The 57,671-nt window shown below is 73.2% G+C and carries 37 protein-coding genes and 1 pseudogene (1 of these 38 running past the window's edge); 13 read left to right on the top strand and 25 right to left on the bottom strand.

What is annotated here, in order from left to right; translation table 11 throughout:
- Positions 1-255, bottom strand: the 5' portion of a protein-coding gene (locus ACQP6G_RS05740; RefSeq protein ID WP_429763283.1) for a Type 1 glutamine amidotransferase-like domain-containing protein. 480 nt of this gene lie to the left of the window's left edge; the window shows 255 of its 735 coding nt (coding positions 1-255); its start codon is at positions 253-255; its stop codon lies beyond the left edge, outside the window.
- Between the two features lie 95 nt (positions 256-350).
- Between ACQP6G_RS05740 and ypfJ the strand changes: the two genes are divergently transcribed.
- The 4 genes from ypfJ to ACQP6G_RS05720 all read left to right on the top strand — a co-directional run bounded on the left by ypfJ (position 351) and on the right by ACQP6G_RS05720 (position 4,692).
- Positions 351-1,256, top strand: coding sequence for a KPN_02809 family neutral zinc metallopeptidase (gene ypfJ, locus ACQP6G_RS05735; RefSeq protein WP_429763282.1), 906 nt, complete (start codon positions 351-353; stop codon positions 1,254-1,256).
- Between the two features lie 66 nt (positions 1,257-1,322).
- Positions 1,323-2,249, top strand: a complete 927-nt coding sequence (locus ACQP6G_RS05730; protein WP_429763281.1) for an ATP-grasp domain-containing protein — start codon at positions 1,323-1,325, stop codon at positions 2,247-2,249.
- Positions 2,246-3,520 (top strand): glycosyltransferase family 2 protein, encoded by a 1,275-nt coding sequence (locus ACQP6G_RS05725; protein ID WP_429763280.1) that lies wholly within the window; start codon positions 2,246-2,248, stop codon positions 3,518-3,520. The genes ACQP6G_RS05730 and ACQP6G_RS05725 overlap by 4 nt, the downstream gene beginning before the upstream one ends.
- Positions 3,448-4,692, top strand: a complete 1,245-nt coding sequence (locus ACQP6G_RS05720) for a hypothetical protein (RefSeq protein ID WP_429763279.1) — start codon at positions 3,448-3,450, stop codon at positions 4,690-4,692. Before ACQP6G_RS05725 ends, ACQP6G_RS05720 begins: the two co-directional genes overlap by 73 nt.
- Here ACQP6G_RS05720 and ACQP6G_RS05715 read toward each other — a convergent pair.
- The 8 genes from ACQP6G_RS05715 to ACQP6G_RS05680 all read right to left on the bottom strand — a co-directional run bounded on the left by ACQP6G_RS05715 (position 4,664) and on the right by ACQP6G_RS05680 (position 17,354).
- Complete coding sequence (locus tag ACQP6G_RS05715; RefSeq protein ID WP_429763278.1) at positions 4,664-6,406, bottom strand: sensor histidine kinase; 1,743 nt, start codon at positions 6,404-6,406, stop codon at positions 4,664-4,666. The genes ACQP6G_RS05720 and ACQP6G_RS05715 overlap by 29 nt on opposite strands.
- Entirely contained in the window at positions 6,406-7,548 is a 1,143-nt protein-coding gene (locus ACQP6G_RS05710) for a PIG-L deacetylase family protein (protein WP_429763277.1), read from the bottom strand. The genes ACQP6G_RS05715 and ACQP6G_RS05710 overlap by 1 nt, the downstream gene beginning before the upstream one ends.
- A gap of 83 nt (positions 7,549-7,631) precedes the next feature.
- The gene (locus ACQP6G_RS05705; RefSeq protein WP_429763276.1) at positions 7,632-10,919 is read right to left on the bottom strand and encodes an RICIN domain-containing protein; all 3,288 of its coding nucleotides are present in this window, start codon (positions 10,917-10,919) and stop codon (positions 7,632-7,634) included.
- Positions 10,920-11,008: 89 nt separating this feature from the next.
- On the bottom strand, positions 11,009-12,283 hold the full coding sequence (gene galK / locus ACQP6G_RS05700) for a galactokinase (protein ID WP_429763275.1): 1,275 nt from the start codon (positions 12,281-12,283) through the stop codon (positions 11,009-11,011).
- The gene (locus ACQP6G_RS05695; protein ID WP_429763274.1) at positions 12,283-14,091 is read right to left on the bottom strand and encodes a glycoside hydrolase family 35 protein; all 1,809 of its coding nucleotides are present in this window, start codon (positions 14,089-14,091) and stop codon (positions 12,283-12,285) included. Before ACQP6G_RS05695 ends, galK begins: the two co-directional genes overlap by 1 nt.
- A 115-nt stretch (positions 14,092-14,206) precedes the next feature.
- Positions 14,207-15,550: an ABC transporter substrate-binding protein gene (locus ACQP6G_RS05690; protein WP_429763273.1), complete on the bottom strand. Its 1,344-nt coding sequence runs from the start codon at positions 15,548-15,550 to the stop codon at positions 14,207-14,209.
- 49 nt (positions 15,551-15,599) lie between these two features.
- Positions 15,600-16,511, bottom strand: coding sequence for a carbohydrate ABC transporter permease (locus ACQP6G_RS05685; protein ID WP_429763272.1), 912 nt, complete (start codon positions 16,509-16,511; stop codon positions 15,600-15,602).
- Between the two features lie 3 nt (positions 16,512-16,514).
- Positions 16,515-17,354 (bottom strand): carbohydrate ABC transporter permease, encoded by an 840-nt coding sequence (locus ACQP6G_RS05680; RefSeq protein WP_429763782.1) that lies wholly within the window; start codon positions 17,352-17,354, stop codon positions 16,515-16,517.
- Positions 17,355-17,584: 230 nt separating this feature from the next.
- Between ACQP6G_RS05680 and ACQP6G_RS05675 the strand changes: the two genes are divergently transcribed.
- Positions 17,585-18,646 (top strand): LacI family DNA-binding transcriptional regulator, encoded by a 1,062-nt coding sequence (locus ACQP6G_RS05675; RefSeq protein WP_429763270.1) that lies wholly within the window; start codon positions 17,585-17,587, stop codon positions 18,644-18,646.
- A gap of 12 nt (positions 18,647-18,658) precedes the next feature.
- On the opposite strand, the gene ACQP6G_RS05670 is transcribed toward ACQP6G_RS05675, so the two are convergent.
- The 7 genes from ACQP6G_RS05670 to ACQP6G_RS05640 form a co-directional block, all read right to left on the bottom strand.
- Entirely contained in the window at positions 18,659-19,891 is a 1,233-nt protein-coding gene (locus tag ACQP6G_RS05670; RefSeq protein WP_429763268.1) for an ROK family protein, read from the bottom strand.
- A 2-nt stretch (positions 19,892-19,893) separates the two neighbouring features.
- Positions 19,894-22,545, bottom strand: coding sequence for a beta-galactosidase (locus tag ACQP6G_RS05665; RefSeq protein ID WP_429763267.1), 2,652 nt, complete (start codon positions 22,543-22,545; stop codon positions 19,894-19,896).
- 5 nt (positions 22,546-22,550) lie between these two features.
- Complete coding sequence (locus tag ACQP6G_RS05660; RefSeq protein WP_429763266.1) at positions 22,551-23,480, bottom strand: carbohydrate ABC transporter permease; 930 nt, start codon at positions 23,478-23,480, stop codon at positions 22,551-22,553.
- Positions 23,480-24,463, bottom strand: coding sequence for a carbohydrate ABC transporter permease (locus tag ACQP6G_RS05655; protein WP_429763265.1), 984 nt, complete (start codon positions 24,461-24,463; stop codon positions 23,480-23,482). The genes ACQP6G_RS05660 and ACQP6G_RS05655 overlap by 1 nt, the downstream gene beginning before the upstream one ends.
- Before the next feature lie 2 nt (positions 24,464-24,465).
- Complete coding sequence (locus ACQP6G_RS05650; protein ID WP_429763263.1) at positions 24,466-25,752, bottom strand: ABC transporter substrate-binding protein; 1,287 nt, start codon at positions 25,750-25,752, stop codon at positions 24,466-24,468.
- A 148-nt stretch (positions 25,753-25,900) separates the two neighbouring features.
- Positions 25,901-28,327, bottom strand: a complete 2,427-nt coding sequence (locus ACQP6G_RS05645; RefSeq protein WP_429763261.1) for a family 43 glycosylhydrolase — start codon at positions 28,325-28,327, stop codon at positions 25,901-25,903.
- Between the two features lie 277 nt (positions 28,328-28,604).
- Entirely contained in the window at positions 28,605-30,560 is a 1,956-nt protein-coding gene (locus ACQP6G_RS05640) for a DUF2264 domain-containing protein (protein ID WP_429763259.1), read from the bottom strand.
- A gap of 167 nt (positions 30,561-30,727) precedes the next feature.
- Here ACQP6G_RS05640 and ACQP6G_RS05635 point away from each other — a divergent pair, with 167 nt between their 5' ends.
- The 7 genes from ACQP6G_RS05635 (at position 30,728) to ACQP6G_RS05605 (ending at position 39,702) form a co-directional block, all read left to right on the top strand.
- Positions 30,728-32,320, top strand: a complete 1,593-nt coding sequence (locus tag ACQP6G_RS05635) for a heparinase II/III domain-containing protein (RefSeq protein ID WP_429763257.1) — start codon at positions 30,728-30,730, stop codon at positions 32,318-32,320.
- Positions 32,317-32,784, top strand: a complete 468-nt coding sequence (locus tag ACQP6G_RS05630; RefSeq protein WP_429763255.1) for a hypothetical protein — start codon at positions 32,317-32,319, stop codon at positions 32,782-32,784. The genes ACQP6G_RS05635 and ACQP6G_RS05630 overlap by 4 nt, the downstream gene beginning before the upstream one ends.
- Positions 32,774-33,877: a LacI family DNA-binding transcriptional regulator gene (locus ACQP6G_RS05625; protein WP_429763254.1), complete on the top strand. Its 1,104-nt coding sequence runs from the start codon at positions 32,774-32,776 to the stop codon at positions 33,875-33,877. The genes ACQP6G_RS05630 and ACQP6G_RS05625 overlap by 11 nt, the downstream gene beginning before the upstream one ends.
- Positions 33,878-34,021: 144 nt before the next feature.
- Complete coding sequence (locus ACQP6G_RS05620; RefSeq protein ID WP_429763253.1) at positions 34,022-34,879, top strand: pyruvate, water dikinase regulatory protein; 858 nt, start codon at positions 34,022-34,024, stop codon at positions 34,877-34,879.
- 47 nt (positions 34,880-34,926) lie between these two features.
- Positions 34,927-37,317: a phosphoenolpyruvate synthase gene (gene ppsA, locus ACQP6G_RS05615; protein WP_429763251.1), complete on the top strand. Its 2,391-nt coding sequence runs from the start codon at positions 34,927-34,929 to the stop codon at positions 37,315-37,317.
- Positions 37,318-37,542: 225 nt separating this feature from the next.
- The gene (locus ACQP6G_RS05610) at positions 37,543-38,607 is read left to right on the top strand and encodes a proline racemase family protein (protein WP_429763249.1); all 1,065 of its coding nucleotides are present in this window, start codon (positions 37,543-37,545) and stop codon (positions 38,605-38,607) included.
- A 447-nt stretch (positions 38,608-39,054) separates the two neighbouring features.
- Positions 39,055-39,702 carry a hypothetical protein gene (locus ACQP6G_RS05605; RefSeq protein ID WP_429763247.1) on the top strand — a complete coding sequence of 216 codons (648 nt, stop codon included), beginning with the start codon at positions 39,055-39,057 and terminating at the stop codon, positions 39,700-39,702.
- A gap of 419 nt (positions 39,703-40,121) precedes the next feature.
- On the opposite strand, the gene ACQP6G_RS05600 is transcribed toward ACQP6G_RS05605, so the two are convergent.
- The 6 genes from ACQP6G_RS05600 to ACQP6G_RS05575 are packed head-to-tail and all read right to left on the bottom strand — an operon-like array spanning position 40,122 to position 50,484.
- A complete protein-coding gene (locus ACQP6G_RS05600; RefSeq protein WP_429763245.1) occupies positions 40,122-41,522 on the bottom strand; it encodes a cellulase-like family protein in 1,401 nt (466 codons plus the stop codon).
- 5 nt (positions 41,523-41,527) lie between these two features.
- Entirely contained in the window at positions 41,528-42,424 is an 897-nt protein-coding gene (locus ACQP6G_RS05595) for a carbohydrate ABC transporter permease (protein ID WP_429763243.1), read from the bottom strand.
- A complete protein-coding gene (locus ACQP6G_RS05590; protein ID WP_429763781.1) occupies positions 42,421-43,347 on the bottom strand; it encodes a carbohydrate ABC transporter permease in 927 nt (308 codons plus the stop codon). The genes ACQP6G_RS05595 and ACQP6G_RS05590 overlap by 4 nt, the downstream gene beginning before the upstream one ends.
- A 5-nt stretch (positions 43,348-43,352) precedes the next feature.
- Positions 43,353-44,681, bottom strand: a complete 1,329-nt coding sequence (locus ACQP6G_RS05585) for an ABC transporter substrate-binding protein (protein ID WP_429763241.1) — start codon at positions 44,679-44,681, stop codon at positions 43,353-43,355.
- Positions 44,672-47,128: a beta-galactosidase gene (locus tag ACQP6G_RS05580; protein WP_429763239.1), complete on the bottom strand. Its 2,457-nt coding sequence runs from the start codon at positions 47,126-47,128 to the stop codon at positions 44,672-44,674. The genes ACQP6G_RS05585 and ACQP6G_RS05580 overlap by 10 nt, the downstream gene beginning before the upstream one ends.
- A gap of 44 nt (positions 47,129-47,172) precedes the next feature.
- Entirely contained in the window at positions 47,173-50,484 is a 3,312-nt protein-coding gene (locus ACQP6G_RS05575) for a DUF5107 domain-containing protein (RefSeq protein WP_429763237.1), read from the bottom strand.
- Positions 50,485-50,539: 55 nt separating this feature from the next.
- On the opposite strand from ACQP6G_RS05575, the gene ACQP6G_RS05570 reads away from it, so the two are divergent.
- Positions 50,540-51,430: a helix-turn-helix domain-containing protein gene (locus tag ACQP6G_RS05570; protein ID WP_429763235.1), complete on the top strand. Its 891-nt coding sequence runs from the start codon at positions 50,540-50,542 to the stop codon at positions 51,428-51,430.
- Between the two features lie 9 nt (positions 51,431-51,439).
- Here the strand turns inward: ACQP6G_RS05570 and ACQP6G_RS05565 are convergent, their stop codons facing one another.
- The 3 genes and pseudogenes from ACQP6G_RS05565 to ACQP6G_RS05555 all read right to left on the bottom strand — a co-directional run.
- Complete coding sequence (locus tag ACQP6G_RS05565) at positions 51,440-55,030, bottom strand: glycosyl hydrolase 115 family protein (protein ID WP_429763233.1); 3,591 nt, start codon at positions 55,028-55,030, stop codon at positions 51,440-51,442.
- 247 nt (positions 55,031-55,277) lie between these two features.
- Entirely contained in the window at positions 55,278-57,338 is a 2,061-nt protein-coding gene (locus ACQP6G_RS05560) for a family 43 glycosylhydrolase (RefSeq protein ID WP_429763231.1), read from the bottom strand.
- A gap of 190 nt (positions 57,339-57,528) precedes the next feature.
- A pseudogene (locus tag ACQP6G_RS05555) lies at positions 57,529-57,671 on the bottom strand (carbohydrate ABC transporter permease); the annotation flags it as partial.

Raw genomic sequence — 57,671 nt, 5'->3', positions numbered from 1 at the left:
CCCCCACGGCTCGTGGCAGAAGAGCGACAGCACCGACGTCCGGGCCCGACCGGCGAACGCCTCCTCGAAGCGGCGCGCGTACCCGTTGTCGTCGCCGCTCGCGGTCGGCACGAAGCAGACCCTCGGGGTGTCCTTGCCGGTGAGGTCGAGCAGGTGGTCGTCGATCGCGGAGGAGCCGTCGTCCGACATCGAGAATCCGCCGCCGCCGAGGGCGAGCACCGTACCGGTCATTCCCGTGGGCATCGTCGCGAGCATGCCCGCACCCTACGGAGCGGGCGGCGCCCCGGCCCGCTGTTTTCCGCGCGGCCGCTTCCCGCGCGATCGCCCAGACCCCGGCCTAGCGTGGTCCCGTGACCTTCAACGAGGGCGGCGAGTTCGAGGGTGGCCGGGTCCGCAAGGGCGGGGGCGGACGCCGCGGCGCGGTCGTCGGCGGCGGCATCGGCGCCATCGTCGTCGCGCTGCTGGCCGTGTTCCTCGGCGGCGGCGACCTGGGCCAGCTCACCGGCGCCCTCGGCGGCGCCGTCCAGGACGCCGGGGCGCCCGCGGGCGACGGGCAGGAGCAGTACGTCGAGGCGTGCACGGCCGAGCAGGCGAACACCGATCGCGAGTGCCGGCTCTCGGCCACCGTGCAGTCGCTCGACGCCTACTGGGAGCGCGTGCTGCCGCAGCAGGCCGGCGTGGAGTACGCGCTGCCGTCGGTGGAGAGCTTCTCCGGGTCGACGACGACGGGGTGCGGGGCCGCGACCAGCGCGACGGGCCCCTTCTACTGCCCGCCGGACCAGACGGTGTACGTCGACGTCGCGTTCTTCGACCAGCTGAGCTCCCAGTTCGGCGCCGAGGGCGGGCCGCTCGCCGAGGAGTACGTCGTGGCGCACGAGGTGGGCCACCACGTCGAGCAGCTCACCGGCGCCATGGACGCCGCCGACCGGCGCGGCAGCGGGCCCGAGTCCGACTCCGTGCGCATCGAGCTCATGGCCGACTGCCTCGCCGGCATGTGGGCGGGCTCCGCCGCGACCGAGGTCGACCCCGACACGGGCGTGACGTTCCTCGACCCGGTCTCCTCCACCGAGCTGCGCCAGGCGCTCGACGCTGCCGCAGCGGTCGGGGACGACCGCATCCAGCAGCGGGCCACCGGCCAGGTCAGCCCGGAGGGCTTCACCCACGGCACCTCCGAGCAGCGGGTGCGGTGGTTCACCGTCGGCTACGAGGGCGGCACCCTGGACGACTGCGACGCCCTGGCCGCGCGCGCTCTCTGACGCTCGACCCGGCCGCGCAGGGCGCTCCCGGCTGCATCGACGCAGACGGGCCCCTACGATCCGAGCATGGGTGACGCGCCACGGCTGCACACGATCCTGGTGACCGGAGCGGCCGGGCCCGCGGGCAGGGCGCTCGGCCCTCAGCTCGCACGCCGCGCCGACGCGGACCTCCGGCGGGTGGTGGGGGTCGACCTGGCACCGGCCGCGGGCACCGGCTACGACGTGGTCGAAGCCGTGCCCGCGGCAGCCGACCCCGCCTACGACGCGGCGACTATCGACCTGCTGCGCCGTCACCGTCCCCGTCTGGTCGTGCCCACCGTCTCCGACGAGCTACCGCGGCTCGCGGTGCTCGCGGGGGCGGCCGGGCTCGGGACGTCGGTCGTGCTGTCGGCGCCGGGCCCCACCGCCGTCGCCGCGGACAAGCTCCTCACGATGTGGTCGCTCGAACGGCACGGGGTCTCCGTCCCCCGGCACCTGCCCGCCGATGCGCTGGGCTCGGCGGCCGAGGCCCTGGCGTGGGCCGACGGACCGGTCGTCGTCAAGCCGCGCGTCGCCCGCGGCGGGCGGGGCGTGCACGTGGTGGAGGACCCTGACGACCCGGTCTGGGCGAGCACGGACGCGTCGTGGGTGGTGCAGGCCTTCGCCCCAGGCACCGAGTACAGCCCCCAGGTGTACCGCTCCCCCGTCGACGGTCGCTGCGTCGTCGTCGTGCTCGAGAAGACGGGCCGCAAGGAGGGACGCGTGGGCAACGCCACCGCGGTGGAACGGCTGGCCACCGGGACGGCGGACGACGTCGCGAAGCTCGCCTCCCGCACCGCGGAGGCGCTCGACCTCGTCGGCCCGCTCGACATGGACGTCCGGCTCCTCGCGGACGGCACGCCCGTGGTCCTCGAGGTCAACGCCCGGTTCGGCGCCGTCTCGGCGGCCGCACCGGAGGTGCTCGACGCGGTCCTCGACGAGTGGCCCTCGACGAGCGATCGGGTCGCGCCGTGACGTCCGTCCTCGTCGCGCTCGTCCTGGTGCTCGGGCTCTCGCTGCTGGTGGTCGGGCTGGTCCGCCTCGCGTTCGTGCCCGCTGCTCTCGTGTTCGAGGCCCGGCGCCGCCGCGACGACCCCGGCCCGGCCGGTTGCGGCCCGATGTTCCCCGAGGCGCCCATGGTGAGCGTCGTCGTGCCGGCGTACGAGGAGTCCGTGGTGATCGAGAACTGCGTGCGCTCCGTGCTGCGCAGCGAGCACCCTTCGCTGGAGATCGTGTGCGTCGACGACGGCTCGTCCGACGACACGTTCGCGCGCATGGAACGGCTCGCAGCGGAGCACCCCCAGGTGCGAGCCCTGCGCCAGGACAACGCCGGCAAGGGGGCGGCGCTCAACACGGGGATCGCGGCGGCGCGGGGCGACGTCCTGGTCCTCGTCGACGCGGACGGCCTGTTCCGGCCGGACACGGTGACGCGGCTGCTGCGCGGGTTCCGCGACGACCGGGTCGGCGCCGTGTGCGGGAACGACCGGCCCGTCAACCTCGACCGCGTCCTCACCCGGCTGCTGTCCCTCATCAGCCACGTCGGGACGGGGCTCATGCGCCGTGCGCTCGACGTCCTGGGGTGCCTGCCGATCGTGTCGGGGAACATCGGCGCGTTCCGGCGGGACGTGCTCGACCGCGTCGGTGCGCTGCACACCGACACCCTCGGCGAGGACCTCGAGCTGACATGGCGCGTCGCGCGGGCGGGCTACCGGGTGACGTTCGCGCCCGACGCCCTCGTCTACGCCGAGTCCCCGTCGACCCTGCGCGGCCTGTGGCGCCAGCGCGTCCGGTGGGCCCGCGGTCTCCTCCAGGTGACCTCCATGCACCGCTCGATGGTCGGCAACCCGCGCTACGGTGCTTTCGGCGTGTACCTGCTGTACAACACCGCGGCCCAGGTCGTCGCGCCGTTCGTGCAGGTGCTGGCCATGATCGCGCTCGCGGTCCTCGTGCTCGTCGACGGGCCCTCGTGGGTGCCGTCGTCCTGGTGGGGATGGGTGCTCCTGCTCGGCCTGCCGCTGTCGCTCGCGCTGCTGCTGCTCGCGGTCCTCCTGGACCGGGCACCCGGGGACCTCCGGCAGCTGTGGACCCTCCCGTTGTGGCCCGTCTACTCGCTGATGATGACCTTCGTCGTGCTCGACGCCGCGCGACTGGAGCTGGGGAACGCGGAGAACCGATGGAACAAGCTGGACCGGAGCGGGACGGTGTCGGTGCGCGGGCTCGTCGACGACGATGGCCCTGGCTCCTGACCGTCGTCGCCACGCTCGGCGTCGCCGTCGGAGCCGCCGTGCTCCTCGCGCGACCGTGGGAGGACGTGCCGCCGACCATGCGGCCCACCGTCGCCCCCGAGCAGGAGCGCTCCGTCAGCGTCGACTTCGGCATCGTGACCGACCCCGACACGGACTGGGCCGCGATCGACCGGCACCTCGACGCCGTGGGTGCCAACGGCGTCGACCTCAACGCGGGACGGGTCGAGTTCACGGCGTTCGACTGGCCCGCTCACCCGGAGGTCGCGGCCGAGCCCGGCAGCGACCACCTGTCGCGCGCTGCCCGCGCGCTGCAGAGGACCGCCGACGGCACGCCGCGCGAGATCGGGCTCATCGTCGACGCCTACGTCCCCGAGTGGATCAAGTCCGACCCGTCGATCGCCGGGGTCTCGGCCAAGGGCACCCCCTCCCCCTACCGCGCGTCGGCCTCGGAGCTCGCCACGGGCGAGGTGGGAGACCGGCTCGTCGAGTACGTCACCGATCTCGGTGAGCGCTACAACCCCAGTCGGATCGCCGTCACCGAGCTCTTCCTCAACTTCTACAGCTTCGGCGACGACGACCTCGCCCTCTACCGCGAGATGACGGGCGCCGACGACTGGCCGCGGGACGCCGACGGCCAGATCGACGAGGACGACCCCGAGCTCGGCACCTGGCGGTCGGAGGTGCTGGCCGGGCTGCTGGCCCGGATGCGCGCCGGTCTCGACGGCGTGCGCGACGGCCAGGGCGAGCAGATCGAGCTCGCGATGGACGTCCGCGTCGGCTGGGACGACCCTGCCGCCGGTGCGCCCGCGAGCGGACACGACTACGAGATCCTCCTGCAGTCCGCCGACCGCCTGGTCGTCTGGGCGTACGTCGGGGCCAGGGCACGCACTCCCGCGGACGTCGAGCGGGTCACGGCGGCGCTGCAGTCGGCAGGCTTCGACATGTCCCGCTTCACGGTCTCCGTCGGTCTGTGGGCGGCCTCGGCGGACGCCGACCCGCCCCAGGCGATCTCGCCGGAGCGCATGGCCGCGACGCTCCGGGCCGCGACCACCCACGGCGTCGGGGACGTGAACGTCACGCCGCTCTCGCACCTGTCCCCGGCGCACCGGGCGACGCTGGCCCGGGTCTGGGGCGGCGCAGCGCCTAGCGCGTCGGCAGGTCCGGGAGGGTGACGTCCACCTCGGTCCCCTGACCCGGCACGCTGCGGATCGACATCACGCCGCCGTGGTCGTGCACGACCCGGTCGACGAGCGCGAGCCCGAGGCCCGCGCCGCGCACGCGTCGCCGTCGGGTGTTGCGGGTGCGGTAGAACCTCTGGGTGACGCGGTCGAGCTCGTCGGCCGGGATGCCGATCCCCGCGTCCGCCACGAGCAGGCGCGCCAGGTGCGACCCGGTGGGCGTTGCCCCGCTCGTCACGGAGACCTTGACCTGGGAGCCCCGGTCGCTGTACTTCACCGCGTTGCTGAGCAGGTTCTCGACCATGTGGCCCAGACGGTGGGGGTCGGAGACGAGCGGGACGACGGCGTCTCCCTCGACCACCACCTCGATCCCGGCGGCCTCGGCCGCCGGGCGCTCGCTCTCGACGGCGTCACGGACGACCTGGACGACGTCCAGCTCGTGCCCCTCGAGCACCTGACGACCCGCGACGATCTGGGCGCTGGTCAGCAGGTCGTCGATGAGCGCGCTCAGCCGTCGCGCGTTGCGCTCGACGACCCCCAGGTAGTGCCGCTGCTCGTCGTCCAGCCGGTCCTCCTCGAGCCGCAGCAGGTCCACGTACCCCAGGATCGACCCGAGCGGAGTCCGCAGCTCGTGGCTCACGAGCCCGACGAACTCGTCCTGGATGCGCTCCTCCTCGTGGCGGGCGGTGACGTCGGTGGCGACGACGAGGAAGCCCGCGGGGAGGTCCGACGCGGCCCCGGCGAGCGCGGATCGCTCGGTCACGGTGAGCTCGAGGTACCGGCGCTCCCCGTCGGGCAGCATCACGGGCCACTCGGCGACGTGGGTGGCTCCCGTGACCGCGGTACCCAGCACGACCCGGTTCGCCGCGACCCTGTCCGGGGCTCGTCCCGTGCCGGGGCCGTCCGCCTCGGCCAGCCGCGCGGCGATGGCCGCCGGTTCCACGAGCTGCGAGACGTCGAGGCCGATCAGGTCCTCCTCGGCGCGCGCGAGCACCCGCACGGTGCCCGGGCTGGCCCAGACGATCCTGCCCGAGACGTCGGTCGCCACGAAGCCCTGCTCCGTCGCGGCGGCCATGATGCCCCGCAGGTCGTCCCGGGACTCGCGCAGGTGCCGCGCCGCGGTAGCGAGCTCGTCGCGCGCACGACCCAGCTCCTGGGCCTGGCCGCGCGCCACCCCCACGAAGCCGTGCGTCCCGACCGCCACCAGGCCGAGCACCAGCAGCACCACCAGCGCGTGCATGGCGGGATGGACCCGCTCGACGGCCGTGACCGGCATCATCATCGGGCCGAACAGGACCAGCACCGAGCCGCCCATCGCCAGCACCAGCCCCCAGGCCTCCCGCTGCAGCGCCAGGCTCACGACCGGGAGGAACAGCAGCGCGTCGAAGCTCGCCAGGATCAGGCCGGAGCCGACCTCCAGCGCACCGATCGCCACCATCTGCGTCAGGGGGAGCACGCATCGCCAGCCCGGCGACCACCGGTCCCAGCGCCCGAGGCTGCCCGCCAGCTGCACCGCGACGACCAGGACCACGGCGAGCGTGAGCCACACCGGGTCCCCGTCGATCCCGCTGATGCGCATGATCACCAGCACCACGAGGAACGAGACGGTGAGCGGAAGCTGCCGCAGCCCCACGGCCTCGTCGGCGAACCACGCGCCCCAGACCCGGTCAGACGTCCGACCGAGACGGTGGACCAGGTCTCGGGTCATCAGGGGCCCGCCCCCGCCCCGCCCCGCCGGACGTTCTGGTGCGCGGCGGGGGCCCGCGGGGTCAGCAGCGAGGACAGGTCGACCGGGGCGCCCGAGTCCTGCCCGTCCACGGCGGGCGTCGCACGCACGGCCGACGACCGGGCGAGCGTCTCGCTGGCCCGGACCGTCTCCAGGGGCTCGACCTCGCGCGCCGGGCTGAACCGCGCCCAGTACCGCGCGGTCGCTCGCACCACGTCCGGCTGCATGTACTCGCGGTGGGCCTGCGACACGTAGGCCGCGAGCATCCGCAGCTTCGCCTCGACGAAGCCGTCGACGTCCACGAACCGGTTCGGGGCGAAGGCCACGGTCGAGGACGGGCTCTGGAAGCACCACAGGCTGGGCACCTGGCGCGCCGCGATCTGCACCGCACCGTTCACCGCCCGGTGGTCCTGGTGCCGGTCGTTCGCGCTGTGCGTGTACACGCGGTGCGGGTCGACCTCGGCGACGACCTCCTCGATCGCCCCGATCACGCCAGCGGCCGGGTCGATGTGGGTGTCCGGGAAGTCGAGGTGCACCAGCCGCGCGCCGACGACGTCCGCCGCCGCGAGCGCCTCCTCGTGCCGTTCCGCGGCCAGACCGCCCACCGAGCCGCCCGAGAGCGTGAGGATCACCAGCTCGTCCCCCACCGCGCCGTGGGCCGCCAGGGTGGCGCCCACCCCGATCTCGACGTCGTCGGGGTGGGCGCCGACCGCCAGGACCCGTTGCCGCGACGACTCCCGCTCCCGGCGGGCGCGCTGCGCGAGCTCGGTGGCCCGCTCCACCACCGTGGACGCCGCGACCGGCTTGACCAGGAAGTCGTCGGCGGCCTCCCGCAGGGCGGTGACGGCGTGCGTCACGGTCGGGAACGCGGTGACGATCATGATCGGCAGGGTGGGGTCGATCGCCCGGACCTCGGGCAGGATGTCCAGCCCGGAGCGCCCCGGGAGCTGGATGTCGCTCACGAGGACGTCGTAGGTCGAGCGTCTCAGCGCGGCCAGCGCCTCCTCGGCGTCCGTGGCGATGTCGACGTGCATCCCCCCGTACCGCGCGAGCGCGATGCGGACGAACTCCGCCGAATCAGGGTCGTCCTCGAGCACCAGCGCACGGAAAGTGTCGTCGGACACCGGCTCTCCCCCTCACAAGTCCCGCCTGGTCAGACCGTACGCGCCGCGCGTCGTGGACGCGCGACGACGGGCACGGGCGGTGCTCACCGGCCGGCCGCGACGACCTTCCACGGCCCGTGCTTCGACGTGCCCGGCTCCTGGTCGCGGGTCCACCACCGCGCCTCGTACCGCGCGCCGTCGTGCACCACGACGTCGCCGTCGTCGAAGATCCGCGACCCCGTCCAGACCGCCGTGCCGTCGCCGGCGCGGACGAGCTCCTGCCACGGCCCGCTCGCGGAGGTGCCCGGCTCCTGGCCGCGCGTCCACCAGGTGGCGGCGAACTGCCCGCCCTGGTGGAAGACGACGTCGCCGTCGTCGTAGGTCGCCTTCGCGTCCCACGCGGGCTCGGCGTCGCCGGGCACCTTCGCCAGCACCTCGACCTCGCTGACGATCAGGTGCGTGTCCGGGTGCGCCGTCATCACCACGCGCACCGCGTCCGCGCGCACGTCCGCGGGGACCTCGGCCACGAGCGTCCCGTCGTCCGTCGACGCCTCGCCGACGGCCTGCCAGGCGCCGTCGACGCGCGCCTCGACGGCGACGTCGGTGGCCCAGCTCCGGTGCGAGCCGTCCCGGAAGAACCGCGTCACGACGCCGGTGACGTCGCGCGCGCCCGGCAGCGTCACGGTGAGCGTGTCCTCGGGGTTCTTGGCGTCGGGGCGCCAGTTGGACCAGCCCTTGTCGGAGGTGTCGCCGTTGATGACGCGCGACGCCGGGTAGCCGGGCTCGGTGGACGTGGCGGCCGCCGTGGTGCCCTCGGCGAGCGCGGCGTTCGCCTCGCCCGGCGGGGTGACCAGCACCCGCACCGTGGCGGGCAGCGTGCCGCCCGCACCGTCGTCGGCGGCCCCGGTCAGCTCGACCACGCCGAGCTCGTCGAACGCGCCCGCGGGGACGTCGTCCCAGGTCACCGGGCGCTGCACCGCGCCGCCGCCGGCGGCGACGGCGGTCACCGTGGCGGGCAGCCCGACCTCGGCCGCCGCCTCGCCCGCGTAGGCCTCGGCGCGGGCTGTCTCGGTCCGCTCGAGCGTGTCGACCAGCACGGTGGCTGTCGCCTGGACCGTGCCGCCGGCCGGCACCTGCACGGTGCCGCCGACCTCGACCGTGCCGGCACGCGCCCACGCGTCGTCGCCGGGCACGTCCCACGTCACCGGCAGCTCGCCGCGCGCGCCGCCCGGGTGGACGGGGGTGACGACGTCCGGCAGCACCGGCGCGACGCCCGGCGTCGTGAACACGTCCACCGGCTCGGTGCCGAGCACGGTCTCGTCGACCACGGCCCAGCGCTGGTTGGCGCCGGACGTCGCCCGGTAGGTCCCGACGGGCGAGCCGCCGGCCGTGGCCTCGCCACCCACCTCGAGCAGGGTGCGCGACGACGCGTTGACCAGCGTGTACGTGCCGTCGCCGGTGGTGGACAGGATCCAGCGCGCGGCCTCCGGGGTGTCGGCGGGGTCGGCCGGGGCGTCCGCGAGCACCGCGGAGGTGTCCTCGCTCACCGCGAGCTGCTGCCCCGTGGCCACGTTCGTCACGGCGTACCGCGTGCGGTGCGAGCCCGAGCCCTCGGGGGCACCGAGATCCTCGAGGGTCCAGAGCTGCTCGGCCGCGGCCGGGTCGTCGGTCGCGATCTGGAGGGCGTCGCCGTCAGGCGCCAGCGAGCGGCCCGACTGCGCGCCGTCGAGCCGGACGACGTGGCCGTCCTGCGCCAGCGGCGCGTCGTCCGCGACGCCCGAGACGCCGTCGACGACGAACGTCGTCACCGACTCCGCCGGCACGGTGACCGTGGCCGCCGCGTCCTGCACGGCCACCGGCTCGCCCTCGACGAGGTACCCGTCGGTGCTGGTGGTCACCGGCGTGACCGTCGCGCCCGCCGTGGTCGCGAAGCCCGACAGGTCGAGCGTGACGTCGCGCGACGCCGTCGTGTCGTTGACGTGCACGACGGTCGCGGCGTCGCCCGCGGCCGAGACCGCGGCGGTGCTGTCCGCGTCGTCCACCCCGACCAGCCGGTCCCCGGGCGCGATGTAGTGCGTGAAGTTCTGGGTGACCCAGTACTTGGTGTTGGTGTAGATCGGGCAGGTCTCGAGCGTGTCGTCCGCGGTGCAGGAGAACGAGAGCTGGATCTCGCCCCAGTTGCCGCCCTCGGGGCTCTCGCCGCCGGGCGCCATGTTGTCGTAGTCCTCCACGGGCTGCCAGAACACCCACGCGGACGGCTCCAGCTCGCGCAGGTCGTCGACGATCTGGTGCGCGCTGCCCAGGCCGGACTCCATGGACTCGAAGTCCTGCCCGGTGCTCGACCAGGAGCCGCCGACCTCGCTCATCCACAACGGCTTGTCCTCGCCCTTGGCGATGTCGCGGACCGTGGTGCGCTGGCCCGTGCCGTACGTGTGCACGTTGAGCTGCGACACCTGGTCGCGCACGGCGTCCGGGTAGGAGTTCCAGTTGGTGGCGAAGCGGCCGGGGTTGGTCTCGTCCATCGCCGAGATCACGGCGCCGGTGCCGGAGCCGTCGAGGGCGCCCGCGAGCGCCGGGATGACCTGCTGCTGCAGCTCGGGGCCGATGTGCGCGCCCTCCTGGCGGCCGCCGGTCGGGTTGCCGTCCGCGCCGAGCTGGGTGCCCCAGTAGTTCGTGTTCGGCTCGTTGAACGGGTCGATCGTGTCGACGTCGATGCCGTGCGCGTCCTCGAGGCGCTCGACGGCGCCCACGAGGTACTGCGCGAAGTCGTCGACGCTCGCGGTCTTGAGCTGGTCGGCGTTCGCGTCGAAGTTCCCCGACACGTAGCCGGACTCGGTCATGAACCAGGGCGGGGAGTTGCTGAACGCCTCCCAGTGCGTGACGTCGTCCTTGATGCGGTCCACCCACCAGCGCTGGGTGGCGTCGGCGTCCGCGTCCCAGTGGTCCGGGTCCGCCGGGTCCCACCAGTCCACGTCCTCGCGGGTGGTGCCCTCGGGCGCCTTCCACCAGCCGTCGACGGCGCCGCCCGCGCGCAGGTAGTCGGGCACGTCGGGGGCGTTGCCGCCGCCCACGTTGTAGCGCGCGATGTTGAGGTTCAGCCCCTCGTCGCCGAACACCATGTCGGCGAGCCGGTCGCGGATCTCGTCCGGGTAGCCGCCCGTGGCGTTGGCGAACCACACGAGGCTGGTGCCCCAGCCCTCGAACGGCTCCCCCGCGTACGACGGGTCGGGGCGGACCGTCACGCCGGCGGCGTCGGACCCGGCCGCTGCGGCGGGGACCGGGGAGGTCGCGGGCTGTGCGGACGCCGGGGCCAGGCCGGAGGCGAGCAGCGCGCCCGCCGCCCCGGCGACGACGGCGATGCGTCGTCGGTGGTGCCTTCTCGTCGGGCTCATCGGTGAACCTCTCTCTCGCGTCGGTGCGATGGGTGGGGTCGTGCGACGGGTCGTGCGGGTCGGTTCGTGCGGATGTGAGGTCGGTGCGGTCAGTCGGTGCGGCCGGCCGGGGCGGACGGCGGGGCGAGGAGGAACGCGGGCGCGGCGAGGCCGGCGTCGGCGAACGCTGCGCGGACGTGCGCGACGACGGCGTCGACGTCGACGTCCCGCACCAGCGCGAGCGTGGAGCCCCCGAAGCCGCCGCCCGTCATGCGGGCGCCGAGCGCGCCGGCGGCGACGCTCGCGTCGACGGCCAGGTCCAGCTCGGGCACGGTGACCTCGAAGTCGTCGCGCAGCGACACGTGGGAGGCGGTCATCAGCGGCCCGACCTGCTCGTACGCGCCGGCGCGCACGAGCTCGGCCACGTCCGCCGTGCGCGCCGTCTCCGTGACGACGTGCCGCACCCGGCGGCGCAGCACGCCGTCGGGGTCGTGCGGGGCCAGCGCGGCGAGGGCGTCGTCCAGGGCCACGGGGCCGACGTCGCGCAGGCTGTCGCGGCCGAGCAGCGCGGCCGCCCGCTCGCACGACGCGCGCCGGGCGGCGTACTGCCCGTCGACGAGCCGGTGCGGCGCCCGGGTGTCGACGGCGAGCAGCGCCAGCCCGACCGACGCCAGGTCCCACGGCAGCGGGACGGCGTGCTCCTCCGGCGGCAGGCCCGCGCGGAAGTCGAGCAGCAGCGCCTCGCCCGCGCGGCACAGCAGGGAGGCGGACTGGTCGAGCCCGCCCGTCGCCGCGCCGGCCACGTCGTTCTCGGCGCGGACCGACGCCTCGACCAGGCGGGACCGGCCGGCGACGGAGCCGCCCAGGCCGAGCCCGTGCACGTCGTCCAGCGCCACGGCGACAGCGCTCTGCAGCGCCGCGGAGCTGGACAACGAGGCGCCGAACGGCACGCAGGAGTCGACGGCGGCGTCGAAGCCGCCGACCGCGTGCCCGGCCTCGCGCAGCGCCCACGCCACCCCGGCCAGGTAGGCGCCCCAGCCGGAGACGCCGCCGGCCGCGCCCCCGTCTGCGCCGACGTCGGCGAGGTCCGCCTCCCACAGGCCGTCGGCCTGCGCCGACGCGAGGCGGACGACGTCGTCGGTGCGCGGCCGCAGCGCGACGTACGTGCGGTGCGGCAGCGCGGTGGGCAGGCACAGCCCGGCGTTGTAGTCGGTGTGCTCGCCGATGAGGTTCACGCGGCCCGGCGCGGACCACACGCCGACGACCGGGTCGCCGGCAGGGTCGCCGCCGAACGCCCGGGCGAAGACGTCCCGGGCGCGCCGGGCGCCCTCGGCCGGCGGCCACGCGACGTGCCAGCCGGCGTCGTCCACGGGCTGCGCCCCCATCAGGCCTCCGTGGGGCCGAGGTCGGGGGCCGCGACGAACCGCGCGCGGGGTGCGGCGGCGCCGTGCAGCTCGAGCAGCACCAGCTCGTTGCCCTCGGTCCGCAGGAGCGGGCCGGGCACGTAGAGCGTGCCCGTGGGCCCCTGGCTCGAGTACCGGCCGAGCAGCTCGCCGTTGACCCACACGAGGCCGCGGGTCCAGCCGTCCAGGCGCAGGAAGTGGTCGACGCCCGCCACGGAGCCGAACGTGCCGCGGTGGAACGACGGCCCGGCGACGGGCCCGCCGACCGGCCCGTCGAGCCGGCCGGCGTCGTCCGCGGCCGCCCACAGGGCGTCGTCCAGGAGCGCCGGGACGTCCTCGAGGCGCAGGGGCACGGCCTCCCAGTCGGTGAGCTCGCGGTTGGCGGTGCGCACCGTCCCGACGATCCCCTTGGGCTCGCCGATCCGGGGGCCGTAGTTGACGCGCCCCCGGTCCTCGACGAGCAGCGTCAGGGTGCCGGCCCGCCGCGGCAGCGGCAGCGACCAGGCGTGGGCGGTGCGGTCGAGCACGCCCACCGGGTCGCCGTCGAGCGCGACGACGGCGCGGTCGCGCACCTCCTCGACCACCAGGACGGCGTCGTCGGCCGTGATCTTCGTGCCGTACAGCGCGAAGCCGGACCACTGGCGCAGGTCGTCCATCGTCGGGGGCTGCGGGGCCGACGTCCGCGACCTCCGCCCGGACACCAGGTCCAGGACGGCGTCGAGCGCCACGCGCCGGTCGAGGACGACGTCGAGCTCCGGTGCCGGGGCCGGCTCGAGGGGCACCTCGTCCGGCACCGGCGCGTGCTTGGCGATCACCGCGCGCAGGGCGTGGAACTTCGCGGTGGGGCCGCCGTGCTCGGACAGCGGGGCGTCGTAGTCGTACGACGTGGTGATGGGCAGGTACGTGCCCTTGTCGTTCGCCCCGTTGGTCAGCCCCAGGTTGGTGCCGCCGTGGAACATGTAGAGGTTGACCGACGCGCCCGCGCCGAGCAGGTCGTCCAGGTCCGCCGCCGTGGTCTCCGGCGCGGTGACGTGGTGCTCGAGCCCCCAGGAGTCGAACCAGCCGTCCCAGAACTCCGTGCACATCAGCGGCCCGGTGGGCTGGTGCCGCCGCAGCACGGCGAGCCGCTCCAGCGACCGCGAGCCGAAGTTCGCGGTCTTGTGCAGCTCGGGCAGGCCGCCGAGCGACAGGTGCTCGTCGTCGGCCTGGTCGCACGTGAACAGGGGCACCTCGATGCCCTGCTCCCGCGTGAGGTCGACGAGCGCCCGCAGGTAGCGGGTGCGCTCGTCGGCGGGCACGCCCGGGTAGGCGCCGTACTCGTTCTCCACCTGCACCAGGAGCACGGGGCCGCCGCGCGTCACCTGCCGCTCGGCCACCAGCGGCAGGAGGTGCGCGTAGTAGGTGCCGATGGCCGCGAGGAACGCGGGGTCGTGCCGCCGGACCCCCGCGCTCCCGCCGGCGAAGAGCCAGGCGGGCAGCCCGCCCCCGTCCCACTCCGCGCAGATGTACGGCCCGGGCCGCACGATCGCGTGCAGCCCCTCCGCGGCGACGAGGTCGAGGAAGCGGCCCAGGTCGCGGCGGCCGGTGAGGTCGAACTCGTCCGGCTCGGGCGCGTGGAAGTTCCACGGCACGTACGTCTCGATCGTGTTCAGCCCCATCAGGCGCGCCTTGCGGATCCGGTCCGCCCACTGGTCGGGGTGCACGCGGAAGTAGTGCAACGCCCCGCTGATCACCTGGAAGGGGCGGCCGTCGAGCAGGAAGTCCCGCTCGCCGATCTGGAACGTGGGCATGGGGCGGAAAACCTCTCCGGGATCGAGGAGCGCGAGGTCGCGCCGGGCGGCGCGAGCGTCTCTGCCGGTCAGGGATCCGGTCCGGGACGCTGACCGACAGAGACGATCGTCGGGACTACTTGTTGACGGTGAAGCCCTGGCCGTTGCCGTACGTGGCGGACTGCTCCTGCCACTTCGCGAGGCCGTCCGTCAGCGTGGTGCCGGAGACGTACGCCTGGCCCACCGTGTCGTTGAAGATCGAGTTCGCGTAGACCTGGAACGGCAGGTACTGCCAGCCCTCGACGACGTTGGCCGCGGAGTCGGCGAGCACCTCGTTGATCTTCTGGCCGCCGAAGTACTCGGACTCGGCGCTGCGGAACTCGTCCGACTCGAGGTCGGCCGTGGTGGCCGGGAACGCGCCGCCGTCGAGGCGGGCCTGCACGCCGTCACCGTTCGTGGCGTAGTCGACGAAGGCGTAGGCGAGCTCCGCGTTCGTGCTGGCGGCGGGCACGGTCAGCGACGAGCCGCCGTTCTCGGAGGTGGCGTGCTGCCCGGCCTCCCACTGCGGCATCTCGGCGACGCGCCACTTGCCCTTGCCCTGCGGGACGCCGGACTCGAGGTTGGCGGGCATCCACGCGCCGATGGTCAGCGTCGCGATGGTGCCGTTGCCGAGGCCCTGGTACCACTCGTCGCTCCACGAGCCGACGGGGGCCAGCAGGTCCTCGTCGATCAGCTGCTGCCACACGTCCGCGAACTTCTGCGTGCCCTGGTCGCCGGCGAAGTCGATCGTCACGTCGGTGCCGTCGACCTGGTACGGGTGCCCGCCCGCCTGCCAGATCATGCTGGTGGTGAAGCCGGCGTCGCCGATGTCGTTGGCGATGTACGCCTTCGGGTCCTTCTCGTGGATGGTCCGGGCGGCCTCGAGGTACTCGTCCCAGGTGGTCGGCACGTCGACGCCGTACTTCTCGAAGACGTCCTCGTTGTAGAAGAGGGCCATGGGGCCGGAGTCCATGGGCAGGCCGTAGACGCCGTCGCCGCTGTGCACGGAGCTCCACGGGCCGGTGCTGAACGTGCCGTCCAGGTCGTCCGCGCCGAGCGGGCCGAGGTTCGTCAGCGCCTCCGAGATGGCGAACTGCGGCACGGCGTAGTACTCGACCTGCGCGACGTCGGGCACCCCGTCGCCCGCCGAGATCGCGTTCTGCAGGGCCGTGTACTGGTCGTTGCCCGTCCCGACGTTCTCGAGGTTCACCGTGACGTTCGGGTACTTCTTCTCGAAGTCGGTCACGACCTGCTCCAGCGTGGGCTCCCACGCCCACACGGTGATCTCGCCGCCCTTCTCGAGGACGGCGGCGGTGTCGACGGGCGCGGCGTCGCCGCCGCCGGAGCCGCCGTCGTCGCCGGAGCCGCAGGCGGCCAGGCCGAGGGCGAGCACGCCGGCGAGGGCGGTACCGCGCGCCAGGTGGCGGGATCGTGCGTTCATGGGGTCCTCACTTCGTTGTCAGACGGGGGATACGCGGGGAGGTACGGGGTCACTCCTTGACGGACCCGGCGGCCAGGCCGGACTGCCAGTAGCGCTGCAGCAGCAGGAAGGCGGCGACCAGCGGCAGGATCGTCAGCAGCGCGCCGGTGATGACGAGGTTGAAGATGGCCTCGCCGCCGGCGGTGGCGGCCTGCGCGTTCCAGGCGTTCAGGCCCAGCGTCAGGGGGTACCAGGACGAGTCGCGCAGCATGATCAGCGGCAGGAAGTAGTTGTTCCAGGTGGCGACCATCGTGAACAGCAGCACGGTGACGATCCCCGGCGCGAGCAGCGGCAGGCTCACTCGGAAGAAGGTGCGGAACTCCCCCGCCCCGTCGATCCGGGCCGCCTCGAGCAGCTCGCCGGGGATGGCCTCGGCCGCGAAGGTCCACATGAGGTACAGGCCGAACGGCGAGATCAGCGACGGGATGATCACGGCCCAGGGGGTGTTCGTCAGGCCCAGCTGGCTGAACATGAGGAAGGTCGGGACGGCGAGCGCCGTGCCGGGCACGGCCACCGCGCCGATGACGAGCGCGAACACCCCGCGCTTGCCCGGGAAGTCGAACTTCGCGAGGGCGTAGCCGCCCAGGATGGCGAGGAACGTCGCGCCGCCCGCGCCCACGACCACGTACAGCACGGTGTTGCCGAACCACCGCACGAAGACGCCGTCGTCGTAGGTCAGCGTGGTGACGATGTTGTCCCACAGCGAGAACGAGTCGCCGAACCAGAGGCCGAACGAGGAGAACAGGTCCTCCTGCGTCTTGGTCGCGTTGATGAGCAGCCAGGCCAGCGGCACCAGCGAGTACACGAGCACGACGGCGGTGAGCACCGTGAGCAGCGGGCTGCGGCGCGGCCGGGCCACCGAGTGGTGGCGCGGGGTGCGCAGCCTCGGGGCGGGACGGGCGGGGGCGGTCAGCGTCGACACGGGTCACGCCTCCTTGCGCATGCCGCGCAGCTGCACCACGTAGGCGATCACCATGGTGATCAGGCCCATGATGATGGCCACGGTCGCGGAGTAGTTGTACTGCTGGCCGGAGAACGACAGCGAGTAGGCGTACAGGTTGGGCGTGTACGACGTCGTGATGGCGTTCGGGGCGAGCGACTGCAGGATGCTGGGCTCGTTGAAGAGCTGGAAGCTGCCGATGATCGAGAAGATCGTCGCGATGACGAGCGCGCCGCGGATGGCGGGCAGCTTGATGGCGCTGATGACGCGCCACTGGCCGGCGCCGTCGATCTCCGCCGCCTCGTACAGCGAGTGCGGCACGACGCGCAGCGCGGAGTAGAAGATCAGCATGTTGTAGCCGACGAACTCCCAGGTCACGATGTTGCCGATCGACGCCAGGACGAGGTCCGGCGACAGAGGGTTCGGCAGGCTGACGCCGAAGGCGTCGTTGATGTTGCCCACCAGGCCGAAGCGCGTGCCGTACATGAAGCCCCACATGAGGGCCGCGACGACGGCCGGCACCGCGTAGGGCATGAAGATCGAGATCCGGAAGAAGCTCTTGCCGTACAGCCGGCCGCTGTCGATCGCGAGGGCGACCAGCAGCGCGATGCCGAGCATGATCGGCACCTGCACCAGCAGGAACAGGCTGACGCGGCCGAGGCCCTCCCAGAACTGCGGGTCGGCGAGCGCCTGCGCGTAGTTCTCGAGCCCGACGAACGTGGTGCCGCCCACCATCTGCGTGCGGAACACCGACAGGTACAGCGAGTAGGCGATCGGGGCGAGGAACACCAGCGCGAACACCAGCATGAACGGGCCGACGAACATCCATCCCGTCCAGCGCCGACGGCTGCGGCGCACGGCGGGCACGGCGGTCGGGGCGGGCGGCGAGGATGCCGGAGCGTCTGCGGTCACGAAGCAACTCCCAGGAGGACGGAGCCAAATGTTTACGTAAACATCATGGCCGGACTAGAGTGTCGCGAGGCGCCGGGGATGTCAAGCCCCGCGCGTCGGCAGAGTCACGCGATGCCGCACGAGAAGCGGCACGAGAGGCGGCGATGGTGGAGACGAACGGCGCGCCCGGCGTGCAGACCCGAGGGCGGGCACGCCCCCGGACGGCGCCCTCGATGGCCGAGGTCGCGGCGCTCGCGGGCGTCTCCTCGCAGACCGTCTCCCGCGTCTCGATGGGGCTCGACAACGTCAAGCCCGCGACGCGCGACCGCGTGCTCGCCGCCATGGCCGAGCTGGGCTACGCGCCCAACACCGCCGCCCGCGCGCTGCGGTACGGGAGCTTCCGCACGCTCGGGGTCATCGCGCACCAGCTGGCCCGCACGGGCGAGTCGCGCACCGTCGAGGCCGTCGTCGAGGCCGCCCGCGCGGAGGGCTACACCGTCACCATCGTCGACGTCGAGAGCCCGTCCCCCGACGACGTCTCCGCGGCCGTCACCCGCCTCTCCCACCAGGCGATCGACGGGCTCGTCATCGTGCGCGCCGAGTCCGCCACCCCGGACACGCTCGCCCTGCCCGCGCAGCTGCCCGTCGTCGTCTCCGACTCGCGCTTCGTCGGCACGCACCCCGCCGTCCGCGCCGACCAGACGGAGGGCGCGCGCCTCGCCGTGCAGCACCTGCTGGACCTCGGTCACCGCACCGTGCACCACGTCGCGGGCCCCGACGACTCGCTGCCCGCCCGGAGCCGCATCGACGCCTGGCGCGCCACGCTCGAGGCCGGCGGCCGAGCCGTCCCCGAGCCCCTGCACGGCGACTGGACCGCCCGGACCGGGTACGCCGTCGGCCGCGAGCTGGCCACCGACCCCGACGTCACCGCGGTGTTCTGCGCCAACGACGAGACCGCGGCCGGCGTGCTGCACGCCCTGCACGAGGCCGGGCGCCGGGTGCCGGACGACGTGTCCGTCGTCGGCTTCGACGGCATCACCCTCGCCGAGCACCTGTGGCCGCCGCTGACCACCGTGGAGCAGGACTTCGCGCGCATCGGCAGCAGCCTGGTCGACCTGCTGCTGCGCCAGGTGCGCGACGACGTCGACCTGAGCGGCACGCACGAGACCGTGCCCGTACGGCTCGTCGTGCGGGAGAGCACCGGTCCGGCGCCGCGACGGCCGTGACGCCCGGCCCGGTCAGAGCGCGATCGCGGCCCGGGTCGTGACCAGGCCGACGTCGCCGAGGAAGCGCTCCAGCGCGATCATCGCGACCCCCGTGGCCACCGAGTTCCCCCGCACCGTCGAGATCTCCAGGCTCAGCCCGGCGGCGGACACCCCCGGCGCCTCCTCGACCAGGCGCGCGCGGGCGAGCGGCAGCAGACGGTCGCCGATCGCCCACGTCGTCCAGCCCGTGAGGGTCACCCGCTCCGGGTTCACCACCGCCACCAGGTCCGCGAGCGCGGACCCGAGGTAGCGCGCGGTCGTCGCGAGCGTCTCCTCGACCGCCGGGTCGGGCGCGTCCGCCGCGCTGGCCCTCGCGAGCGCCTGGATGAACTCCCGCTGCAGGTCCAGGTCGCACAGCGGGTGCTCGGGCGCGATCTCGCGGAGCGTCTGCTGGATGCCGGGCGCGCCGACGTACGCCTCGACGCAGCCGCTCCGCCCGCACCGGCAGCGCCGGCCGTCGACCGCGAGCAGGGAGTGCCCCCACTCCCCCGCGGCGTTGGTCGCGCCGCGCAGGATGCGGCCCTCCAGGACGATCCCCGCCCCGACCCCGGTGCCGAGGTTCACCGTCACCATCGAGTCGGCCCCGCGGCCGGTGCCGAACCACAGCTCCGCGGTCGCGATCGCCTTGAGCGGGTTGTCGAGCACCAGGGGCACGCCGATCCGGTCGCGCAGGCTGTCCAGCTCGACCGATCGCCAGCTCCAGTGCGGGACGACGACGGCGACCCCCGACGCGCGCTGCACGATGCCGGGGAGGGCCACCCCGACGCCGAGGACGTCGGCGGCGTCCACGCCGGCCCTCGCGAGGGCGGCGTCGAAGGTCCGGCCGATGCCCTCGACGACGTACTCGGGTGAGCTCTCGTGCTCGTCGCGCGGGGTCTCGGCCGCCGCCACCTCGTCGAGGGCGGCGTCGAACACGATCGCGCGCACGTACGTCTCCGCGACGTCGATGCCCACCACGCGGCCGCGGTCGGCGTTGATGCGCAGGCTGGCGGTGGGCCGCCCGACCCGGCCGGCGCTGAGCCGCGACTCGGTGACGATGCCCTCGGAGAGCAGGTCGCCGACGACGGTGGCCACGGTGGCCGGGCTGAGCCCGGTCGAGCGGGCCAGCTCGTTGCGGGTGGCCTCCTCGGCCGACAGCAGGGCGTGCATCACGTCCAGCCGGGACTCGCTGCGGATGTCGCGCGACGTCCGCCTCTCGACTGCCATGGTCACTCCTGGGTGGCGACGGTGCGAAGACGCGCCAGCTGCGGTCGGTTCGGCCCGGCGGTCGCGCGCACGAGCAAGCGTAGCCCGCCCTCGTTCCAGGCCGCAGGAAGCCAGAGGCGGGTCGGCCGGCCCCCGGAGAACCGGGGCGCGGCGGGGTCGTCGAGCCAGACCCGGCCGAGCAGCTCGCCGTGCGCGAAGGCGCTCACACGCACCTGGGTGCCGGCGAACCACAGGGACCACCCGCCGGGCGGCAGCGCGACGTCGAACCACGCCTCGTCGCCGGGCTCGAGGTCCAGCGGCAGCCCCACGTCCGCGCCCGGGGCCGGCCGCGCGGCCAGCCCCACGAGCGCCGTGTCCGGCTGCGCCTCGACCTGCCAGCCGCGCACGGGGTCGAGGCGCAGCAGCTCCGCCCCGCTCAGCGCGCCCGGCGTGTGCGACAGCGTGACGGCGACGTCCGCGCCCTCCCCGGGCGCCAGGTGGAGCCACGGGTCCTCGGCCGTCACCGTGCGCCGCGCGCCGTCCACCCGTACGTCGACCGCCCCGGGCACGCCGTCGAGGCGCAGGGCGTGGTGCCGGACGCCGTCCACGGGCAGCGACCGCCGGTACGTGACCGGCCGCCCGACCCGCGTGCTGCTCCAGCCGCCGAGCGTGCGCAGCGGCGCCGGGTCGCCCGCCCACTGCTCCCCGCCCCCGACGCTCCAGTGCGCGGACACGTCGTCACGCGCCGCGACCGACCAGACCCGCCCGAGGCCGCGCAGCGACCCGGCGCGCAGGCCGGGCAGCCGGGCGTCGTCGAAGTTGGCGTGGCCCCAGGTCTCGACGGTCGCGGTCAGCCGGCTCGCGCCGCCGGTCGCCACCACCGTCGTCGCGCCGAAGCGCGCGAGGGTCGGGCGGACGACGCCGTCGAGGGCGAGGTCGACCATGTCGCCCGCGCCCTCCAGCAGCAGCGCGGCGGCGCCGGTGACGTCGGCCGCGTAGTGCGTGCGGCCGCGGTGGACTCCGACCTCCTCCGACGCCGGCGGGAGGTCGTACGCCTCGGGTCGGCCGTCGCGGACGGGCAGGTCGAGCCGCACGGCCCGCGCCACGTCGGTGACGCGGACCGTCGCGTCCTGCGCGGGGTCGGCGTCCACGTCCCCCGCGGGCACGGGCGGGGCGGAGCTCTCCCCCGGCCCCGGCACGTCCTGCGGGTGGCGCAGGACGACGTCCCACCGGTCGTCGCCGGCACGCGCGGTCGCGCGGACCGGCGCTCCTGGTGCGGGCGCGGCCAGCTCCACGAGCGTCGTGCGGCCGTCGTGCGCCTCGAGGACGAGGACCGCCCGGCCCTCGCCGGCGAGCTCGAGCCCGGTGGGTCCCGCCGCGACGAGGTCGGCGGTCGACAGGCGCAGCGTCCCGGGTGCCCCGAACCGGCCGAGGGGCAGGTCCCGCAGCACCAGCAGGCACGACGCGGGCGGCAGCGCCACCTCCACGGTCGCCGAGCCTTCGGCGTCGACCGGCAGCAGCGCCTCGGCCCACGACTCCCCGAGGTTCGGCACGCCGAGGAGCGAGCCGCCGCCGTCGAGCCCGAGGCACGACGGCGACGCGCTCGTCGGCGCCGACGTCGCGTACGCGCCGGGCGCCGCCCGGGGCACGCCGCGCGCCAGGGCCGGGCCGAGGGTCCGCACGACGGCGGCCAGCACGCGCGCCTGGGCCGTCTCCGGGCGCGGGGCGCCGACCGGCGAGAGGAACCCGCCGAAGTCGTAGTCGTGCGTCATGAAGCTGCCCGGGTCGCCCCAGTTCCCCACCGACGGCGTGTACCCGAGGTCGAAGCCGGACGCCTGCAGGTAGGGCGCGAGGAGCGTCGCGCCGCTGACCAGCAGCCGGCGCAGGGTGACGTGCCGCCGGTTCGTCTCGGTGACCAGGAGCGGCAGCCCCCGGTCGGCGACGAGGTCCGCGTAGCGGCGCACCTCCGCCTCGACGTGGGGCGACCGGTCGTCCGGGTAGAAGTTGAACGCCGGCGCCACGCCGTCGACCCCGCCCGTCGCGCCGACCAGGTCGCCCTGGCCGGCGCACGCGACGAGCGGCACGGTGATGCCGTGCTCGCGCGCCGTGGCCGCGAGCGCCCCGACGTAGCCCGCCCGGTCGTCGCAGTCGAAGAAGTCGAGCTCGTTCTCCAGCTGCACGGCCACGACGCTGCCGCCGCGGCCGTGCTGGCGAGCGGCCAGGATCGGCAGCACCTGGTCGAACCACTCCCGCACCCGGGCCAGGTAGCGCGGCTCGGCCTGGCGCAGCCGCAGCCCCGGCTCGAGCGTGAGCCAGGCGGGCAGCGCGCCGCCGTCCCACTCCGAGCAGATGTACGGCCCGGGGCGGGCGACCACGAGCAGCCCCGCCTCGTGGGCGAGGTCGAGGAACGTCCCGACGTCGCGCCGCCCGGTGAAGTCCCACCGGCCGGGCGCGAGCTCGTGGAAGTTCCACGGCAGATAGACGTCGACGGCGTCGTACCCCGTCGCCCGCACCTGGGCGAGCCGCGCCGCCCACTCCTCGCGCGGCAGGCGGAAGGAGAAGAGGGAGGCGCACAGCAGCGCCTTCTCCTCGCCGTCCACCACCAGGCCCGAGGGGCCCAGCACCACGCTGCCGGTCACGCTGCCGGTCACGCTGCTCGTCACGCTGCTGGTCACGACCGTCACTTCACACCCGCGCTTCCGACGGAGACGTTCATCTCGTAGAGGTACTTCTGGCCGAGGTAGTACACGACGATCATCGGCAGCGTCAGCATGATCGAGCCGACCATGACGAGGTTCCACGGCGGCAGCTGCATGGCGTTGCTCGTGGAGGTCATGTACTGCAGGCCGAGCGCGAGCGGCATCGTCTCCTCGGAGTTGAGGTAGATGAGCGGCCCCATGAAGTCCCCCCACGCGTGCGTCAGCGTGAAGATCGCGATGGCCGTGAGGATCGGCCACATCATGGGCAGCACGATGCGCCGGTAGATGCCGAAGTAGCCGAGCCCGTCCACCTGCGCGGCCTCGTCCATCTCGCTCGGGATGCGGGAGACGAACTGCCGCACGAGGAACACGTTGAACGCGTTGGAGAAGAAGCTCGGCACGATGAGCGGCAGGTAGGTGTTCACCCAGCCCAGCTCCTTGAACAGCAGGAACTGGGGGATCATCGTGATCTGCGCGGGGATCATCATGGTGGCGAGCACGACGACGAACATGACGTTCTTGCCGGGCGCGCGCAGGCGGGCGAACGCGTAGCCGACCAGCGACGACGAGAGCACCTGGCCGACGGCGGACAGGGTCGCGATGATCACCGAGTTCAGGACGAACCGGCCCACGGGCAGGCCCGTGGCCGTGAAGACGTCGCTGAAGTTCGACCAGAGGAACTCCGTGGGGATCACGGTGAACGCGTTCTGCGCGCTGGTCTGGTCGCTCGCCAGCGCAATGGAGACCATGAGGATCAGCGGCACGAAGAAGACCGCCGAGACGATCAGCAGCACCGCGTAGGTGGCGGGCGACGCCTTGAACGCCTTGAGCGTGCGGGCCGTGGCGCCGCGGCCGGGCGCGACGGCCGGCTCGGCCACGGCGGCGGGTGGGGCCTGGGTCGCTGCGGCCATCACCGCACCTCCGTCTCGTAGAACACCCAGCGCCGCGACGTGCGGAACGCGAGCGCGGTGAAGCCGATGATGACGACGAACAGCAGCCAGGCGACGGCCGACGCGTAGCCGAAGTGGTAGAAGCCGAAGGCCTGGTCGAACAGCAGCGGCACCACCATCTGGCTGGCGTTGTCGGGTCCGCCCTGGGTGAGGATGTACACCTGGGAGAAGATCTGGAACGCGCCGATCAGCCCCATGATGAGGTTGAAGAAGATGATCGGCGTGATCTGCGGGAACGTGATCGACCAGAACTGCCGGAACGGACCCGCCCCGTCGATCTCGGCGGCCTCGTAGAACTCCCGCGGGATACCGTTCATGGCGCTGAGCAGCAGGACGGTGGCGCTCCCGGCGCCCCACGCCGACAGCACGACGAGCGCGGGCTTGACCCACAGCGGGTCGAGCAGCCAGTCGGGCCCCTGGATGCCGAGCACCCCGAGCAGGTCGTTCAGCGGGCCCGACGGCGCGAGCACCATCTTGAACACCATCGCGGTGGCCACGAGCGGCACCAGCGTGGGCAGGTAGATCATCGTGCGGAAGAACTTGCGGCCGCGGACCTTCTTGTTGAGCAGGTTGGCCAGCCAGAGGCCGACCGCCAGGCCGAGCGGGACCGAGACCGCGGCGTAGAAGAAGGTGTTCCACAGGGCCTTCCAGAACACCGGGTCGCCGGTGAGGGCCTGGACGTAGTTGTCCAGCCCGACGAACACGGGCGGCGTGAACGAGTCCCACTCGGTGAGCGAGATGTACACGGACGCGATCATCGGGCCCAGCAGGAACCCGACGAAGCCGACGAGCCAGGGCGAGATGAACAGCCAGAAGAACCGGGCCTCCGTCCGGCCCCGCCGGGACAGCTTCGGGCGGGGCAGGCGTGCGGCGCGCCGGCCCCCCGCGCGGCGCGGGCTCTGGGCCCGCGCCGCACCGAGGACGGCGCCGAGGTCGGCGGCCATCGTCAGCCCTGGCCGACGATCGACTCGAGCTTCGTCTGGATCGCGTCGAGCTGCGTCTTCGCGTCGCCGCCCTCGTTCCAGAACGTGCCCAGGTTGTCGTCGAACGTCGCCTGCATCTCGTTCCACTCGGGGATCAGGGGCGACGTGAAGACGAAGTCGGACGACTCCGCGAACGCACCCATGTTGATGTCCTTCGTGGCCCACTCCGGCTCGAGGAACGCGTCCGACTGCTGCACCTGGACGTTGGCGGGCACGTCCTGCGCGTTGTCGATGACGACCTGCTGCGCCTCGGCGTCGGTCAGGTAGTCGATCGCCTCGAACGCCTTGTCCGCGTGCTCGGAGTCGCGCGAGATCGCCAGGCCGGAGCCGAAGGCCGACACGGCCTGCTCGTCGCCCTGCCACATCGGGGCGATGTCCCAGTCGAAGTCCGACTCGAGGAGGCCGCCGATGGCCCAGAACCCGGTCGTGTTCATCGCGACCTTCTGCGCGGCGAACGCCGGGTCGCCGCCCATGTCGGGCCCCATGTCGGCGTACTCGGCCGCGGTCGGCACGACGTGCTCCTTGAAGGTGAGGTCGTTCGCCCACTGCAGCGCGTCGACGACCTCCGGGGTGTTCACCGTCGGGGCGCCCGAGTCGTCGATGATCTGGCCGCCGTTCTGGTAGGCGAAGCTCCACCACTGCGCCCACCAGCCGGCGCCGCCGTAGCCCCACTGCTCGCCCGGCACGGTGAGCTTCTCCATCGCCGCCTGGGCGTCCTCCTGCGTCCAGTCCGCCGTGGGGTAGTCCACGCCGGCGGCGTCGAAGAGGTCCTTGTTGTAGTAGACGATCATCGCGCCGGAGCGGTCCGGGATCGCGTAGACCTTGTCCTGGTAGGAGTACAGGGAGCCGGTGGGTCCGAAGCGCTCGTCGAGGTCCATGCCGGACTTCGACACGTACTCGTCCAGCGGCAGGATCTGGTTCTTGGACGAGTAGACGTTGACGCCCTCGGCGACCTGCATGATGTCCGGGCCGTTGCCGCCCGCGATCATCGTCTGCACCTTCTGCTCGTACTGGTCGCTCGGGATGAGCTGGAGCTTGACCTTGATGTCGGGGTGCGCCTTCTCGAGCATGTCGACGCGCTCCTGGTACGACGTCTTGTCGACGTCGCCGCCCCAGACCGTCATCGTCAGGGTCGTGACCCCGCCGTCGCCCGAGTCCTCGCCAGAGCCGCACGCCGCCAGCGCCGACATGCCCAGCGCGGCGAGCGCCACCCCGGCGACGCCCCTGCTCCATCGCGTCCTTGCGTTCATCGTCTCCGCCTCTCTGCGGTGGGCCGGTCGTCGTCGACCGTCCCCTCGATTACAACGTTGGTAAAACTAACCCCTGGATAAATAGATGTCGACGGTTCAGGGATCACGAAGTGGTCACGGCGGCCGGGCGACCCGGCCCGGCCCCGCGTCAGCCGCAGGTACGTGCCGCGTACCCGACGGCGACCGCCGGCCCGTCGCCCATCGCGACGGTCGCGGTGCCCGCGTCGAGCGCCCGCTCCCGCGTGCTCACCACCGCGGACCCGCTGGCGCCCGGTGCCACGCCCCGCACGGTGCGGTCCCCGACCGCCGTCCGGATCTCGACGTCGCCGGCGCGGTCCGTCGCGTTGCGGACGGTCGTCACGAGCTGGACGCGCCCCTGGCCCACGCAGCGCGCGGCCACGGACGGCTCGACCGCCGTCGGCGGCGCGTCCACCGTGAGCTCCGGGATCTTGAGGTACGAGCCCGGGGTCGCGAAGGTGATCCGCACCGCCGAGGCCCAGACCGGGTCGAGGGCGACGGCCGTCCGGGTGCCGTTCGCGCCCGGAGCCACGTCCTGTGCCGTCGTCGCGTGCCAGGCGCCGTCGGCGTCCCGGTACTCGACGCCGAACCGGGCGATCGTGCCCTCGATGTTCGTGAACGCGACCTGGTCGACGACGTGCGCCGCGGCGGGCTCCACGGTGAAGGTCACCTCGTCCTGCGTCGAGCCGCTCGCCCACGTGGACCACGACGTCGACGCCTTGCCGTCGCAGGCGTTCTCGGCCGGCATCGTCTCCCAGTCCGTCTGGTGGACGCTCGCCGAGACGGTCGTCCCGTCGGCCCCGCACAGCTCGACGACGCCGTCCTCGGACACCTCGATCGCACGGCTGAACGTGCGGCCCGCGGAGAACCGGTCGTCGGCGGCGAGGGTGCCCGTGATCGTGTGCTCGCCGCGCGTGGCGAACGACGTCGCGTCCCAGGTCACGGCCACGTCGGCGGTGACGCCGTCCACCTCGACCGGCACGGTCGCGGGCAGGTCGTCCCCGAAGTCCTCGCCGGGCCCGACCCGCTCGGGCAGGCCGTCGTCGACCACCGACCAGACGCCGTCGCCCAGGCCGCGCGCGTCCCAGTAGCTCTCGTCCCAGCCGTCGCCCCAGCGCTCCGGGTCCTCCACGGCGGGGTTGCGCATCTCGGCGCGCCCGTTCTCGCCGATGGTGATCGGCAGCCACACGTACGTCGAGTCGGCAGCACCGGCGTTCCAGCGGTCGCCCATGTAGACGAACCGGCCGCCGCCCAGGTCGAGCACGTTCGTGGACTGCGAACCGAACGTGGACCGGCGCGTGTCGCCGACGGACAGCAGCCCGTCGCCGCCCTCGGGGATGGAGCCGTACGGGACGTCCTCGTACCGGTCGTCGGGCTCGACCCCGCGGATCCACGGCCCGAGGATGCTGTCGGCCGTGTAGTACGTCTGCGGGTTGGGGTCCCACCCCGTCGCGCCGGACGCGACGGCGTAGTACCGGCCGCCGTGCTCGAACAGCGCGGGCGCCTCGAGCATCCCGCACTCCTTGACGATCTGGAAGTCCTCCCCGCGCACCGGCGCCTCGGCGGTGCCGTCCGCGAAGAGGTACGGGTACCGGCCGTCCTCCGAGTACTGCCCGGCGCCCGCCATGTCCGTGCCCGTGGTGTGCGTGACGTTCGTGTACGTCTCGTCCAGCTCGGCCACGTAGAGCGACCGGTTCTCCTCCGAGGAGTAGACGATGTACGCCGTGCCGTCGTCGTCCTGGAACACGGTCATGTCGCGCGCCTGGCCCGGCACCGCGGCGGAGATGCAGTCCTGGTAGCCCGTCCGGTTCGGCATCCGGTACACGCCCGTCATGCGGAACGGGCCGGTCGGGCTGTCCGACACCGCCACGCCCGCCATGGAGCGCGCGTACATGCTGCCGCCCGACGTCGTCTGACCGTCCGAGTGCCACCACAGCACCCACTGGTCGGTCGCGGCGTTGTACAGCACCTTGGGCCGCTCGAAGATCGTCGTGCGGTCGGCCGCCTCGTTCGTGTCGAGGTGGTAGTCGAGCTCCGCGATCCGGTCGGCGCGCGGCTGGCCGGCGTCGTCCACGGTGTCGTAGAGCGCGTCGAAGTACTCCGACTCCAGGTCCGACGGGTCGGACACGGACCGCAGGACGACGCCCTCGTCCGTCCAGTTCTTGGTGTCGTACGACTTGTACGCGTGCACGCCGGGGCTGCCGTAGTAGCCGTTGCTGCGGTCCTCGCCGTACCAGTAGTAGACGGTGCGGCCGTCCTCCTCGCTCTGCACCACCTGGCCGCCGTGCGCCTGGACGTGCTCGCCGCCGTCGTCCAGCCAGGGCGGCGAGAAGTAGTCGTCGGCGCCGGTCCCCGGGTCGAGGACGGCGGGAAAGCGCGTGTACCCGGCGGCGTCGGCAACTCCGCCGGAGCCGTCGGAGCTGCCTGAGGGGTCGTCGGCCGCGGCGCCGGCCGTGGCCTGCAGGCCGACCAGCGCGAGGGCGAGGCCGACGCCGCCGGCGGCCGCCCGGCGGCCCAGGGGCGGCGCGGCACCGCGGTCGTCGCGGGGGTGAGGCATGTCGTTCTCCTTCGTCGTCGAAGCGAGACGTGCGTGGCGGTCGACCGCCGTCGGTCGCCCGCACGCAGGCTGGCACGTCCGAATGTTTACGTCAACATTTGGTCGATGCGCCGTTTCGTTTCTGTTCGCTTCGGCCACATGACCGTCGCGCACCGCCGCCGCGGCCCACCAGCGCGTCGGCGAGCGGAGGTTCGCGGCCCGCAGCCGGGGCGAGACCGGACTTTCCTCAGCGACGCCGGGCGTCGTGATCTCGCGCGGAAGTCGAGCGGGGCGTCCGTCAGGGCAGGCGCACGGTGGTGCGCGCGCCGTCGGGCCAGACGACGACGGCGGTCGCCCCGTCGACCGTCACGGCGGCGCCGTGGGTCGACGGGTCGCCGGACCCGTCGCTGCGGCGCAGGGCGACGAGGCAGGCGGCCCAGGCGCCGGGTGCCGCGGGCAGGTCGACCCAGGGCACGCGCGCGCCCTCGCCGAGCGGGCTGACGTCGTCGCGCGCGGTGGTGCCGCCCGTCCCGTCGCCGAGCAGCGGGACGACGACGGAGCTCAGGCCGTCGCCGGCGACGGTCGGCCAGCCCGAGACGCGCAGCCGTGCTGCCGTGGCGGCACAGTCCGCACCGGCGGCGAGCGCATCCGCCCGGACGCAGCGGACCTCCCACGGCCCGCGGACGACGGACACGACCGTCAGGACGCCCGCGTCGACGGCGTCCCCGGTCGCGCCGGACCCGTGGCCCTGCCGGTCCTCTGCGGGGAGCACCCAGTGCGCCGCGACGCGCGACGCCGCCACCGCCGCCTCCGCCTCGCCGGCGGCGGGCTCGACGACGCCCACCTCGAAGGTGGTCATCCCGGTGCGGTGCGTGGCCCGCCCGGTCGCATCGACGAGGCTGACGGACTGGTCGACGGGCGAGAGCCAGCTGTCGTCGTCGAGCCACGGGCAGGTGGCGGTGGAGTAGCCGAGCCGCGCGTACAGGGGCGAGTCGCCGGTGCGGTCGCCCTCGCGGGCGTGGTCGGTGCCGTGGTTGACCACCCGGACGACGCCGTCGGCCCGGGTGCCGCTGACCACCCAGCCGGGCGCGCGGACGACGCGCAGCACGTCGCCGCGCTCGACCGGCAGCGGCTCCTCCGGCGCGGTCCAGGCCGGGTGGTCGGCGGGCAGCGCGAGGCCGAGCAGCCCCTTGCTCGCCCAGTAGGGCGAGCCGGGGCCCGAGTACGACTGCGCCAGGCGCGGCCAGGCGTGGTGCCAGCCGAGCCTGAGCAGGCCGTCGTCGTCCGGGGCGCCCCGCTCGACGAAGTGCCCCACCACGGCGGACGCCGCGCGCCGCAGCAGGCCCGGGGGCAGCGACGGCACCTCCGCGATCGCGCCCACCCAGAACGGCGCGGCCGCCGCGAACCGATAGGTGAGGGAGCGGCCCTGCACCAGCGGCGACCCGTCGCCGCCGACCAGCGCCACCGCGTCCTGCAGGTAGCGGTCGAGCAGCGCGACGTCGCGCTCGCGGCGCGGGGCCGCGAGGTCCGCCGCGCCCGCCATCCGCGCCCACAGGGTCGGGTACAGGTGCAGCGCCCAGCCGGCGTAGTGGTCGAAGGCGCGCTCGGCGCCGTCGGACATCCAGCCGTCCGCGCGCTCGAAGGAGTCGTGCGTCGCGAGGTCCGCGGCCATCTCGTCCAGGGAGTGCGGCCCGCCGACCGAGCGCAGGAACGTCTGCACGACCAGCCGGAACCAGACCCAGTTGATCCGCGGATAGGTGTCGTCGCCGACCGCCTCCGCGAGGTAGTCGACCACGCGCTCCTGCACCGCCGGGTCGAGCCGGTCCCAGATCCACGGCCGCGTCAGGTCCAGGACCAGCGCGATCGACGCCGCCTCCACCTTGGCCTGCCCGTGCTCGGACAGCCGCACCCAGCGCTCGGGGTGGCGGGGGTCGGTCCCGGCCGCGAGGCCCGCGGCGTACCGCTCGGCGTACCCGTGCGGGTCGGCGCCGCACTCCCCCGCCAGCCGGAACCCGGCGAGCAGGAAGGTGCGGGCGTAGCCCTCGAGACCGTCGACGGCGCGGCCGTAGCCGCCCGCCGGCCCCGGGAGCGTCACGAGCGAGCCGTCCGGCGAGGCGAACGGCCGCACCGAGTCGAGCATCGTGTCCGCGAGCGCCGCCCAGCGGCCTCGGTCCCAGCGGGAGCGGCCGCTCACGGCGTGGTGGCCGGGCGGTCGTGCGCCGCGGACCTCTCGGGTCGCGCCTGCGAGATCCATCGCACCCTTCCTCCTCGAGGGATCCGACCGCCGTGGCGATCACCCGACCATCCGCGATCGACCAGGAACAGAGTCAAGCGTTCCGGTTCTCGCCACGTCAAGCACGTGGCTGTACTGTCATGATCGTTTGAGTTCGTTGTCGGTCACTGATCCGAGACGAGGTCGTCGTGGACACCCCGCAGGACCGCTTCGCCGGGCCGCTCGCCGCGACCCTCCCCCTGCCACCACCCGGAGCCGAGCGCGCGGCGGCCCTGGACGCCCTGCTGCTCCCGCCCGACGCGGCGCTCCCCGTCCCGCCCGCCACCGAGCGCGGGCGGTGGGACCCCGCCCGCGGCGCGCTCGACGCGGCCACCGCGACCGCCGTCGTCGACCGCGCCGAGGCCGACCTCGGCACGCCGTGGCCCCTCCCGCTCGCGAGCACCGCGGCCCGCCTGCACCGCGACGGCGACCGCGACACGCACGAGCAGCTCGTGCACGGCCGCGAGCGGCGCCTGTCCCGCGCGGCCGTCGCCGCGGCGGTCTCGCTCGGCGCGCCGGGAGCCGACCGGTGGCTCGACGAGGTGGCGGACGGCGTCTGGCAGCTGTGCGAGCAGAGCTCCTGGTGCTGGCCGGCCCACGACGACTCCCGGCTCCGCCACGGGTCGGTGCTGCCCACGGTCACCGACCCGTACCTCGACCTCGGGGCCGGCGACGTGGTCGGTCAGCTCGCGTGGGTGGACCACCTGCTCGGGGCGGGGCTCGACGCGCGCTACCCGGGCCTGCGTGCGCGGGTGCGCCACGAGGCGCGCGCCCGCGTCGTCGAGCCGTTCCTGCGCCGCCGCGACTGGCACTGGCTGGGGCTGGACGGCGACGTGCACAACTGGAACCCGTGGATCCACGGGAACGTGCTGGTCGCCGCCCTGCGCCTGCTCGACGGCGAGCACGAGGCCGCCGAGCGCGCCCGCGTCGTGGAGCTGGTGCTGCAGGGCCTGGACCGCTACGTCGGGTGCCTGCCCGACGACGGCGCGATCGACGAGGGCTACGCCTACTGGTGGAACGGCGCCTGCCGCGCGCTCGAGGCCCTGGACGTGCTGGCGCACGCCACCGGCGGCGCGGTCGACGCCCTGGACGCCGGGCGGTCGCCCGCCGCGCTGCGCGGGACCGTCGCGTTCCCGCACCGGATGCACCTGGGCGGGGCGTGGTACCTCAACCTGGCCGACGGCCAGGCCAGGCCGCACCTGACGCCGCCCTGGCGCGCCCTGCACCGCGCGGCGCTCCGCACGGGCGACCCCGACGCGGCGGCCCACGCGCTCGCGCACCGGGTGGCCGGGGCTGGCGCCGAGGAGCAGCAGGGGCTCGGGCGGCTGCTGCGCGCCCTCACCGACCGCGACTGGCAGGCGACGTCCGACGCGCTCCCGCCGCTCCCCGCCGAGACCTGGCTCGGCTCCACCGAGGTGCTCGTGGCCCGCGAACGCACGGGCGATGCGGCCGGGCTCGCGCTCGCCGTCAAGGGCGGGCACAACGCGGAGGCGCACAACCACAACGACGTCGGGTCCGTCGTCGTCGCGTCCGACGGCGTGCCCGTGGTGGTCGACGCGGGGCGTCCGACGTACACCGCGCAGACGTTCGGCCCCGACCGCTACCGGATCTGGACCATGCAGTCGTCGTGGCACTCGGTGCCCGAGGTCGCCGGGACCGCGCAGGCGGTGGGTGCCGGGGCGCGTGCGCGCGACGTCCGCCCCGCCCTCCGGGGCGACGACGCGGGGGCGCCGTCCGCGTGACGCTGGACCTCGCCGCCGCGTACCCCGTGGCGGGGCTGCGGTCCTGGCGGCGCTCGGCACGCCTCGAGCGCGGCCCCGACGCCCGCGTCGTGGTGTCGGACGCCTGGGACCTCGACGACCGGCGCGACGACGGGCGCGACGACCCCGCGACGACGACGGTCCGCTTCCTCCTCGCCGGCGACGTCTCGCTGACGCCGGGGAGCGCCGTCGTCGTCCCGCTCGACGGCGCCCCTCCCCTGCGCCTCACGTGGCCGCCGGACGTCCCCGCCGCGCTCGTGGACCGCCCCCTCGACGACCCTGTGCTGAGCGAGGTGTGGGGCGACCGCCTCACACGCCTGGACCTCACCGTCACCGCCCGCGCCGACCTGCAGGTCGCCATCGCGCGGGACGTCGACGCGGAGGGGGCAGGACGACCGGGCGGCGGGCCGTCGCCCGCCGCAGCGAGGAGGAAGAGTGACCACTGATCCGGAGCTGCGCGCCCCGCTCCCGGCCGAGCGCCGGGCCGCCCTGCTCGCCGCCCTCGACCGCGACGGCGTCGTGCGGGTCGCCGACGTGTCGCGGGCCCTCGGCGTGACGGCCGTGACCGTGCGACGCGACATCACGCAGCTCGAGCGTGAGGGCCGGCTCGTGCGCGTGCACGGGGGCGCCGTGCCCGCCGCCGCGCCGGCGGGCGGCGGCGCGCCCGCCCCGTCGCCGACCTCGCAGGCCGTCGGGGTGCTCGTCCCCTCCCTGGACTACTACTGGCCCGGAGTGGTGCGCGGGATGGAGGCCGTGGCACGGGAGCACGGGCTGCGCGTCGTGCTCCGCGGCTCCTCCTACGACGCACCGGACGAGCGGCCCGCCCTGCAGCGGCTGGCCGAGGCCGACGGGGTCAGCGGGTTGATCCTCGCCCCGCGCACCGACGGCACCCGGGGGGCCGACGTCGCCCAGTGGCTCCGGGACTCCGGCCTGCCCCACGTGCTCGTCGAGCGCGAGGCCGCGCTCGCTCCCCACCGCGAGGCGCTCGAGTCCGTGGTCTCTGACCACGCCCTCGGCGCGCTCATGGCCGTGCACCACCTCGCCGACCTCGGCCACCGCCGGGTGGGACTCGTGCTGTCCCGCGAGTCGCCGACGTCTCGCAAGGTCGCCGCGGGCTGGCGCGCCGCCTGCGCCGAGCTCGGGCTGTCGACCGAGGAGCACTTCGAGCGGCTCGCGCCCGACCGCCGCAACCCCGAGTTCCCGGGGGTCGTGACGGAGGTCGTCGACACCGCGGTCGCCTCCGGCACGACGGCGCTGCTGGTGCACTCCGACCCCGAGGCGTCCGCCGTCGTGCAGGAGGCGATGGACCGCGGCCTCGGCGTGCCGGGCGACCTCTCGGTGCTGTCGTACGACGACGAGGTCGCCGGGCTCTTCAGCCCGGCCCTCACCGCCGTGCGGCCGCCGCGCGCCGCCGTCGGTCACGCCGCCGTCGACCTGCTGCTCAAGCGCCTCGCCGACCCCGAGCGCCCCGTGCACCGCGTGGCGATCAGCCCGCGCCTGGTGGTGCGGGAGTCGACGGGGCCGGTGCGCCCGGGGTAGCCCGCGGCCGCGCACGAGGCGTGCTGCATCGAAAGTTCACCGCGATTCACAGAGGCGGCACGGGGTGCGGCAGGACGACGCACGTCGCGCTCGGCGGGCCGCGACGCCCCGACGAGGCGATCCTGGACCCGGAGGTGACGGCGGATGACAGCACACCGGGCGACGGCCGGCGAAGAGGCCGGCACGCCGCCGACGGGCGAGCGCGCCGTGTACTTCGTCTCCGACGGCACCGGCATCACGGCCGAGACGCTGGGCGGCGCGCTCCTCGTGAACTTCCCGGGCGTCACGTTCCGCCGCCACACCGTGCCGTTCGTCGACACCGACCGCGCCGCGCGCGCCCTCGTCGCCGAGATCGACCGGTCCGCGGCGGACGGCCTGGGCCCGATCGTCTTCACCACGGTGCGGGCGCCGGCCGTGCGCGAGGAGCTCGAACGGTCGCGCGGCGTCCTCATCGACCTCCTCGGCGGGCACCTCGTCGAGCTCGAGCGGGCGCTGGGCACGACGTCGAGCGAGCACCTCGTCCCGTCCCACGGCGTCGGCGACCTGGAGCGCTACTTCGCCCGCATGCGCGCGGTCGAGTACGCCATCGAGCACGACGACGGGCAGAGCCGCCGCGCGCTCGACCTCGCCGACGTCGTGATCATCGCGCCGTCGCGCTGCGGCAAGACCCCCACCACGATGTACCTCGCGCTGCAGCACGGCCTCCTCGTCGCGAACTACCCCCTGACCGAGGACGACTTCCCGACCGACGACCTGCCGCCGGTGGTGGCGCCCTACGCCGCGCGGTGCTTCGGCCTCACCACGACGCCCCTGCGCCTGAGCCAGGTACGGCACGAGCGGCGCCCGAACTCGCGGTACGCGAGCCTCGCCCAGTGTCGGCTCGAGCTGCGCCAGGCCGAGGACCTCTACCGGCGCACGCGCGTCCCGTTCCTCAACTCCTCCACCAAGAGCGTCGAGGAGATGTCCGCCGTCATCCTCCAGACCATGAAGCTGCGCGGCTGACACCCCACGATCCGCACCCACGATCCGCACCCACGAAGGGACCGACGATGGCCCACATCCTCTGGTTCGACGAGATCGGCATGGACGACCTGGCCCGGGTCGGCGGCAAGAACGCCTCCCTCGGGGAGATGGTGTCCCGGCTCGCGGCGGCCGACGTCCGCGTGCCGCGCGGGTTCGCCACCACCGCCGAGGCCTACCGCCGGTTCCTCGAGCACGACGACCTCGCCGGCCGCATCCGCGCCACCGTCGAGGGCCTGGACACGGACGACGTCGCCGCCCTCGCACGGGTGGGGTCGACCGTGCGCGGCTGGGTCGAGGAGCAGCCGTTCCCGGCCGACGTCGAGGCGGACGTCCGCGCGGCGTTCGCGACTCTCGTGGCCGAGGACCCCGAGCCGGAGCAGGTGACGTGGGCCGTGCGTTCCAGCGCCACCGCCGAGGACCTGCCCGACGCGTCGTTCGCGGGGCAGCAGGAGACCTTCCTCAACATCGGGGGCATCGACAACGTGCTGCACGCCGTGCGCTCCGTCTTCGCGTCCCTCTACAACGACCGCGCGATCGCCTACCGGGCGCACCACGGGTTCGACCAGCACGACGTCGCGCTCTCGGCCGGGGTGCAGCGGATGGTGCGCTCCGACGTCGGCGCCTCCGGCGTCATGTTCACGGTCGACACGGAGTCCGGGTTCGACCAGGCCGTCTTCGTCACCAGCTCCTACGGGCTCGGGGAGGCCGTGGTCCAGGGCGCGGTCAACCCGGACGAGTTCTACGTCTACAAGCCCGCGCTGCGCGCCGGTCGGCCCGCCGTCCTCAAGCGCTCCGTCGGTGAGAAGGCGGTCGCCATGCGCTACGCCGCCGGCCGGCACGTCGGCGGCAGCACGGTGTTCGCCGACGTCGACCCCGCGGAGCGCGCCCGCTTCTCGCTCACCGACGCCGAGGTCACGGAGCTCGGCCGCATCGCGCTCGTCATCGAGGAGCACTACGGGCGCCCCATGGACATCGAGTGGGGCAAGGACGGGGTGGACGGCAGGCTCTACGTCCTGCAGGCGCGGCCCGAGACCGTGGTCTCGCGCGACTCGGGCAACGTCGTGCACCGCTTCACGCTCCGCGAGCGGGGCACGGTGCTGCTGGAGGGGCGCGCCATCGGGCAGAAGGTCGGCGCCGGCCGCGCGCGGGTGCTGTCCTCCGTCGACCAGATGCACGACTTCGCGCCCGGGGACGTGCTCGTCGCGGACATGACCGACCCGGACTGGGAACCCATCATGAAGCGCGCCGCGGCGATCGTGACGAACCGCGGCGGGCGCACCTGCCACGCGGCGATCATCGCGCGCGAGCTGGGCATCCCGGCCGTCGTCGGGACGGGCACCGCGACCGCCGACCTGCCCGACGGGCGCGAGGTGACCGTCTCCTGCGCCGAGGGCGACGAGGGTCGCGTCTACGAGGGCCTGCTGGCGTTCGACGACGCGGCGACCGAGCTCGACCGGATGCCCGAGCCACCCGTGAAGATCATGATGAACGTCGGCACCCCCGACCAGGCGTTCTCCTTCGCCCGGCTGCCGAACCACGGCGTCGGGCTGGCCCGCCTCGAGTTCATCATCAACCGGCAGATCGGCATCCACCCCCGCGCCCTGCTCGACGCCGACGGGCTGCCGGCCGAGCTGCGGGACGAGGTCGCGGGCCGCGTCGCCGCCTACCCCTCCCCGCGCGAGTACTTCGTGCAGCGCGTCGCCGAGGGGGTGTCCACGATCGCCGCCGCCTTCGCGCCCGAGCCCGTCATCGTACGGCTCAGCGACTTCAAGTCGAACGAGTACGCGAACCTCCTCGGCGGCACGCTGTACGAGCCCGACGAGGAGAACCCGATGATCGGCTACCGGGGCGCGTCCCGGTACCTCTCCCCGGACTTCCGCGAGTGCTTCGACATGGAGTGCGAGGCGCTGCGCCGCGTGCGCGACGACATGGGGCTCACCCACGTGCGGGTCATGATCCCGTTCGTGCGCACCGTGGCCGAGGCCGAGGGGGTCGTCGAGCTCCTCGCCGAGAACGGGCTGCGGCGCGGCGAGAACGACCTCCAGGTCGTCATGATGTGCGAGGTCCCGTCCAACGCCCTGCTCGCCGACGAATTCCTCGAGCACGTCGACGGCTTCTCGGTCGGGTCCAACGACCTGACCCAGCTCACGCTCGGCCTCGACCGCGACTCCGCGCTCGTCGCCCACGCGTTCGACGAGCGCGACGCCGCCGTCCGGGAGCTCCTCGGGCTCGCCATCGACGCCTGCCGCCGCCACGGCAAGTACATCGGCATCTGCGGCCAGGGCCCGTCCGACCACGCCGACTTCGCCCAGTGGCTCGTCGAGCGCGGCATCGAGTCCGTGTCCCTCAACCCCGACACCGTCGTCGACACCTGGCTCGCGCTCGCGGCCGCCGCCGAGGGGAGCACCCATGCCTGACGCCCCGGCCCCCGCCGCGCTCATACCCTCGACCCGACCCGAGCCGACCATCGACCGGTTCCTCCGCAACGAGATCACGACCCGGTAGGCCTCGGCCGGCGACTACACCTCTCACGACGGCGCCCTGGGGGGTGGGCCCGCCCGCGTCCCCGGCGCCGACCGACGGCTCGCGCGCGGACGTCGACGAGAGCCACCGCGTCGTCGAGGTGCCGTAGGGTCCCGCGCATGACCGACCAGAGCGGTGCCGCCGCCACCGACGAACGGCCTCGGATCGCGGGGCCGGTGCGGACGATCGACTACCACACGGCGGGCGAGCCGTTCCGCATCGTGCCCGAGCCGCCCGTGCCGATCCCCGGCGCGACCGTCGCCGAGCGTCGCCGGCGCGCGATCGACGACCCGGACGTCGACGGCCTCCGCCGCCTGCTGTGCTTCGAGCCGCGCGGCCACGCCGACATGTACGGCGGCTTCGTCACCCCGCCGGACGACGAGGGCGCGCACCTCGGCGTCCTGTTCTGGCACAAGGACGGGTTCTCCACCGCGTGCGGCCACGGCACCATCGCGCTCGGCGCGTGGGCGGTGCGCTCCGGACTGGTGCCCGCCGATCCGTCCGGGGTCACCGACGTGGTGATCGACGTGCCGTCCGGGCGGGTGACCGCCCGCGTGCGCACCGGCGAGGACGGCCGGGTGCGCGAGGTCGACTTCGTGAACGTGCCGAGCGCGCTGGTCGCCGCCGGCGTGCCGGTGGTGACGAGCCGCGGCGAGATCCGTGCCGACCTCGCCTGGGGCGGGGCCCTGTACGCGTGCGTCGACGCCGCGAGCGCGGGCCTCACGGTGGCGCCGGAGAACCTGGGCGAGCTCATCGCCCTCGGCCGCGAGGTCAAGGCCGCCCTCGCCGGCGACCCCCGCCTCGAGCACCCGACCGACCCCCGGCTGAGCGGCCTGTACGGGACGATCGTCGTCGACGACCTCGGCACGTCGCCCGACGGGGGCCCGCACCAGCGGAACGTGACGATCTTCGCCGACGGTCAGGTCGACCGCTCCCCCTGCGGGTCCGGCACGGCCGCGCGGGTCGCCGTCCTCGCCGCCACGGGGCGGCTGGGCGACGACCAGGTGCTCGTCCACGACTCGATCGTCGGCACCCGGTTCCGCGCCCGCGTCCTGGAGCACGTGACCGACCACGGCCCCGACGCCGTCGTCCCGGTCGTCACCGGCACCGCCCACCACGTCGCCACGTCGGTCTTCGAGGTCGACCCGGACGACACGTTGACCCCCGGGTTCGTGCTGCGCTGATCGGGCGGGACGCGCCGCCGTCCCCCTCAGGGACGACGAAGGCCTCGCCCTCCCGAGAGGGCGAGACCTTCGTCGACGAGCCGTCCGACGCTCGGGTCAGACGTTGAACGCGACATCTGCGCACTGACCTGCGGTTTCACCACGGCCTGGGGGCCGGTGGGGGAACCGTGGGGGAATCAGAGCACCGAGCGCTCCCCTGCCGCGACGGGGGGTGCGGAGCCCGACGGGAAATCGAGATCTGCGATGGGGCGTCGGCGACGCCACTACGTCCAGTCTATCGATGGCGCGCTCGCTCGGGCACCTCGGTGGCTCGATGACGACACGGACCACATCTCAGGCCATGACGGAGTCGCGTTCGTAGCGGCAACTTCGCCGCTCGTGCAGCAGTCCCGACCGCCAGGGCGCGAGGCCTGTCACGCGCTGGCGAGTCGAAGTTAGTCTCCGGTCATGTTCAACGAGTCCTGGCCGTGGAAGAGGGACCTCGCCGAGTCCGCGGACCGCCTTGAGGAGGCCCGGTTCGGACTTGCGCTTCGGCTTGACCAGGTGCACGACCGAGACGACGCCTACGAAGAAGAGACCGAAGCTGTGTACCAGGTTGAGCGCGACGTCATGTCCGGCGCCTTCGCGACTCGCCGCCTCATCGGGATGCCGTTGAAGGTGACCAAGGGGGCCCGCGCAACCAAGGCCACGGTCACGCGGTTTCCACTACGTGATGGCGCCACAGCGCCTGATGCCTGGGACGCACTCGGCTACCTGGAGATGTACGAGACGGCTACACCGAACACCGCAATGATCTCGGCGAACGAACTGTGCAACCTCTTCGTCCATAGTCTGATCTTTAGGCTGGCCTGGACGCAGGAGGGGCTCTCGTGGCCGGACTACAGGTCACTCTCTGAGGAGGATCCGCGGAGCGAGGCCACGCCAATGGAGCTGGCAGGGCTGCTGGTAGCTACCGACAGGTCGAGCAGCGCCCATTTGACCTTTGTCGACCTTCTCGAAGTCGTCCGCGTCTTTAGGGTACTGGCGAACGACGAGGTCGCTCAGGTCACAAGATTCCGCGATCGCCGGGGGCGATTCCACTCTAACGCCACATGATGATTGAGCGCAGGCGCGCTCGAATCGCACCGATGCGACGTACTTCTCCGTCTGATCCCCGGGCGGGTTCCGGTCAAGCCTGCTCGGCGCCGTTTGCGCAGGTCATGACCCTGCGACGATGACTGCAGGTCACGTATCGGGCCGTCGGTGGACATCGTCCACCGTACCAAAACGCGACATAAGCGCGGCAGGCACGATGAGATAGATTCTGACGCGCCCACAGAGAGGCTGAGTCGCCCTGACCTGCAGCGATGCTTCACGATGGGCTACGTTTTGGACGCGATTTGCATCCTGACCTCGTCAATCATCGATGACGACAGATTCCCAGTCGTCCGGCCGGCCTTCGATCCATGACGAGCCTCGCGTTGGGACTTTGGTCGACCGGGACCCGTTGTGCGCGCACGGACCCTCTGGTGCCCCTAGGCCCCGTTGACGCGCTCCTCTCCGACCCATGTCCGCGAGGCAGACGGCGTCGACGCGAACCTGCCCTGCCGGAGCATCGCGGTGCACTCGCGCTGCAGCTGCTCGTCGTCCCACATGGCGTGCTGAGGCGCGGCGTTGGAGCACACGACTGAGCCCCATGCGCCGACGGCGTCGGCGTGCCGCACGGCGTCGCGGCAGATCTGCGCCCCGACCGGCCCTTCCTCGAAGCGGGTGTCGCGCGGGGTGTAGCCCACCCAGCCCTCGCCGAGCACCAGCGGGATCCCCAGCCGCGCGGCGTGGTCGGCCGCGACGCCGATCCACTCGCGCAGCCGCTCGGCCATGGCGAGCCGGTGCGCGCCGTACCGGTCGTACAGCCACCGGTCCACCGCCTCGGGGTCGCACCAGTCGTGCACGTAGATCTCCGCGTGCCCGACGATCGAGGCGCGCCGCTTCCACTCCTCGTCGGCGGGCGGCGCCCACTCGGCCAGGCGCGGCGCGCCGGGCCGCAGCAGCTCGGCGTCGGCCCGCCCCTGCGGGAAGTCGGCGGCCTCGCCGCGCAGCGCGAACTCGCGCACCAGGACGTCCAGCACGCCGTACACGTAGGGGTGGACGCCGAGCACCTGGGCGTTGCGCGGCAACCCGCGCATCGCGGTGACGGGCACGGCGGCATAGTTCGGGCCGCACAGGACATCGGGATGGCGCGCGGAGAAGGCGGCGATGCCCCGTTCGAGCCGGTCACGCAGCTCCACCACCGGGTCTTCGATGCCTGGCAGCCCGGTGGTGAGGTGCCCCGCCTGGACCTCGTTGTGCGGCTCGACGTACGCGAGCACGTGGTCGAGGCCTTCGGCCTTCAGCAGGTCCACGAGGTCGGCCATCGCCTCGCCCAGCACGGTGAGACGGTCCTCGGGATCCACGGCCTGGAGGGCGTCGTACCAGGCCCGCTCGGCCGCGAACGCCGGGCTCTGCTGGTACTCCCACGACGACGCGATGACCGTCATGCCGTGCCGGTCGGCGCCGCGGAACAGCTCCAGCAGGCGGGCGCGGGCGTCGATCGTCGTGGGCTCGCGCACGTCGTACCAGCGCACCCGCGACGCGTAGCCGCCCCCGATCGGCCCCAGCCGCAGCGCCGTCGTGTCGATCCCGGAGCGGAACAGCAGGAACGGCATCGCGCAGACGCGCACGGCGTTGTACCCGAGCTCGACGGCGCGGGCGAACGCCCTGTCCAGGTCCTCGAAGGGCTCCCCCGGGCCGGTGCGCACGTACCAGGAGAAGTCCCACAGCGTGATCGCGAGCCGCTGGGGCAGGTGCGCCGGAACCGGCGCCCCCGACCGGATCGCGGACGCCTCGGCGCCGGTCACCATCCGCGTCGCCGTGCTCGTGCTCGTCGTGTCCGTCACCGTCGTCATCCCTTCACCGCTCCTGCTGTCAGGCCGTTCACGAGCTGCTTGCGCAGCACGAAGAAGACGATCAGGGCGGGGACGGCGGCGAGCACCGATCCCGCCATCACGAGGTCGTACTGCCGCCCCTCGGCGCCGAACAGCGCCTGGAGCCCGAGCGGAACGGTGTAGAACTCGGGCTCGGCGATGATCACCAGCGGCCACAGCAGCGTGTTATACGAGTTGAGGAAGCTCCACACCGCCAACGCCCCGATCGCCGGCCGCAGCAGCGGCATGACGACGGACAGGAACGTCCGCAGCTCGGAGCACCCGTCGATGCGGGCGGCGTCGAGGATCTCGTCGGGCACGGCTTGCTCGGTGTACTGACGCATCATGAAGATCCCGAACGCCGGCGCCACCCACGGCACGACGAGCGCGAAGAACGGGTTCGCCAGCCCCAGCTTCGCCACGAGGACGAACAGCGGCACGACGATGACCGCGAACGGGATGGCGAGCGAGGAGAACATCACGTCGAAGAGGACCCGCTTGCCGCGGAACTCGTACTTGGCGAACCCGAAGCCCGCCATGGAGCACAGGAAGACCGTGGCGACGGTGCTGACGAGGGCGACGACGGTGCTCATGAGCATCCACCGCCAGAACGGCTGGGTGGCCAGCAGGTTCGCGTAGTTGTCCAGCGTCGCGGGATCGGGCCAGAGCGTGGGCGGGAACGCGAAGATGTCGCTGCGATCCTTGAACGACGACGACAGAGCCCACAGCAGCGGCGCCACGTACACCACGGTGAGGAGACCGAGCACCACGTACAGGGCGACGCGGCGGGGCCGAATTCGACGGGCCGCGCGAGGTGCGGGTGCGGTCGCGAGCGTGTCGCGACGCGGCTCCCTCGTGAGGGTCGGTGTGCTCATCGGTTCCTCCCGACGCCGAACGCACGGGTGCCGAGACGGCCCAGCACGAAGACGATGACGAACATGACGACGCCGGCCGCCGCGGCGTAGCCGAGCTCCTGGCGCTGGAACCCGGCCCGGTAGACGAACATCGAGACCGACAGGGTCGCCTCACCGGGGCCGCCCTGCGTTAGCAGGAACGGCTCCTCGAAGATCTGCGCGGTGTTGACCAGCATCGTCACGGCGATGAAGGCCGTGACCGGCTTGAGCTGGGGCAGGGTGACGGCGAGGAAGCGTCGCACCACGCCCGCGCCGTCGAGCTCGGCGGCCTCGTGCAGCTCGCGGGGGATGTTCTGCAGGCCGGCGAGGAAGAAGATCGTGAGATACCCCGTCCACCGCCACAGCACCAGCACGACCACCACTACGCGCGCCCACCACGGGTCAGTCAGCCAGGAGATGCCGCCGACGCCGAAGAGGGCCTCGAGCGTGGCGTTCAGCAGGCCGTACTCCCCGTCGAAGATCAAGCCGAAGATCAGAGCGATGACGATCGGCGACAGCACCACCGGCATGAAGTACGTGAGTCGGAAGAAGTCCCGCAGCCGCAGCCCCTTGGCATCGAGGGCCAGCGCGATGAGCAACGAGAGCGGGAGCACGACGACCATCGCGAAGACCGTGTAGAAGGCGGTGTTCGCCAGGGCGGCACCGAAGCTCGCGTCGCGCAGCAGGCGGGAGTAGTTGTCCAGCCCCACGAACTCGGGGCTGCCGAGGCCCGCCCAGTCCGTGAGGCTCAGGTAGATCCCCGCGCCGACCGGAACGACCATGAAGACCGTGAACAGCAGGAAGAACGGGGAGATGAAGAGGTAGGGCGCCCACTGCCGCTGGTCACGTCGTCGGGGAGTGCCCGGGGTGCGCAATGCGTCCGTCGTCGGCGACGGCCTGGTCATGGTGCTCACGGCTGCACCTGCCTCTCGTACGTACGCACCCCGGCCCGCAGCGCCTCCTCGGCACCGACCTGTCCGTTGAGGGCGCGAAGGATGGGACCGCCGAGGCTGTCGCGCAGCACCGAGGCTCCCGCGGACTGGTAGAACACCGGCATGTCGGCCGCGGCGGCGGAGAAGACCTCGAAGACGCGCTGGCCGCCGAGGTAGGGGTCGGTGATCTCCTGGAACTCGGGTGCGTCGTAGAGGTCGACCAGGGTGGGCATGTAGGCCCCGGCGAAGTACCGCGCGAGCTGGCCTTCCTCGGTGAGGTACGACCGGTGCAGGAAGTCGGTCGCGGCGTCGGTCAGCGGCTGGTCCTTGAGCACGGCGAACGCGGTACCGCCCATCGTGGACGCGACGTGCCCGCCGCCCGCGAACCGCGGGATCGTGCGCGCCCGCCACAGCCCCTCCTGGTCGGGGGCGTTGGCCTGGAGGCCGTACACCTCGTACCAGTTGGGCATGACGGTGGCGACGAGCTTGCTGCCCTTGAGCGCTGCCGCAGCGGCACCTCCGTACGGGTCCGCGAGGGGCACGAGAGCTCCGGTCCGCACTCCCCGCGCCATCAGCTCGAGCACCTCGACGGACTCGTCCGACAGGACGGCAAGGTTGCCATCGGCGTCGTAGAGGTTGCCCCCGCGCTGCAGGAGCAGCTGCGTGAACCCGTTCACGATGGAGCCGTTGTCCCCGTTGGCCACCATGCCGATCGCCTGCCCGGTGTCCGCGGCGACCTCCGCGCCGATCTCGAGGAGCTCCTCCCACGTCCCGACGTCGGCCGGGATGCCGAGCTCCTCGAAGACGTCCGCGCGGTAGAACATCACCGAGATCGAGTTGTCCGACTCCAGGCCGTACACCTTGCCGTCCACCGTGTACGGCTGGGTCTTCAGGAGCCGGTCCCCGAGCGGAGCGGTCAGCGAGGACAGGTCGACGAACAGGTTCTCCGCGATACCGGCGCGCATCACACGGGGGAACTGGTCGATCACCAGACCGGCCAGGTGCGGCAGCGGTCGCTGCGCGACGGCCTGCGTCACCAGGCGCGACACGATGTCCTGGGGCGCGATCGATGTGACGTCGACGCCGAACGTCCACGCGCTGCCCCCGACGACGGCCGTGTCGGTCGCGGCCTGCGTGAAGTAGCTCGCGTAGCCCGGGTCGTGCGTCCAGAGCTCGAGCGACGCCGCGCCGGAGCGGACCGGTGCGACCGAGGTCGTGGCCGAGCATCCCGAGAGGATCGCCCCGCCCACGGCGCCGGCTCCCCCGACGCCGAGGAGCCGCAGCACGTCGCGTCGGTTCAGGTCCATGACGGCCCCTCGTCCGCGGTCAGCACCACGCGCGCCACGCGCACGACGTCCGCCGACGCCACGGTGATCCCGTCGGGCACGTCGCGCACCGACGGGTCGACCCAGACGCCGGTGTCGCGGCGCCAGGGCAGCAGCTCGAGCGTCACGCCGTCGCGGGCGACGTCGTCGCGCCACGGCGTGAGGTCGACGTCCCAGTCGCGGCCGTGCCAGAAGTGGTCGCTCACGACCTCGTCGCGCCCGTCGTGGTGCACCAGGGCGCGGCCGACGTCGCCCGTCCACGCGACCCGCAGGAGGGCGCGGTCGATGCCGTCGAGCGCGTCGGCGGGCACGTCGAGCTGCACGACGGCCGCGCCCGAGAAGTCGGTCGGCGCGATGAGGCGGTTCATCGGGCCGCCGGTGGTCGGCTCGGGCGAGGCAAGTGCGGTCGGGTGCAGGTCGGCCGCCACGCGGCGGTGGCCGGCGCCCGGGACGGACAGCGTCCACGAGGTCCAGAGCGCGCCCTCGGCCGGGCCGGGCACGACGTCGGCGCCGTCGCCCGACGCCGTCAGGGCGGCCGGCGCGGGCAGCAGCGACACCGTGGCCGTCGGGTGCTCCGCGTGCGCGACGAGTGCCCCGTCGAGCGCGTGGACCGGGACGTCGGAGAGCACCAGCCGCTCGCGCCCGAGGACGTCGAGCCGGTACAGGCGGTTCGCGGACGCCTCGTCGAGCACGAGGACGTCGACCTCCCCGGACGAACCACGCAGGCTCACGACCGTGTCGGGCCCGGGCTGCGCGGTCAGGTCGAGGACGGTCGCGTCGTCCTCGGCGCGCGCCTCCACCGTGCCGGTCGCGGCGACGTCGCCCTCCAGCACGAGCTCGACGGGCACGCCGTCGGTCGCGACGAGCACGACGACCTCACGGTGCTGGTCGTCTCCAGCGTCGTCGACGGCGATCCGCGTGAGCAGGTGCGCCGTCGCGCTGCGCAGCACCAGCCCGTCGGCGAGCGGGTACCGCACCGGCCACGCGACCGACACACCGGCCGGCAGGTCCACCGGCCGCGACGGCACCGTGACGGTCGCGTCGTCCAGCTCGACCTCGACCTGCACGCCCGGCTGCGTGTCGAGCGGACGGCGTGCCGGCTGGTAGGTGGTGGCGAAGACGTACCCGCGCCGGCCGTCGGAGCGCACGGACCAGCGCAGCTCAGCGGTGTCGTCGCTGCCTCCGCCCACGGTCGTCGTCATGGCCGCCAACGCCGCGCCGTCGGCCTGGAGCCACAGGTGCTGACGCCGCAGCAGGTGATGATGCGGGCGAACCTGCCCGTGCTCGCCCACCGGGGCGCCGAAGTCGTAGGTGCGGGTGGGCACGTCGTTCGGGTACCCCGTCGCGTGCGACTCCTGCTCCGTGCCGTGCTCCCCGACCCGCTGGGTGCCGCCCGCGTACATGTAGTACCCCTGCCAGACCGACCCGCTGCCGATCTTCGCCAGCGCGAGGGCCGCCACGTCCTGCGGCGTCACCAGCGGCCGGCGGTGATAGGCCACGTGCATCCCGCCGCCCAGCTCGCAGGTCGCGTACGGCAGCGCGTGGTCGTCCGGCGCCACGGCCCCGGGGCCGCCGTCGTCGAGCCTGATGCCGTCCAGCGCCTCGCGCAGGTCCGCGCCCACCGACAGGTCGTCGCGCACCGTGCTGTACCGGAAGTGCACCGGCGAGAACGCCGGCCACTCGGTCTCGGTGTCCTCCCAGAACCCGTCCGCGTACGCGCTGTACACCGGCAGCAGGGAGGGCGGCACCTGCGCGCCGCCCCAGCCCGTCGCCGTCCACACCGGCACCCGCAGCCCCGCCTCCTCGGCCAGGGTGCGCAGGGTGGCCAGGTGCTCCGGCTGGTCGTACAGCTCGTTCTCGATCTGCACCCCCACCACCGGCCCGCCCTCGGCGTGGGTCAGCCCGCCCAGCTGCGCCACGGTCTGCCCGTAGAAGGCGCGCACCAGCTCCAGGTAGGCCGGGTCGTTCGTCCGGGTGGCGACCCCCCGCTCCACGAGCCAGTCCGGGAAGCCGCCGTACCGCGCCTCCCCGTGCGCCCACGGGCCCATCCGCACCACCACGTCGAGGCCGTGCCGCCCCGCGAGCTCCACGAACGCCCGCAGGTCCAGGTTGTCGTCCCACCGGAAGTCCCCCGGCGCCGGCTCGTGCGCCTGCCAGAACACGTACGTCGCCACCGAGTCCAGCCCGCCGGCCCTCGCGTGCCCCAGCACCTCCGACCACCGCTCGCGCGGGATCCGGGCGTAGTGCACCTCCCCCGTCACGGGGAACCAGGGGCGCCCCGCCCTCGCGAGGTAGCGGCTCGTGACCTCGACCCGGTCGGCGGCACCGACAGGGTCGCCCTGCTCGAGGCGGGTACGGAGCGGCGGGGACGGGCGGGTGACCCGCATGCGGTGCGTGACGGTCCGCGCGCTCGGTGGGGCGTCGGTCATGTCTCTCTCCTTCGAGATGCCTGGGGACGTGCGTGGCCGAGCGGTCAGGCCGACGCGGGCGCGGCGACGAGCCGGTCCAGGGCGGCGAGCTGGTCGTGGAGGGCGCGGACCCGGTCGTCGTGGTCCTGCTGCACGTCGCGGGTGAACAGCAGCATCGTGGGCAGCGAGGTCGCGAAGTAGTCGAGGGTCGCGTGGCGGCCGGCCTCCTCCTCGACGTACCGCGCGAGCCCGTCGCGCAGCCGCCGCGCCTCCTCGTCGCGCCCGAGCCGGCGAAGGGCGAGCACGGAGGCCGCCGTCCGCTCCGAGAACTCCTGGACGGCCATGCCCTCGAAATCGCCCTGCTGGTGGGCCGCGGTGCTCCAGGCGTCCCGGGCGTCGTCATGGCGGCCGAGGGCCGCGAGCGCGTCGCCGAGCAGCAGGTGCACGTCGGCGGTGTTGGCGAGCGGGTGGCGCGCCTCCCCGAGGGTCGTGGGCGGGGCCAGGGCGGCGATGGCGTGAGCGCGCGCGGTCCCGGCGTCGCCGTCGGCCAGCGCCTGCCGGCCCAGGGCGAGGTGCGCAGCGTCCCAGGCCGCGAGCACCTGCCCCTCGCCGCCCTCCCAGGGCTGGAAGGGCCGGCCCGTCAGGACGTCGAGCGCCTCGGCCGCGCGGCCGACGGCGGTGAGCAGCCCGGCGAGCTGGACGGACAGGTCGTCGCGGGTCGCGACGAGGTCGGCCCGCTCGCGCAGGGTTGAGAGGCGGCGTTCCGGCGACGTGCCCCGCCGCGCCTCGAGCTGGTCCGCCTCGTACAGCAGGCGGGCGTCGTCCGGCGCGAGCGCCCGGGCCCGCGCGTACCAGGCAGCGGCGGCCTCCGCGTCCCCCTGCACGTTGTGGGCGGCGACGCCGAGGTTCCGCAGCACCACGGGGTCGGTCCCGTCGCCCGAGGCCGCGACCTCCCAGGCCGCGATCGCCTCCGCGCGCCGCCCCGCCGCGTACAGGCGGTGGCCCGCCAGGCCCGCGACCAGCGGGTCCTCGGGCCAGGCGCGGCGCAGCCGCGCCAGCATGTCGTCGTCGGTCGCGGCGGGGAACGCCCAGTCCCGCGGGGTGCGCCGGGCCCGCTCGAGGGCGTCGGCGGCGGCCGCGCGGTCGCCGCGCGTCAGCTCCAGGTCGGCGCGGTGCAGCAGGGCGAGCGCCCGCACGTCGCGCTGGCCGCGCGGCGACGGCCGGGTGGCGACGTCCTCCAGCAGCTCGACCGCGACCGTAGTCTCGCCCACCGACGCGTGCTCGAGCGCGACGTCGAGCGCGATAGTCGGGTCGGACGTCGGCGTGACGTCGAGCCCGAGCCGGGCGCCGAGGTCGCGCGCCCACGCGTCGAGGGCGTCGAGAGCGAGCGTCCCGCGCGCCAGGTCGCGGGCGCCGTCCACGTCCCCCGACCTCGACGCCGCGACGGTCGCGAGGTTGCGCCCCTGGACGTGCTCGGGGCTGCGGCGCAGCAGCGCGTCGAGCTGTTCCGTCGCGTCGGCGTGACGCCGTTCGGCGAGGTCGAGCCGCGCGGTCGCGACGGCGGCCGCGTCCCGCCATGCCTGGTCCCACGACGCGGTGCCCAGCGCCTCGCGCGCCTGCGCTGTCCTGCCCTGCCGGGCGAGGACGACGCCCAGCCGGTAGTGCGCTTCGCCGTCGCGCGGGTTGGGGTTGCGCACCGTGAGGCGCGCCGTCGCGGTGCGCAGCAGGCGCTCGGCCTCGTCCAGGCGCCCCGCACGCGTCCGCCGGGCCGCGAGCGCCGTGGCGCAGCGGGCGTCTCCCGGGTCGCGGCACAGCGCCTCGGCCCAGTACGGCTCGGGCGACCGGGTCGCGTGGCGGTACTGGTCCAGGTGGAGGCCGGTGACGTAGAGCTCGTCGACCGTGTCGATCTCCGCGGGTGCGGGCGGCTCGGTGGCCGGCTCCGGCATCGTCGCGTCGGGGGCCCGCTCCGGGCGGGGGCGCCACGTCACCAGTGTGGCGTCGTCGTGGGTCACGACGAGCTCGTACGCGGTGGCGTCGACGCCGGCCGGGCCGGTCAGCTCGCGCACCAGCGGGGCGCCGGGCGCGACGTCGGCGCGCTCGTCCAGCAGCACCTCGTCGCCCGCGCGCAACAGCACTCGTGCGCCCGGCCGCGGGGACGTGGTGGCGACGCCCACCCGCACGGAGGTCGCGCCGTCGTCGGGCCCGGGCTCGACGTCGAGCCGCACCGCCGCCTCGCGGGTCGCCTGGTGCACCGGGCCGACGTCCTGGATCGGGTACCAGTACTGCGAGAAGGCCGTGGTCTCCCCAGGGCGCAAGAAGGCGAAGTCGGGCTGGTTGTCGGTGAAGACGCCGGCCATGAGCTCGACGTACGGGCCGTTCGTGTCGGTGAGGTGCCGGTCCCACGCCCAGCCGAACGGCGCGTTCCCCCACGTCCACATCTTCTTGCCGGGCGAGATCCGGTGGTCCGCCCAGTGCACGAAGCCGGCGCGGGCGGCGTGGTCGTAGCCGCCGAAGAAGTCGTCCTGCGAGCCGAGGCACATGTACGACGTCGGCACGGGGATGTTGCGGTAGCGGTCCAGGCGGTCGCCGTCCGGGCGCTCCGGGGTGCGCCGTGCCGGGTAGTCGACGCCGTAGTAGCGGCCCGACGCCGCGGGGAACGTCGTGACGGCCCGCTTGGCGTGGTCGGCCACGACGGTGACGTCGGTGGGGAAGAAGGCCTGGTAGTCGTCGTGCACCGCCGCGGCCACGTTGGCCCACCACAGGAACGTCTGCACGTCGTCGGTCCGGTTGACGAGGCGGACCCGCAGCTCGACGAGCGCGCTGTCAGGCCGCAGGCGCACGCCGTGCATGCCCTGCATACGCGCGAACGGGTCGTGGTCGGAGCACCAGACCGTCACCGCGCCGTCGGCCTCCTCCTCGATCCACGCCTCCGTGGGCAGGAACGTCGCGGGCCGGTGGTGCTGCGGCCAGTTGAGCTCGACGCCGCCCGAGACCCACGGACCAAGAAGGCCCACCAGGGCCGGCTTGATGACGTCGTTGCGGTAGAAGAAGTCGTAGCCGCGCGTGCGGTCCAGGCCCACGTGGATGCGCCCGCCCAGCTCGGGCAGCACCATCAGCCGCACATAGGCGTTCTGCAGGTGGATCGCGTCCCACTCCCGGGGCGCCTTGGTCTGCTCCACCCGGTCGACGAACGGCATCGGGTACACGGCGCCCGACGACCCCTGGTAGACCCGCTGGTCCAGGTACGCCGGATACCTGTCCGGCTCGCCGATGTCGTAGGTGTCGATGGACACCGGCTCGCGCCAGCCGCGCACGAGCCGATTGGCGAGGCTGTGCGGGACGGGCGGCAGGACGATCCTCGACTCTTCTCCAGGCATGGGACGAACGTATGCGGCTTGACCGCACGGCACGATGGGCGATTCCCTGGGGCACATGGACGAAACGACAGCCGAACCAACGGGATCACTCCGGGACGGCTTCGCCGGCCAGCGCATGGTCGTCGTCCCGCGGCCCGCCGTGAACGCCGCGCTGTCGCGGCCCGTGACGAGCCGCCTGATGGTGACGGACGCGGGCTTTTTCCCCCATGCAGCCCGCCACGGGCGGTCTCGACCCGCGGGAGCGCGGGAACACATCCTGCTGGTCTGCACCGGCGGGACCGGCTGGTGCCACACGACGGATGGACGGTTCGACGTCCGCCCGGGCGACGTCGTCCTGCTGCCCGCCGGCGCGGCGCACGAGTACGGCGCCGCCGACGACGACCCCTGGACGCTGTGGTGGCTGCACATGACCGGCGGGGACACGGACGAGCTCGCCGCCGCCGCCCGGGCAGCAGCGGGCGGCCCGGTCTCACACCTGCGCGACCCCGCTCCCGTGGCCAGCCTCGTCTCGCAGGTCATCGATGCCCTCGACGACGGCACGGCGGGCGGGCTGATCCGCGCCACTGGAGCCGCATGGAACGCGCTCGCGATCGTGGTGGCGACGGGTCGCCGCTCCCCGGGCCCTGCCCCCGATCCCGTCGAGCGGGCGGTCGAGCACCTGCGTGCGACGTCACCACGCCGCACCTCCGTCGCCGCCCTGGCCGCGATGGTCGGCCTCAGCACCTCGCAGCTCGGCGCACGGTTCAGGACCCAGGTGGGCACGTCACCGCTGCAGTACCAGGCAGGTCTCAGACTGGCCCGCGCACGGGAGCTGCTGGACGCCACCGACATTCCCGTCGCCGCCGTCGCGCAGGCGTGCGGATTCGACGACCCGCTGTACTTCTCCCGTCAGTTCGCCCGCACGCACGGCGTGTCCCCGTCGGCCTACCGCACCCGCACTGCCTGACCTTCGGGTCTACTCCGGCCACTCTCCGTCGGTCGGCGGACGCTCTTGCGTGCGCGTGAGATAGAGACGGGCGATCCGCAGCCCGCTCTTGCGAGCGTGGACTGAGAGCACATGCCGGCCTTCGTCGAGATCGAGCTCGCTGAGCTCGATCCACGTCCAGACCTGGACCAGCCCGAAGGAGAAGAGGTCTCCTCCCCCGAACTGAGCCTCCACCGGTTGTGGCCGGCCGTCGACGCCCAGGACGAGGGAGTCGTCGTCGGCGGCGTCGAACTTGACCAGCACCCAGGCCGTGAACCGGCCCGAGGCCTTCACGTGCACCGTCAGGTGCACGGCGGGGGCCTCGAGCGGCGCACCCCAGCGGCGACGCGCCCCGGCCACGTGCAGCGCCAGGCCGGTGCCGCCCGCGGTCTCGGCCTGGGTGTGCGTCCATGCCACCTCGGGCACGTCCAGGCTGGGCGTGATCCACGCCCAGCGATCGCCGACGAGGGCCCGCTCGACATCGAGCGCGAGGGCTCCGCCCTTCTCGACCACGGGGCCGGTCGGCAGGGTCGCGAGCACATCCTTGCGGCCGTCGGGCCCGACACGGTCGCGGGCCGCCCCCAGCACGGGCTGCGGGACCACGACGTTGCGCACGAAGGTGGTCTCGCCGTCCCAATAGGTGCGCGGCACGACCACGGCGGGATGGGGGGCGACGTCCCGAGGGTCGACCCGGTAGTGGTCGCGCGCGACGGCGACGGGCGTCTCGAGGTCGGGACGGTGAGGCTCCGACTCCGGCCGGGTGACGACCGTCCCGTCGGTGCGCCGGCTGGGTGGTGGCCCGAGCGACGTCGGGCGGCGCTCCGACGTGTAGACCACCAGCGCCGAGAGCGCGAAGCCCTCATCGACCGCCACGAGCCGGATCGTGTGGACACCAGCGGTCAGGTAGGGCAGCCGGACTCGAAGCCGCTCGACGTTGTCGACGACGGCGCTCTCCCACGTTCCCCGGTACTCGTCGGTGGTGTCCGACTCCACGTCGACCGGCGGGTGGTCGTCCACGCCGACCCTGACGCGGATGCGTCCCGTGCTGTCGAGGTGGGGGTACCGGTGTAGCTCTAGGAGATGCGCGCCGGGCTTCGCCAGGTGGACCCGGTAGCCGACCGTGGCGCCACCACCATCACCGTGAACCTGGAGCAGGCTGCCGAGGTCTCGCCCGGCACCGGCGACCTCGCGCCACCGGGAACCCGGCGTCTCGTGGCACTCGTCGGGCCGGTCGGCCCGCAGCGAGACGTAACCATCGGCCTCGAGCGCGCACGGCTCAGCGGTGGTGGGCGACGGCGGCGCGAGGACGCGGACGGCGATGCTGACCGTACGCCCGTCGGTCGGGCTCGTGACGACGATCGTCCCGACTGTCCCCCCGTGCTGGGCGGGATTCACCAGGCGGACCCGGACACGTGCCTCCGTCTCGACGACGGCGGGCACCTCCCCGATCTCCAGCCACGGCTCACCGTTCATCGTCACCTCGATCGGGCCGCCTCCGGTGAAGACCTCGATCCATTTCTCGTCGACCCCGTGAGGCGAGAAGACGAGCTCGGGATGCTCCACCGGCCCGTCGTCCCCCCACACGACGACGCCGAGCCGGGGCTGTCCGACGCGGAGCGCCGGCCGCCCGGCCGGAAAGAGTGCGGTGGTGGGCGGCGGGAACGCCTCGGGAGTGAGGATGCCGTCCCACTTCCCGCCCGACATCACCTGGTTGTAGTGCGCGATCATGGCCCGCTTGTGGGCGTCGAACTCGCGGGAGACTTCGAGGTAGCGGTCGGCGGCTGCGTACTTGCCCTGCCGGTACGCGAGGGTGCTCCGATCCGCGTAGTAGAACTGGGCGTTGACCAGGTACGAGGCGTGGATCTTCATGCCGACCAGCTGGAAGAACGCGTCGCGCTCGGCCTCGGGCAGCCCTGTGCGCAGGGCGTTGCTCGTCCCGTACAGGTCGCGCAGCCGGTCGAGCCGCCGGCCGGCCTCGTCGCCGTACGACGTCTGCGAGAACGCGTCGCCGGACAGGTGCTCGATCTTGCGGACGTTCGTGATCTGGGCGAACTCGTCGTACAGCGCGGCGACCTGCTTGCCGATCCCCCTGGAGAAGTCACGGTCAACCCAGCGCTCGGTCCACGCCGTCGCGTCCGCGGTCGACTGCTCCGCTCGCGGCTTGCCCGCCTCCCAGGCGTGGCGGAGGAAGAACTCGGTGTCTTGCTCCAGGGGCTTGAGCGCCCCGATGTTGTCCACCCAGAGCGTCCGGATGCCGTGGTCCCACGCCTTGTCGAGCTCGTTACGCATGTGGGCCAGCGGCGTCGACGAGATGAAGAGATAACTGCGCGACGGCGGCGACCAGTACGAGGAGTGGTAGTACAGGCCGTGGCCGCCGGAGCGCTGCCGCTCGGCGGCATCGGGATATCGGCGGACGTAGCCGAAGCTGTCGTCCGTCCAGATCGTGACGACGTCGTCCGGCAGGTCCAGGCCCGCGTCGTAGAGGTCGAGCACCTCCTTGTAGGGGACGAACGTCTGGACGGCGTCGGCCGCCCGGTCGCCGAGCGTGTCCGCCAGCAGCTGCCGCTGGTCGGCGATCACCTGCTCGAGCAGCCGGACCCTGGCCCGCACCCGCTCGTCGTCGCTCAGGTGCGGGTCGGCGTCGATCTCCGCCGTATGGAACCCGGAGTCGTGGATCCCCCGCATCCCGAGCGTCCAGGTGACGTCGAAGCCGCCGTTCTGCTCGACGCTTCCACGCCAGTACTCGTGCAGCGCCTCGCGGTTGCGTCCCGGCAGCGAGTAGTCGTACTCGAGTCCCTCTCCGCGGGCGGCAGCCCACGGCTCCCACTCGTGCTGGTTGCTGCGCAGCAGCATGTCGCAGTGGCTCGTCCCCACCACGACGCCCATCTCGTGCGCGAGCCGCGCGTTGCGCGGGTCGGCGTTGAAGGCGTTCACATGCATCGCGGGCCAGATGTAGTTGCCCTTCAGTCGAAGCAGGAGCTCGAAGATCCGCTCGTAGGTCTCCGGACCGATCGTGCCGTCGTGCGTGTGCCGGCGCGCCCAGGCGTCCAGCTCCTCCTCGTCGTTCAGGAAGATGCCGCGGAACTTCACAGAGGGATGGTCCGCGTACGCGAGGTCGCGCGGCACCGTCACGTGGTCACGGCGTCTGACCGGGACGTCGGCGAACCAGTGCCACGGGGAGACCCCGGCCGCCTCCGTGAGGTGGTAGACGCCGAAGACCGCGCCGCGCCGGTCCGACCCGACGGCGAACAGCCGGTCGCCGACCACGCGGAGCACGAAGGCCTCCCAGCGCGCCCGGCCGTCCGGTGCGTACAGAGGTGCGAGATCGAGCTCGCCCGAAGCGACAGCGTCGCGCACGATCGGCGAGTCGACAGTTCCCACGACGATGGAGACATCGCCTCCGGCGCCGGCGGCGGTCGTGAGCCGGACCGACGCTCCCGCGCAGATGCGACCGAGGTCGGCCGCCAGGTGCGCGGCAGCGCGTCCGATCGCCGAGTCGTCGGTGTCCGCCACCACGGCGGTCGGTGCCCCTGGGGCGGCGAGGACGAGTCCGGAGGTGACGTCGTCGAGGAGCAGTGTCATGCGAAACCTTCGTGATCGGGGACGCCGGAGAGTCGCGGCGCACGGGTCGAGGGTGCTCCGTGGCCGGGCAGGCCAGGACGCGATGTGCGAAATGTGGGCCGCGTCCTGGTCGTCGAGGGTGCGCCGCCAGAACTCGTCAAAGTCGGCAGGTTCGGCGCCGTACCGCTCGAACTGGTCGTGCGGCAGATCGAACTGGGGCACCGGGGTGCCGTTTCATGATCGCTCGATGCCCGGGCCCACCTGTCCGTCAATCCGCCGAGCCGATGCGCGTGAGCGAGAACTGGTCGACCCGCAGCAACTCGCCGCCGGCGCCACCTGCGGCCTCGACACTGACGGTCACGTGGCCCGCGGTGAGCAACAGCTCGTCCATCTCGCGTGCCTGCCAGCCGCCGCCGGTGTTCCTGAGATCCAGGAGGTAGTCCTCGCCGGCCCGGCCGGTGATTCGGACCCTCGCCCGGTCGAGATCGCCGACGGTCGAGGCCTGGACCTCGAGTCGGTACCTGCCCACCGGCGCGTCGATCTTCTGTGTGACCGCGCCGGAGAACGACTCGGCGCTGCCGAGCTGCAGGGCAAACCTCGAGGAGTTGGCTCCGGGTGAGACGTTCCGGACGAACGAGCTCGACGAAGACTCGGGATCGACGACCGTCGTCCATCCGGTGATCGCCGAGACCGTGACACGGTCCGCGGCGAAGTCTGGGTTGAGCACGTAGTTGTTGTCGTCGCCCACGGTCCACTGCCCGGTGACGGCATTGAGCCGCCAGTGGCTCAGGGAGTTGAACTTCGGCCCGCCTCCCCCGGCGGCCGACAGAGGCACCCACTGGTTGTAGCCGATGCCGTTCCAGGCGAAGTCCGCCCAGCGGTCGCCCGCGTAGACGACCGTGTCCTGCTTCTTTCCGTAGACGGTGAAGAAGAACCCGCTCTGGGTCACGTGACTGTAGTCCATCTCGGTTCCGGGAAGGACGAACTCCTCGGAGTACTCGCCGAGGATGTCATCGGTCTCTGACCGGATCAGGTAGGTCGGCGAAGTGTTCCAGCCGTGGAGGGCGGATGTGGCGATGTAGTAGTGGCCGTCGTACTTGAACATCGCGTTGCCCTCGCGCCCGGCCGGGTTGAAGCCGACCTGCTTCGCCGGTTCGACGCTGAGCGAGTCCGAGTCGGCGATCTTGGCGACGAAGGACCGGTTGCGACCCGCTCGGTTCGAGAAGACGAGATAGTCGCTACCGTCGTCGTCGGTGAACACAGTCTGGTCACCGGTCCCGGACGTCGGCGAGTTCTCGATCTGCGGCTGGAGGTTCGCGTACTGGAACACGTCCGTCGGGGAATCGCCCTGCAGGAACAGGACAGCCTGGCTCGTGTTGGTCGTCTGGTCGACGAGGCCGTTCTTGAACTGGATCAGCGCGGTGTACTTGCCGGTGCTTTCGTTGTAGGCGACGCCCATGCGGCCCATCCAGGACGTCTCTGCGAGGTTCGTCATGCGCGAGAAGCTGTGGGGCTCGATGTCCTTGGAGGCGGGGATCCACAACTTGGTGTCGCGGGTCGCGATGTCGCGCTCGAACGTCCAGTTCACCAGGTCCTGGGACGAGTACGCCTTGATGGCGACGAAGGTTGCATCACTGTCGTATTTGCGGGTCGGGCTGTTGTAGTACTTTCCGGCGCCGACGTACTCCACGCCGTACCAGTAGTACGTGTCCCCGAACCGGAAGATGCCGCCGCCCTGCGAGAAGATCGGGTTGCCGTCGGTGTCGTGCCAGAACGTGTCGTTGCGGATCTCGTGGACATCTCCCATTCCGCGAGGAACGAATTCGGAGGCGGCCCTCTGGAGGGCGTTCTTCGCGTCGACGACCGCTGCACGGGTCGCGCCGTCGTCGGCGAGCACGGACTCCGCATGAGTCAGTGCGGCCGTGAAGGCCTTCCACTCCTTCGGCTCGACGTCCTTTCTGTCGCGCGCCCGGTATTCCTCGACGAGGTCACGAAGACCTCGGGTCATCACGAGACCGTCGGCGACGTCTTGGAGCTGGCCCCTGACCGCCTCGCGCTCCTCGGGTGTCGGGTTGCCTTCCAGCAAGGCGGTCGCGCGCTGGCGTACGGGTTCGAATGCCTTCCATGAGTGCGCGGTGTAGTCGGCGGCGACGGCGTCGCCGAGCGCACCGTAGAGCTTGTCGAGGGCGTCCGGACCGGGTTCTGGTTCGGCGACGCCGCGCCCGTTGTCGAGCTCGGCGCGCACGGCGGCGGTCTGCGGTTCCGCGGCGGCCATTTGCGGCGCGGCGATCCCGACCGCGGCCGCGACGGTCGCCGCGACGAGCGTCATGGCCTGCAATGCTCGTAGCGTCCAGCGTCGTGCCGGTCCGGGGCATCCGTCGGCGTGCCGCGTGTCGATCGGTCGTAGTGTCACGGATTTTCCTTCGGTCGGCGGACGGCGTCGTCCGGGTGTTTGTTCCCGTCTTCGGGAACCGGGTCACCTGCCAGTGGGCGGCGGCCCATCGTGCCGAGCGCCGCCGTCAGCCCTTGAGGCCTTGGGTGGCGACGCCGTCGACGATGTAGCGCTGGAAGAGGATGAAGAAGATCATCACGGGCAGCAGGGCGAGGACGGCCATGGCCATCTGGGCGCCGTAGTCGGACACGGAGGTTTGGTCGACGTAGA

The organism is Isoptericola nanjingensis (assembly GCF_050311635.1).
In the GTDB taxonomy this organism is placed as follows: domain Bacteria; phylum Actinomycetota; class Actinomycetes; order Actinomycetales; family Cellulomonadaceae; genus Isoptericola; species Isoptericola nanjingensis.
Note: the sequence above shows the minus strand (reverse complement) of the source record. Positions and strands in the feature narration are given on the sequence as shown.

Excerpts from the sequence above, each read along its gene's own strand:
- ACQP6G_RS05730 (WP_429763281.1), top strand. The coding sequence starts at position 1,323 with ATGGGTGACGCGCCACGGCTGCACACGATCCTGGTGACCGGAGCGGCC.
- ACQP6G_RS05720 (WP_429763279.1), top strand. The coding sequence starts at position 3,448 with ATGGAACAAGCTGGACCGGAGCGGGACGGTGTCGGTGCGCGGGCTCGT.
- ACQP6G_RS05715 (WP_429763278.1), bottom strand. The coding sequence starts at position 6,406 with ATGACCCGAGACCTGGTCCACCGTCTCGGTCGGACGTCTGACCGGGTC.
- ACQP6G_RS05705 (WP_429763276.1), bottom strand. The coding sequence starts at position 10,919 with ATGAGCCCGACGAGAAGGCACCACCGACGACGCATCGCCGTCGTCGCC.
- galK (WP_429763275.1), bottom strand. The coding sequence starts at position 12,283 with ATGGGGGCGCAGCCCGTGGACGACGCCGGCTGGCACGTCGCGTGGCCG.
- ACQP6G_RS05695 (WP_429763274.1), bottom strand. The coding sequence starts at position 14,091 with ATGCCCACGTTCCAGATCGGCGAGCGGGACTTCCTGCTCGACGGCCGC.
- ACQP6G_RS05690 (WP_429763273.1), bottom strand. The coding sequence starts at position 15,550 with ATGAACGCACGATCCCGCCACCTGGCGCGCGGTACCGCCCTCGCCGGC.
- ACQP6G_RS05680 (WP_429763782.1), bottom strand. The coding sequence starts at position 17,354 with ATGTTCGTCGGCCCGTTCATGCTGGTGTTCGCGCTGGTGTTCCTCGCC.
- ACQP6G_RS05675 (WP_429763270.1), top strand. The coding sequence starts at position 17,585 with ATGGTGGAGACGAACGGCGCGCCCGGCGTGCAGACCCGAGGGCGGGCA.
- ACQP6G_RS05670 (WP_429763268.1), bottom strand. The coding sequence starts at position 19,891 with ATGGCAGTCGAGAGGCGGACGTCGCGCGACATCCGCAGCGAGTCCCGG.
- ACQP6G_RS05660 (WP_429763266.1), bottom strand. The coding sequence starts at position 23,480 with ATGGCCGCAGCGACCCAGGCCCCACCCGCCGCCGTGGCCGAGCCGGCC.
- ACQP6G_RS05655 (WP_429763265.1), bottom strand. The coding sequence starts at position 24,463 with ATGGCCGCCGACCTCGGCGCCGTCCTCGGTGCGGCGCGGGCCCAGAGC.
- ACQP6G_RS05650 (WP_429763263.1), bottom strand. The coding sequence starts at position 25,752 with ATGAACGCAAGGACGCGATGGAGCAGGGGCGTCGCCGGGGTGGCGCTC.
- ACQP6G_RS05645 (WP_429763261.1), bottom strand. The coding sequence starts at position 28,327 with ATGCCTCACCCCCGCGACGACCGCGGTGCCGCGCCGCCCCTGGGCCGC.
- ACQP6G_RS05640 (WP_429763259.1), bottom strand. The coding sequence starts at position 30,560 with ATGGATCTCGCAGGCGCGACCCGAGAGGTCCGCGGCGCACGACCGCCC.
- ACQP6G_RS05620 (WP_429763253.1), top strand. The coding sequence starts at position 34,022 with ATGACAGCACACCGGGCGACGGCCGGCGAAGAGGCCGGCACGCCGCCG.
- ppsA (WP_429763251.1), top strand. The coding sequence starts at position 34,927 with ATGGCCCACATCCTCTGGTTCGACGAGATCGGCATGGACGACCTGGCC.
- ACQP6G_RS05610 (WP_429763249.1), top strand. The coding sequence starts at position 37,543 with ATGACCGACCAGAGCGGTGCCGCCGCCACCGACGAACGGCCTCGGATC.
- ACQP6G_RS05605 (WP_429763247.1), top strand. The coding sequence starts at position 39,055 with ATGTTCAACGAGTCCTGGCCGTGGAAGAGGGACCTCGCCGAGTCCGCG.
- ACQP6G_RS05595 (WP_429763243.1), bottom strand. The coding sequence starts at position 42,424 with ATGAGCACACCGACCCTCACGAGGGAGCCGCGTCGCGACACGCTCGCG.
- ACQP6G_RS05590 (WP_429763781.1), bottom strand. The coding sequence starts at position 43,347 with ATGACCAGGCCGTCGCCGACGACGGACGCATTGCGCACCCCGGGCACT.
- ACQP6G_RS05585 (WP_429763241.1), bottom strand. The coding sequence starts at position 44,681 with ATGGACCTGAACCGACGCGACGTGCTGCGGCTCCTCGGCGTCGGGGGA.
- ACQP6G_RS05580 (WP_429763239.1), bottom strand. The coding sequence starts at position 47,128 with ATGACCGACGCCCCACCGAGCGCGCGGACCGTCACGCACCGCATGCGG.
- ACQP6G_RS05575 (WP_429763237.1), bottom strand. The coding sequence starts at position 50,484 with ATGCCTGGAGAAGAGTCGAGGATCGTCCTGCCGCCCGTCCCGCACAGC.
- ACQP6G_RS05570 (WP_429763235.1), top strand. The coding sequence starts at position 50,540 with ATGGACGAAACGACAGCCGAACCAACGGGATCACTCCGGGACGGCTTC.
- ACQP6G_RS05565 (WP_429763233.1), bottom strand. The coding sequence starts at position 55,030 with ATGACACTGCTCCTCGACGACGTCACCTCCGGACTCGTCCTCGCCGCC.
- ACQP6G_RS05560 (WP_429763231.1), bottom strand. The coding sequence starts at position 57,338 with ATGACGCTCGTCGCGGCGACCGTCGCGGCCGCGGTCGGGATCGCCGCG.